At 68.1% G+C, this 56,933-nt stretch carries 53 protein-coding genes and 1 pseudogene (1 of these 54 running past the window's edge); 31 read left to right on the forward strand and 23 right to left on the reverse strand.

Annotation, left to right across the window (positions count from 1 at the left end; genetic code table 11):
* Positions 1–357: 357 nt before the first annotated feature.
* A complete protein-coding gene (locus H4W30_RS09085; RefSeq protein ID WP_192742360.1) occupies positions 358–513 on the reverse strand; it encodes a hypothetical protein in 156 nt (51 codons plus the stop codon).
* Positions 514–1,209: 696 nt separating this feature from the next.
* Between H4W30_RS09085 and H4W30_RS09090 the strand changes: the two genes are divergently transcribed.
* Positions 1,210–1,803 carry a hypothetical protein gene (locus tag H4W30_RS09090; protein WP_192742501.1) on the forward strand — a complete coding sequence of 198 codons (594 nt, stop codon included), beginning with the start codon at positions 1,210–1,212 and terminating at the stop codon, positions 1,801–1,803.
* 11 nt (positions 1,804–1,814) lie between these two features.
* Here H4W30_RS09090 and H4W30_RS09095 read toward each other — a convergent pair whose 3' ends face one another.
* Positions 1,815–2,684 (reverse strand): 1-aminocyclopropane-1-carboxylate deaminase/D-cysteine desulfhydrase, encoded by an 870-nt coding sequence (locus H4W30_RS09095; protein ID WP_192742358.1) that lies wholly within the window; start codon positions 2,682–2,684, stop codon positions 1,815–1,817.
* A 643-nt stretch (positions 2,685–3,327) separates the two neighbouring features.
* On the opposite strand from H4W30_RS09095, the gene H4W30_RS09100 reads away from it, so the two are divergent.
* From H4W30_RS09100 to H4W30_RS09115, 4 genes are all read left to right on the forward strand, one after another.
* A complete protein-coding gene (locus H4W30_RS09100; protein WP_192742357.1) occupies positions 3,328–4,635 on the forward strand; it encodes a hypothetical protein in 1,308 nt (435 codons plus the stop codon).
* On the forward strand, positions 4,625–6,058 hold the full coding sequence (locus tag H4W30_RS09105; RefSeq protein ID WP_192742356.1) for a type IV secretory system conjugative DNA transfer family protein: 1,434 nt from the start codon (positions 4,625–4,627) through the stop codon (positions 6,056–6,058). The genes H4W30_RS09100 and H4W30_RS09105 overlap by 11 nt, the downstream gene beginning before the upstream one ends.
* Before the next feature lie 151 nt (positions 6,059–6,209).
* Positions 6,210–7,070, forward strand: coding sequence for a replication-relaxation family protein (locus tag H4W30_RS09110; RefSeq protein ID WP_192742355.1), 861 nt, complete (start codon positions 6,210–6,212; stop codon positions 7,068–7,070).
* On the forward strand, positions 7,067–7,750 hold the full coding sequence (locus tag H4W30_RS09115; RefSeq protein ID WP_192742354.1) for a hypothetical protein: 684 nt from the start codon (positions 7,067–7,069) through the stop codon (positions 7,748–7,750). Before H4W30_RS09110 ends, H4W30_RS09115 begins: the two co-directional genes overlap by 4 nt.
* 141 nt (positions 7,751–7,891) lie before the next feature.
* Here H4W30_RS09115 and H4W30_RS09120 read toward each other — a convergent pair whose 3' ends face one another.
* Both H4W30_RS09120 and H4W30_RS09125 read right to left on the reverse strand, forming a co-directional pair.
* Positions 7,892–9,406, reverse strand: coding sequence for a recombinase family protein (locus tag H4W30_RS09120; RefSeq protein WP_318780563.1), 1,515 nt, complete (start codon positions 9,404–9,406; stop codon positions 7,892–7,894).
* A 109-nt stretch (positions 9,407–9,515) separates the two neighbouring features.
* Positions 9,516–10,742: a lipase family protein gene (locus H4W30_RS09125; protein ID WP_192742502.1), complete on the reverse strand. Its 1,227-nt coding sequence runs from the start codon at positions 10,740–10,742 to the stop codon at positions 9,516–9,518.
* A gap of 134 nt (positions 10,743–10,876) precedes the next feature.
* On the opposite strand from H4W30_RS09125, the gene H4W30_RS09130 reads away from it, so the two are divergent.
* Positions 10,877–11,458, forward strand: a complete 582-nt coding sequence (locus H4W30_RS09130) for a TetR/AcrR family transcriptional regulator (protein WP_192742638.1) — start codon at positions 10,877–10,879, stop codon at positions 11,456–11,458.
* On the opposite strand, the gene H4W30_RS09135 is transcribed toward H4W30_RS09130, so the two are convergent.
* The 3 genes from H4W30_RS09135 to H4W30_RS09145 all read right to left on the reverse strand — a co-directional run bounded on the left by H4W30_RS09135 (position 11,455) and on the right by H4W30_RS09145 (position 15,778).
* Positions 11,455–12,765 carry a GGDEF domain-containing protein gene (locus H4W30_RS09135; protein WP_192742503.1) on the reverse strand — a complete coding sequence of 437 codons (1,311 nt, stop codon included), beginning with the start codon at positions 12,763–12,765 and terminating at the stop codon, positions 11,455–11,457. The two genes, H4W30_RS09130 and H4W30_RS09135, sit on opposite strands and share 4 nt — an antisense overlap.
* A 202-nt stretch (positions 12,766–12,967) precedes the next feature.
* The gene (locus H4W30_RS09140; RefSeq protein ID WP_192742504.1) at positions 12,968–14,221 is read right to left on the reverse strand and encodes an MFS transporter; all 1,254 of its coding nucleotides are present in this window, start codon (positions 14,219–14,221) and stop codon (positions 12,968–12,970) included.
* Between the two features lie 435 nt (positions 14,222–14,656).
* Entirely contained in the window at positions 14,657–15,778 is a 1,122-nt protein-coding gene (locus H4W30_RS09145) for an LLM class flavin-dependent oxidoreductase (RefSeq protein WP_192742505.1), read from the reverse strand.
* A gap of 123 nt (positions 15,779–15,901) precedes the next feature.
* Between H4W30_RS09145 and H4W30_RS09150 the strand changes: the two genes are divergently transcribed.
* Positions 15,902–17,800: an FAD/NAD(P)-binding protein gene (locus H4W30_RS09150; protein WP_318780571.1), complete on the forward strand. Its 1,899-nt coding sequence runs from the start codon at positions 15,902–15,904 to the stop codon at positions 17,798–17,800.
* 103 nt (positions 17,801–17,903) lie between these two features.
* Here H4W30_RS09150 and H4W30_RS09155 read toward each other — a convergent pair whose 3' ends face one another.
* From H4W30_RS09155 to H4W30_RS09190, 8 genes are all read right to left on the reverse strand, one after another.
* Positions 17,904–19,010 (reverse strand): glycosyltransferase, encoded by a 1,107-nt coding sequence (locus tag H4W30_RS09155; protein WP_192742506.1) that lies wholly within the window; start codon positions 19,008–19,010, stop codon positions 17,904–17,906.
* A 13-nt stretch (positions 19,011–19,023) separates the two neighbouring features.
* Entirely contained in the window at positions 19,024–20,061 is a 1,038-nt protein-coding gene (locus tag H4W30_RS09160; protein ID WP_192742507.1) for an LLM class flavin-dependent oxidoreductase, read from the reverse strand.
* A complete protein-coding gene (locus H4W30_RS09165) occupies positions 20,058–21,635 on the reverse strand; it encodes a dipeptide ABC transporter ATP-binding protein (RefSeq protein WP_192742508.1) in 1,578 nt (525 codons plus the stop codon). The genes H4W30_RS09160 and H4W30_RS09165 overlap by 4 nt, the downstream gene beginning before the upstream one ends.
* Positions 21,632–22,447 carry an ABC transporter permease gene (locus H4W30_RS09170; protein ID WP_192742509.1) on the reverse strand — a complete coding sequence of 272 codons (816 nt, stop codon included), beginning with the start codon at positions 22,445–22,447 and terminating at the stop codon, positions 21,632–21,634. The genes H4W30_RS09165 and H4W30_RS09170 overlap by 4 nt, the downstream gene beginning before the upstream one ends.
* On the reverse strand, positions 22,440–23,390 hold the full coding sequence (locus H4W30_RS09175) for an ABC transporter permease (RefSeq protein ID WP_192742510.1): 951 nt from the start codon (positions 23,388–23,390) through the stop codon (positions 22,440–22,442). The genes H4W30_RS09170 and H4W30_RS09175 overlap by 8 nt, the downstream gene beginning before the upstream one ends.
* The gene (locus tag H4W30_RS09180) at positions 23,387–24,994 is read right to left on the reverse strand and encodes an ABC transporter substrate-binding protein (protein ID WP_192742511.1); all 1,608 of its coding nucleotides are present in this window, start codon (positions 24,992–24,994) and stop codon (positions 23,387–23,389) included. Before H4W30_RS09180 ends, H4W30_RS09175 begins: the two co-directional genes overlap by 4 nt.
* A 207-nt stretch (positions 24,995–25,201) precedes the next feature.
* Positions 25,202–25,840, reverse strand: coding sequence for a GmrSD restriction endonuclease domain-containing protein (locus H4W30_RS09185; protein ID WP_063275394.1), 639 nt, complete (start codon positions 25,838–25,840; stop codon positions 25,202–25,204).
* 185 nt (positions 25,841–26,025) lie between these two features.
* Positions 26,026–26,706 (reverse strand): hypothetical protein, encoded by a 681-nt coding sequence (locus H4W30_RS09190; RefSeq protein WP_225949236.1) that lies wholly within the window; start codon positions 26,704–26,706, stop codon positions 26,026–26,028.
* Between the two features lie 54 nt (positions 26,707–26,760).
* On the opposite strand from H4W30_RS09190, the gene H4W30_RS09195 reads away from it, so the two are divergent.
* A complete protein-coding gene (locus tag H4W30_RS09195; protein ID WP_126736271.1) occupies positions 26,761–28,047 on the forward strand; it encodes an adenylosuccinate synthase in 1,287 nt (428 codons plus the stop codon).
* 84 nt (positions 28,048–28,131) lie between these two features.
* On the opposite strand, the pseudogene H4W30_RS09200 reads toward H4W30_RS09195, so the two are convergent.
* A pseudogene (locus H4W30_RS09200) lies at positions 28,132–28,412 on the reverse strand (OsmC family protein); the annotation flags it as partial.
* 121 nt (positions 28,413–28,533) lie between these two features.
* Here H4W30_RS09200 and H4W30_RS09205 point away from each other — a divergent pair.
* Complete coding sequence (locus H4W30_RS09205; protein ID WP_192742512.1) at positions 28,534–29,469, forward strand: LLM class F420-dependent oxidoreductase; 936 nt, start codon at positions 28,534–28,536, stop codon at positions 29,467–29,469.
* 142 nt (positions 29,470–29,611) lie between these two features.
* Positions 29,612–30,832, forward strand: a complete 1,221-nt coding sequence (locus H4W30_RS09210; RefSeq protein ID WP_192742513.1) for an MFS transporter — start codon at positions 29,612–29,614, stop codon at positions 30,830–30,832.
* On the opposite strand, the gene H4W30_RS09215 is transcribed toward H4W30_RS09210, so the two are convergent.
* Both H4W30_RS09215 and H4W30_RS09220 read right to left on the reverse strand, forming a co-directional pair.
* Complete coding sequence (locus tag H4W30_RS09215; RefSeq protein ID WP_192742514.1) at positions 30,816–32,354, reverse strand: amino acid permease; 1,539 nt, start codon at positions 32,352–32,354, stop codon at positions 30,816–30,818. The two genes, H4W30_RS09210 and H4W30_RS09215, sit on opposite strands and share 17 nt — an antisense overlap.
* Positions 32,355–32,705: 351 nt before the next feature.
* On the reverse strand, positions 32,706–33,824 hold the full coding sequence (locus tag H4W30_RS09220; protein ID WP_192742515.1) for a glycerophosphodiester phosphodiesterase: 1,119 nt from the start codon (positions 33,822–33,824) through the stop codon (positions 32,706–32,708).
* Between the two features lie 176 nt (positions 33,825–34,000).
* Between H4W30_RS09220 and purD the strand changes: the two genes are divergently transcribed.
* From purD to H4W30_RS09255, 7 genes are all read left to right on the forward strand, one after another.
* Complete coding sequence (purD, locus tag H4W30_RS09225) at positions 34,001–35,263, forward strand: phosphoribosylamine--glycine ligase (RefSeq protein ID WP_034312495.1); 1,263 nt, start codon at positions 34,001–34,003, stop codon at positions 35,261–35,263.
* A gap of 134 nt (positions 35,264–35,397) precedes the next feature.
* Complete coding sequence (locus H4W30_RS09230; protein ID WP_192742516.1) at positions 35,398–35,784, forward strand: PE domain-containing protein; 387 nt, start codon at positions 35,398–35,400, stop codon at positions 35,782–35,784.
* Positions 35,735–36,376: a DUF3558 domain-containing protein gene (locus tag H4W30_RS09235; RefSeq protein ID WP_225949222.1), complete on the forward strand. Its 642-nt coding sequence runs from the start codon at positions 35,735–35,737 to the stop codon at positions 36,374–36,376. The genes H4W30_RS09230 and H4W30_RS09235 overlap by 50 nt, the downstream gene beginning before the upstream one ends.
* Before the next feature lie 10 nt (positions 36,377–36,386).
* Positions 36,387–38,054: a hypothetical protein gene (locus H4W30_RS09240; RefSeq protein WP_192742517.1), complete on the forward strand. Its 1,668-nt coding sequence runs from the start codon at positions 36,387–36,389 to the stop codon at positions 38,052–38,054.
* A 4-nt stretch (positions 38,055–38,058) separates the two neighbouring features.
* Positions 38,059–38,829 carry an ESX secretion-associated protein EspG gene (locus H4W30_RS09245; RefSeq protein ID WP_192742518.1) on the forward strand — a complete coding sequence of 257 codons (771 nt, stop codon included), beginning with the start codon at positions 38,059–38,061 and terminating at the stop codon, positions 38,827–38,829.
* A gap of 148 nt (positions 38,830–38,977) precedes the next feature.
* Positions 38,978–39,289 (forward strand): hypothetical protein, encoded by a 312-nt coding sequence (locus H4W30_RS09250; protein WP_185927309.1) that lies wholly within the window; start codon positions 38,978–38,980, stop codon positions 39,287–39,289.
* Between the two features lie 44 nt (positions 39,290–39,333).
* Positions 39,334–40,455 (forward strand): transglycosylase SLT domain-containing protein, encoded by a 1,122-nt coding sequence (locus tag H4W30_RS09255; RefSeq protein ID WP_192742519.1) that lies wholly within the window; start codon positions 39,334–39,336, stop codon positions 40,453–40,455.
* A gap of 448 nt (positions 40,456–40,903) precedes the next feature.
* On the opposite strand, the gene H4W30_RS09260 is transcribed toward H4W30_RS09255, so the two are convergent.
* On the reverse strand, positions 40,904–42,088 hold the full coding sequence (locus tag H4W30_RS09260) for an FAD-dependent monooxygenase (protein WP_192742520.1): 1,185 nt from the start codon (positions 42,086–42,088) through the stop codon (positions 40,904–40,906).
* A 160-nt stretch (positions 42,089–42,248) separates the two neighbouring features.
* Between H4W30_RS09260 and H4W30_RS09265 the strand changes: the two genes are divergently transcribed.
* The 3 genes from H4W30_RS09265 to H4W30_RS09275 all read left to right on the forward strand — a co-directional run bounded on the left by H4W30_RS09265 (position 42,249) and on the right by H4W30_RS09275 (position 44,733).
* Entirely contained in the window at positions 42,249–43,151 is a 903-nt protein-coding gene (locus H4W30_RS09265; RefSeq protein WP_192742521.1) for a TetR/AcrR family transcriptional regulator C-terminal domain-containing protein, read from the forward strand.
* 10 nt (positions 43,152–43,161) lie between these two features.
* A complete protein-coding gene (locus H4W30_RS09270) occupies positions 43,162–44,325 on the forward strand; it encodes a pyridoxal phosphate-dependent aminotransferase (RefSeq protein WP_192742522.1) in 1,164 nt (387 codons plus the stop codon).
* A gap of 222 nt (positions 44,326–44,547) precedes the next feature.
* Positions 44,548–44,733: a hypothetical protein gene (locus H4W30_RS09275; protein ID WP_007032516.1), complete on the forward strand. Its 186-nt coding sequence runs from the start codon at positions 44,548–44,550 to the stop codon at positions 44,731–44,733.
* Here H4W30_RS09275 and H4W30_RS09280 read toward each other — a convergent pair.
* The 3 genes from H4W30_RS09280 to H4W30_RS09290 form a co-directional block, all read right to left on the reverse strand.
* Positions 44,730–45,551 (reverse strand): SAM-dependent methyltransferase, encoded by an 822-nt coding sequence (locus H4W30_RS09280; protein WP_192742523.1) that lies wholly within the window; start codon positions 45,549–45,551, stop codon positions 44,730–44,732. The genes H4W30_RS09275 and H4W30_RS09280 overlap by 4 nt on opposite strands.
* An 89-nt stretch (positions 45,552–45,640) precedes the next feature.
* The gene (locus tag H4W30_RS09285) at positions 45,641–46,231 is read right to left on the reverse strand and encodes an HAD family hydrolase (protein WP_192742524.1); all 591 of its coding nucleotides are present in this window, start codon (positions 46,229–46,231) and stop codon (positions 45,641–45,643) included.
* A gap of 2 nt (positions 46,232–46,233) precedes the next feature.
* On the reverse strand, positions 46,234–47,262 hold the full coding sequence (locus H4W30_RS09290; protein WP_192742525.1) for a threonine aldolase family protein: 1,029 nt from the start codon (positions 47,260–47,262) through the stop codon (positions 46,234–46,236).
* Positions 47,263–47,397: 135 nt separating this feature from the next.
* Between H4W30_RS09290 and H4W30_RS09295 the strand changes: the two genes are divergently transcribed.
* The 10 genes from H4W30_RS09295 to H4W30_RS09340 all read left to right on the forward strand — a co-directional run bounded on the left by H4W30_RS09295 (position 47,398) and on the right by H4W30_RS09340 (position 55,947).
* The gene (locus H4W30_RS09295; protein WP_005152531.1) at positions 47,398–47,916 is read left to right on the forward strand and encodes a SigE family RNA polymerase sigma factor; all 519 of its coding nucleotides are present in this window, start codon (positions 47,398–47,400) and stop codon (positions 47,914–47,916) included.
* Positions 47,903–48,607, forward strand: coding sequence for a hypothetical protein (locus H4W30_RS09300; protein WP_192742526.1), 705 nt, complete (start codon positions 47,903–47,905; stop codon positions 48,605–48,607). The genes H4W30_RS09295 and H4W30_RS09300 overlap by 14 nt, the downstream gene beginning before the upstream one ends.
* 23 nt (positions 48,608–48,630) lie before the next feature.
* The gene (locus H4W30_RS09305; RefSeq protein ID WP_192742527.1) at positions 48,631–49,224 is read left to right on the forward strand and encodes a TetR/AcrR family transcriptional regulator; all 594 of its coding nucleotides are present in this window, start codon (positions 48,631–48,633) and stop codon (positions 49,222–49,224) included.
* Between the two features lie 20 nt (positions 49,225–49,244).
* On the forward strand, positions 49,245–50,675 hold the full coding sequence (gene purB / locus H4W30_RS09310) for an adenylosuccinate lyase (protein ID WP_192742528.1): 1,431 nt from the start codon (positions 49,245–49,247) through the stop codon (positions 50,673–50,675).
* A gap of 220 nt (positions 50,676–50,895) precedes the next feature.
* Positions 50,896–51,723: a substrate-binding periplasmic protein gene (locus H4W30_RS09315; protein ID WP_192742529.1), complete on the forward strand. Its 828-nt coding sequence runs from the start codon at positions 50,896–50,898 to the stop codon at positions 51,721–51,723.
* Between the two features lie 3 nt (positions 51,724–51,726).
* On the forward strand, positions 51,727–52,500 hold the full coding sequence (locus tag H4W30_RS09320) for an ABC transporter substrate-binding protein (RefSeq protein ID WP_192742530.1): 774 nt from the start codon (positions 51,727–51,729) through the stop codon (positions 52,498–52,500).
* An 8-nt stretch (positions 52,501–52,508) separates the two neighbouring features.
* Positions 52,509–53,291, forward strand: coding sequence for an ABC transporter substrate-binding protein (locus tag H4W30_RS09325; protein ID WP_192742531.1), 783 nt, complete (start codon positions 52,509–52,511; stop codon positions 53,289–53,291).
* Positions 53,292–54,050 carry an amino acid ABC transporter permease gene (locus H4W30_RS09330; RefSeq protein WP_016338057.1) on the forward strand — a complete coding sequence of 253 codons (759 nt, stop codon included), beginning with the start codon at positions 53,292–53,294 and terminating at the stop codon, positions 54,048–54,050.
* Positions 54,047–54,787 carry an amino acid ABC transporter ATP-binding protein gene (locus H4W30_RS09335; RefSeq protein WP_037334665.1) on the forward strand — a complete coding sequence of 247 codons (741 nt, stop codon included), beginning with the start codon at positions 54,047–54,049 and terminating at the stop codon, positions 54,785–54,787. Before H4W30_RS09330 ends, H4W30_RS09335 begins: the two co-directional genes overlap by 4 nt.
* A gap of 272 nt (positions 54,788–55,059) precedes the next feature.
* Complete coding sequence (locus H4W30_RS09340) at positions 55,060–55,947, forward strand: MOSC domain-containing protein (protein WP_192742532.1); 888 nt, start codon at positions 55,060–55,062, stop codon at positions 55,945–55,947.
* Here H4W30_RS09340 and H4W30_RS09345 read toward each other — a convergent pair.
* A complete protein-coding gene (locus H4W30_RS09345) occupies positions 55,830–56,636 on the reverse strand; it encodes an SAM hydrolase/SAM-dependent halogenase family protein (protein ID WP_192742533.1) in 807 nt (268 codons plus the stop codon). The two genes, H4W30_RS09340 and H4W30_RS09345, sit on opposite strands and share 118 nt — an antisense overlap.
* A gap of 35 nt (positions 56,637–56,671) precedes the next feature.
* Between H4W30_RS09345 and H4W30_RS09350 the strand changes: the two genes are divergently transcribed.
* On the forward strand, positions 56,672–56,933 hold the beginning of the coding sequence (locus H4W30_RS09350) for a phosphoribosylaminoimidazolesuccinocarboxamide synthase (RefSeq protein ID WP_192742534.1). The gene runs 620 nt beyond the window's last position; only the first 262 of its 882 coding nucleotides appear in the window; its start codon is at positions 56,672–56,674; the stop codon falls past the right edge of the window.

Below are 56,933 nucleotides of genomic sequence, written 5' to 3' on the forward strand. Positions count from 1 at the left end.
AGCGAATACACTTCGAACGCGTGTCGCGCATGGCCCGAGAATGTACGTGCAAGGCACGATTAGAAATCTTTGTCATCTTCAGGCCAATCATTAGTGCAAAGAGTCAGCCTCTTGTTGCATTCGTGCGCGAATGCAAGTGCATTTAAGGCCAAGCTGATCGCGAATTCTCTGGCTGCTTGCGCTTCATGTCGCCGCGCTCCCGCCGTGAAAGTAACTTGCGTCAGGCCATCCGACAGCATCAGTCCTGGTAATGCCCGCCGGTAACGCGGGAGGCACTGTGACCACGTCAGGCCGTCCACTGCGACCTCAAAACGGTCGCCCGGAGGCTCGTGGGTTGCCGCCTGACCCCCGAGTGCTTCAGCACTGCTCACGGCGCCGTCCCGCTTCCCACTCGCGAAGCATCCGAGCAGCGTCCGCCCAATCCTCGGGGGTCATGTCCGCGATCGTCGTGGCGTGCTTGCGGTTCGCGATGTCTATCTCGCCACCTACCCGATGGCCTCGATTGTCGAACATGAAGCACAGCGGCCCGTCGGTCGCAGAACTCGCCTGAGTCATCCTGTCCGCCCTCCTAAAGAGTTATCGGTCGAGCCGTACTTGCGTCTACGAAACAGCAGGTCAGCGCGACAAGACACCCCGTAGTACCGTGATCTTGTGGGACACTATGTCCCTGTTCAACCGGTACGTCTTGCAAGGGTGGACGTGGTACTACGGTCCATGTTCACAGGCGAGAGGAGACAGCCGTAATGCCATCAGCTCTGCGAAGTCTGCGACAAGAGCAGCGAGAAGTGGTCGCCGCTCAACGTGCCGACCACAAAACGTGGGTCGAAATCGCCGCCATATTTTGTAGCCGCTATGGCGTTAACCTTAGGGCTGCGATGCGCATGGTTCACGATTGGAGTCAACGCGATGCGGCCGATCAATGGAACGCCCGCTGGCCAGCAGACCCAAAGACTTTCAAGAATTTTTCATACTGGGAGCTGTGGCCTGGCTCAACCGGTCATGCGCCATCCCTTGATGTTCTAGGGCGCCTCGCGGAACTTTATGAATGCAGTATATCCGACCTGCTCGGCGATTGTGCAAACTTCCGCTCAATGACTCAGCTTACAAAAGCAATGCAAATGGACTAGTTCGCATTCCAAGGATTCCAAAGAAAGATGTCCATCGCTCGACAACGATGAAGCGCAAGACCTCGGAGAGCTAATATCAACCTTGGAGCTGACCGACGTGAATGAATTGGCGCGCCTTGCTGCTGAATGGTCTAACACGCTCGGCGAATCATCTAATCGGCGGGCATTATTACTGAAGCTGAGCGCCGGTCTATCCCTTGCCGCCGCTTCGCCCGCCCTGGCGGACGACGTAAAACCGGCCGATTCTTCGCTGGAATTATCTTCGCAAAGGGAAGGAATGACGGGAATTTGGCGTAGCCGGTATACATATCCCAGCAGTGGTCGTGGCAAGGATTTCGTGGGCGAACACTTTATTGTTATCCGCCAGCAGGGAAACAAGCTAGTAGGCCAGAGTCTTCCGCATTCCACTGGTTCTAGTCTTCGAATTGAACTTGTAGTTGACGACTCCGTGGCAACCGGAAGTTGGCGAGAAACTACATCACCGCATGGCTACTACAAAGGAGCAACTTATCACGGCACCTTGCAACTATTTGTCGACCCGAGTGCGCAACGCATGAACGGCATGTGGCTTGGGTTCGGCCGGGAGTTTGTCATCAATAGCGGTCAGTGGTCGCTCAGCCTGGAAAGCTCTTCTATTGGGAAGAACGCTCAGCGGGAATATCGCAACAGAAAGTAGCTTTATGGCAACTAGGATATCAGGGCCACTATCGACGCTCCGGCTTTGAAGTGGTTGCGGTCGATTAGATCCATCAATCCGTACATCATCTTCGCCTCGTAAACCCAGTCTAATTTAAGACCAAGACGCGACTCGAAGTCGGCAATGAAAAGCCCTAATGTCTGATCCACTTTGGCGTACCCACCAAAGTGGTATCCCAGCTCGATTGACCAGCCGTCGCTACTGTACCCGAATGCCTGCTCTTGAAGTTCGCGAACGTTGTCTACCAGGAATCCTGCGCCTTTAAGTACCGCAAACCCTATGGCTTGCTGATCTCTGCGCAATGCGCTAGCGATGCCAGCTAGAGTGCCGCCCGTGCCACATGCACAGCAAATAACGTCGAAATCGACCGCAATTTCTTCAATCAACTCCGCACAACCAGGTAGAGCGAGAGCGTTACTCCCGCCTTCTGGTATTAGATAGAATCGCCCAAACTCGGCATTCAGGCGCCCAATTACATCCGATTCATCTTTGTGCCTATAGGTCTCGCGGTCCATGTACGTCAGCGCCATTCCGCAATCGACGGCGTACTCTAGCGAGGAATTGAGCGGATTGTGTTCCTCGCCCCTTATGACACCAACGGTACTAAATCCAAAGTGTTTGCCCGCCGCCGCCACCGCTCGAACATGATTCGAGTAGGCGCCGCCGAAGGTCAAAAGTTTAGAGTGGCCATCCTTCGTTGCCCTATCCAGATTGTATTTCAACTTGCGCCATTTGTTGCCTGGAAACTCCGCATGAATAAGGTCATCGCGCTTGAGGTGAAGGCGAACGCCTTTGGCGTCCAAACGGCCGTCGTGGACCTCGATAAGGGGCGACGGTAGCCGCAAGTTCAAGCCGGTCATAAAGACACATGCTATGGGACTCTTGCCGTCATGCCACGGTGCAGATGACCTGACGATCCGACCCGTGAGCCGGTTGCACGCCCCAGCGACGGCCGTAACGCACAGTGACAAGAATCATCGTCATGATCACTCGAATGATCTATTGCGCATCAGATTTGATCATGGGAATACTGGAGGGTCCTAGGTTGCGTCGGCGAGTTGCCCGCGAGAGGACTGGAAGGAGCGTAGCAGGGTGACCGGGCTAGCGCGACCGGGCGTCACTTTGGTTGATCGGCCGGAATAGCTCCGGAGTAGAGATCCCAGTGGCGCGCAGCGTCCGATCTTGTCCACGTGCACGGCGGTACCCGCGCATATATCGGGGTTCCCGTTGCCGGATGGTTCCCTCCACGCTGCTGAACATGTCCCGCCGAACGGCGTTCTGCTGACCGATGTCCACGTCTGATGTGCGTGTGTTCCGGTCATCTTCTGCCGTGGTCGGCTGATCCCCTTTTGTGCCAAGCGAAACAGCTATCCCGCTGTTGTCGGCTTGCTGTACCCGCGCACTGTCGTGCGCTGGTTCGGCGTCGATACGGGCGGGGTTGCATCGTGCTGCGCCGCATTCTGCATGGCTGCAACGCGATGCCCTAAGAGGAGTTGATGCAGCATGTTCAAGACAGAACAGCAGTGGGACGCGTTTGCGCTGGCGGACCCGTGTACGGGGTCGCCATTGGCGCGGTTGGTGTGTGATCCCTCCGGCGAGTTCAACGCGTTCATGGCGTGGGTGTCCTACACCCTGTGGGCGTGGATCACGGTCTGGTGGCCGCTGCTCGTGGTGGGCGCCGTGCTGGCGTTGGTGGCGGGTGCGGTACTTGCCCAGGTGGTGCGGTTGCGCCGTGAGCGGGAGATGGCGGGAGCGCGGTTTTACGAGATCACTCCGCCGCATCGTCTGCCCGCTGACGGGGCGGTGCCGTTGTGGCGGCTGATGGCTTCGACGCTGGCCGGGGTGTCGGCACGAGCGCGGGTCGCGATGGTGTTGTGGGCCGATGATCCGGATGGCCGGGTTCGCGCGGGGATGTGGGTTCCGGGTGGTGGCCCGGCGCGGTCGGTGGCACGTGCGGTGGAGCACGCGTGGCCCGGTTGCGGGCTGGTCCCGACCGTGGCACCCCGGTTGCCTGCGGGCGTGCTCGGTGCGACGGAACTGGTGCCGAGTGAGGGGCCGTGGGCACCGTTGGTCGATCACCTGCATCGCCCTGAACGCGGTGTGGTGGCAGTCGAGGACGAACCGTTGCGCGCCGTGCTGGAGGGGATTTCCGACCACGCGGTGGCGGGTCGTTTCGCGTCGGTTCAGGTCGTGATTTCCCCATCCCGCGGAAGTCGCCGGCGTGGCCGCGGGACGGGTCGCCGGCGGGGTCTGACCAACCTGATCGGCGCCGCTCTGCTCGCGGTCCCGCGCGGCGTGGTCGGCGCGGTGGAACTCATGTTGTCGTCGGCTTCGTCGCACGATTCTCGACGTGACACGCGGTCGTCCGCGCGGCGTGAGGATGACCCGGTGACCGTGGCGCGTCGGCGGGCGCGGGAGGCCAAGCAGAAGGCCGGGCCGCATCTGCGGACGACGGTCCGGTTGGTCGTCGCAGGCGAGGGCAACCCGCGCACGATGCGGCGCGCGTCCGGTGGGCTGGCCGCCGTGTTGGCGGCGTTGGCGACTGATGAACACGACACCGCGCGGCTTCGGGTGTGGCGTCCGGCGGGCAAGGTGGCGCGGTACGCGCACGGGCGCGGTTTCGTCGCGAGCGTGCGTGAGCTGGCGTCGGTGTGGCACCTGCCGCACCAGCCCGGTAGCCATGGCTTGCCCCACCCGGAGGCGCCGTTGCGGAAGGCCGACCGTGCCTTGCCTCGGCTCGACGGTGACCGCTACCGCCGCCCCGGACGGCGCGGGTTCGACGGGTTCGGCGGTGGTCGCAATGCGGCCTGACACCACCCTCCACAGTGACGGCGGGAACGGTCGGCGCGGGCTCATCGTGTCGCGATGGGACGACCCGCGCCGCCAGTCACCGAAGCTGCTCGGTGCGACCACCACCGGGGTGTCAGAACTGGTCGGCGTGAGCGTTGCCGACGCCCGGCATCACCTTCACGTGCAAGGCGTGACCGGGGTGGGCAAGTCCACCTGGCTCGCCCATCACGTCCTCGGTGAAGCCGAAGCCGGACGCGGTGTGGTGCTGCTCGATCCGCAAGGCGACCTCGCCTCGAACGTGATCGACCGGCTGCCCGCCGACTGCGGGGATCGGCTGGTGATCCTCGACCCGGACGAACGCGACGCCCCCGCCGCGTTCAACGTCCTCGACGCCACCGACCCCACGCAACGGGAACTGGTCGCGGACGGGGTGGTGTCGGTGTTCCGACGTCTCTACGCCGCGTCGTGGGGACCGCGCATGGATGACCTGATGCGCGCCGCGTGCCTGACGCTGATCCGGCGTGAGGGTTCGACGCTGGCCGATATCCCGCCGCTGCTGCATCACGCGCCGTTCCGGCGCGCGGTGCTGGCGGAGGTCGGCGAACCGGACGGGCTGGAAGGGTTCTGGACGGCGTTCGATGAGGCCACCCCGGCACAGCGTGCCCAGTTGTGCGCGCCCGTCGTGTCACGGCTTCGCGGGGTGCTGACGCGACGGTTCGCCCGAACCCTGCTCGGCGCTGCACGGTCGAGTTTCACGCTGGCCGATGTGCTCGACGGCGGCATCCTGATAGCCCGTCTGCCGAAAGGGAACATCGGTGAGGACGCGTCGCGGTTGGTGGGGTCGCTGCTGATCGCCGGACTGTGGCAGGAGATCACCCGCCGTGCCGTCCGGTCGCCCGAGCGGCGGCCGGACGCGACGGTCGTGGTGGACGAGTGTCACAACTTCCTGCACCTCCCGATCGGCGTGGAAGACGCCTTGGCTGAGGCACGGGGATACCGGGTGTCACTGGTGCTGGCACACCAGCACCAAGCACAGTTACTGCCGGATGTGCGGGAAGGGATCGACGCCAACGCCCGCACCAAGGTGTACTTCACCGTGTCGCCGGACGACGCCCGCCGCCTGGTGCGGCACGTCGCCCCCGATATCGACGAACACGGCCTGCGGCGGCGCCCCGCGTTCCAGATCGTGGCCCGCGCCGTGGCGGGTGGCCGGGACACCCCGGCGTGCACGTTGGACACGCTCCCGATGCCGCCCGCCCCGCCCGGCCGTGGCGAGCTGGTGCGGCGTGCGGCGCGGGCTCGGACCGGGCTGTCACACCGGCTGCGGGACGGCAGCGCTTCGGCTCGCAGGCTCGACACCACGCCCGCCGCCAGCGGCGCGGCGCAAGCCCTGCGGCAGCACTGGAACAGCGATCACGACAACGCTTTCGGCGACAGCAACTGAGCAGGCAACTCGGTGGGCAATTCGGTGGGCCTCTTATGAGTTGCCTGCCGAGTTGCCGCCCGAGGCGCCTTAAACCCCTGCGCACGTCCACTGTGGAGGACCCATGCCCGCGCCCCTACTTCCTAGGAACACCAACCCCCAACCCCCAAGGGTGCAACTACAGCCCGCCAGTACCGGTGAGGCGCTGGCCCGCTCACGCGGGCTCACCGACCGGGATCTGTACCTGATCGGCTACCTCGATCGGCACCGTGTGCTGACCGCACTTCAGATCACCCGATTGCTGTTCGGCTCGCCGCACCACGCCCGTCACCGGCTGGCCGCGCTGTATCACCGTGGCGTGCTCGCGCGGTTCCGGCGCGAAGTCTGGCCCGGCTCCCAGTCGTGGCGCTACACCCTCGGGCACGTCGGCGCGGCGGTGCACGCTGCCGCGACCGACGCGCCGCTACCGAAACCGTCGGCGGTCACGGAGAAGGTTCTCCGGCTGGCGCACTCGCCACACACCGAACACCTGCTCGGCGTGAACGAGTTCTTCACTGTCCTCGCCGGACACGCCCGCACCCGCCCCGGATGCGCCTTGCGGAAGTGGACGCCCGAAGCCGTCACCGCTGACGCGTGCGGCGGCATCGTCCGCCCGGACGGCTACGGCGAATACAGCGACCCGCACGGAACCATCGGGTTCTTCTACGAACACGACACCGGAACCGAAACCCTCGACACCCTCACCGACAAGATCACCAAATACGCCGAACTCGCCCGTTCCGGAATCCGTCGTCCTGTCCTGTTCGGACTTCCCAGCATTGCGCGCGAACGCAACCTTCACGACGCGTGGGCGCGCCGCTGGCCGACCGGGCCACCGGTCACCGTGGCCACCACCGCAACCGGCGATACGGCGGTCGCGACGGACGCGGTATGGCTGCCCGCAGGACACCAGCAACGCCGGACCTTGACCCAGCTCGCACCCCGGCGCGCCACGTCCGCACGCCGTCACACACCGCGCCGGGAGGCGGCATGAACCAGCACACCCACAACCACGAGAGCACGACCAGCACAGGCGGGTTGTCGGCGGCGCGGCTGGCCGCGATTGCCGACGCGCTGACCGTGCCGGACGGCGGGTTCACCGTCGATCCCGCGACCGGTGACGCCGCCCGCACCGGCTACGCCGTCGCCGTGCACCCCGAGTACGAACACATCTGCGACGGCCATGTCACCGCCGAAGATCTCGCCGACTACCTCATCCGCACCCGGCACGTCCTCGCGCTGCCGGGGCGGGTGTTCGGCGGATGGTGCGACCCCGGCACACGGCGGGTGTACCTCGACGTGTCCGCCGTCGTCGCCACACTGCACGCCGCGCTGGAACTCGGCCGCGACGCCGGGCAACGCGCCGTGTTCGACCTCGACGCCGCCACGTCGATACCCGTACCTCCCGCACCGTTGCCCGTCGTAGGAAAGGAGCCGCCAGTCGACCCCACACCTCCGATTCCCGCACCACGCGCCGAGAGGACACCGCCGCCATGCCCACCCGGCAATCACGCCCGCACCGCCACCTCAAGACCACCCAGCAAGCCACCCGCAGGAGGGAAACCTACGCCGAAGAACAGGCCCGGCTCGACGCCGAAGCGGTTGACCGGTGGGCCGCGAAAGTCGCCGACCTCCCGCCGCTCACCGAAGAACGGATCACCTCACTCGCGGTGATCCTGAACCGCATCGACAAACGCCGCCGCGCCGCCAACACTGAGAGGAACGACGAAGGCCGCCGCGCGGCCTGACACACCGACGACCCGAGGACACACCCGCCCCGTTTCCGGGGTGGTGTGGCCTCGGGTCGTTGCTCTATCAGGCCGCGTGCTGGCCGCGCGTACGGCGCTTGGGCTTGCGCGGGTCGATTCGCACCCGCTTCGGGTCGAACTGCCGTTTCCCGTTCTTGGCGGCAGGGTCCAGATAGAGGGTGTCGCCGCTGAGTGCGTCGGTAAGCATCGCGCGGCGTTCATCGAACTCGGCCGCGTCCCACTGCGCCGCCGCGTCCTCACGGCTCATCGCCTCGGTAGGACCGTCCGGGTTCCCGCCGGTCAGTTCGTCCCGCTCCGCTTCCAACCGCGCGCGTGTGGCCATCAGCGGTTCATTGGCCGCGTCATAGGCGTCCTCGGTCATCTTCCCCGCGCCGAGTTTCGCCGCGATCGACTTCAACAAGCGCTCACACTCACCGAGTTCCATGTGGATCTCGGCCAACCGTTCCGAGACACGCGCACGCGCGGCCCGGATCGCCGCCGCGTGCTTGGCGTCCGACAACCGCGAAATCACCAGCCCGCGCAATTCACGATCCACCCGCCGCATATCGGCGCCGACCTTGCCGCACCCGCCCGAACTCTTCGAGCACCCGTACTGCCGTCGCCGCTCACCATCTGGGTAGTTCCCCGAATGCGGGCGCCCGCTCACACCTCGCCCACATAACGGGCAGCGCAAGATCCCCGACCCCACGTAGACCCCGCTCGGATGCTGGCCCTGCGTCCGCCCCGCACACAACGCGCGCAGCTTGGTGAACGTCTCCGGTTTCACGATCGGCTCACCCGGCATCGTGCCCACCACCACGCCGTCATGCTCGATCAGACCAGCATTGATCGGCCTGAGCAGTACCTCCCCGACCTGGCGCGGCAGCCACCTCTTACCCGTGATCGTGAGCAGTCCCGCCGCGTTCCACTCATCCGCGATCGTGGATTGGAACACCCCCGCCAACACCGCATCCGTGGCGTCCCTCAACGCCCTGCGTTCGCGTTCCACCAACTCCGCCGGAACCGGCTTACGGGTGTCCTTCCCGTCCTCGTCAAGCCACTGTTCACGCGGCACCGTCCGGTCCAGACCGGGGAACCCGAACCGGCGCCCCTGGTGATGCGGGATACCGCGCTTGCGCAGCACCTCGAACCGCCGTGAGATCCGCTGAGACGCCTCATCGGAGTTGCGCTGATTGTGCGCGACCTCCTGCCGTAGCTGGTACCGGTCGTTGTAGTCGGTGAGGTCGTAGCGGCCGTGTGAGGACGCCACCGTGTACGAGTCATAGCCCGTGCCCTCGATCAGCTTGAACAGGTCCTCAAGATCCTGCGACTGCCGCCAACCCCTGTCGGTGTTCCACAACACCACCCCATCCGACGCCCGCGCCGCGACCCGTTTCATGATCCGTTCCCAGCCCGGACGATGCACCTTCGGGTTCCAGGCAGACAGCTTCGGGTCCGAGATCTCCTCACCCAGCACGCCGCCCAACCGGTCGATCACATCCCGGTTGTCGGCGTGCTGGGTCTCGCACTTCTCCAGCTTCCCAGCCTGATTCCGCGACAGGCGCGCATACGAGTCCAACACCGGCTGACGCCCGCCCTGACCTGCACTAACCTGATGACTGAATCCCATGTGATCCACAGTAGGTACATAAGACAGGTTCAGCTAGAGCCGTCCTTACCACTCACGAGCCCTAGAACAGCCCGCAGTTCCCCACGGCCGGCAGCCCCGCGAAGCGTCCCTCAAGCCAAGCGAAAGCCTCCGGGAAGGCCCGGATCGCCCCGCCGACGTGCGTCGGGACCAGCGAAGTCGAGAACTGCACCTTCGCGCCCTTCGCACACCACGAGCGCGCCATTGTCCGCCCTTGCGCGTAGGGGACGATGTCGTCGAGTGCACTGTGGACGACCAGCGTCGGCGCGCCCGGCTTCCGCGCTCCGATGAGCTGCTCGCCGACTCGCGTCTTGTACGGCTCTTCGCCGAGGTACGCGGTCAGCGGCCTGCCGTCCTTCGTCAGGTCCTTCGACTGCGTGAAGGCGTGTCCGAAGATCGCGTCCCCGGTGCACTCCTGCTTGACCTTCTCGAACGCTTCGACGCCCTTCGCGTTCAGCAGGGACGGGATGTTCAGCTCCGGGTACGCCGCGTCCATGCTGACCAGCGTGAATCCGAGGAACCCGAAGGCGTAGTGCCCGTCGATGTTCTTGCCGACCTCAGCCAGATCGGCCGGGACGGCGCCCGCGTACGAGCCCTTCAGCTTGAGCTCGGGCGCGTACGACGGCTGGAGTTCGGCGGCCGACGCCGACGCCCCGCCGCCTTGCGAGTAGCCCGCGGTCGCGACCGGGCCGTTGTCCGGCAGGTTCGCTTCGGGCAGGCGCTGCGCCGCGCGGATCGAGTCGAGGACGGCGTTGCCCTCGGCGACGCGGTTGACGTACGTGTGGACGCCCGGGGTGCCGAGGCCCTCGTAGTCGGTGACGACGACGCCGTAGCCGCGAAGCAGCAGCCCGGCGATGAAGGGCCCTTCGTACTCCATGCCCGCCGCGAGGGCTTTCGACGGCGCGCACTGGTCGCCGACACCCTGCGTCCCGGCCGCGTAGCCGATGACCGGCCGTTCGCCCGCGCCGGTCCACGCCTTCTTCGGGGTGAGGACGGTGCCGGTCACGGCGTTGGCCTTGCCGTGGGTGTCGGTGCTGCGGTACATGATCCGCCGCACGTCGGCGTCGGCCTTGATGAGTTTCACGGGATCGACGTAGAAGGTGGACGGTTCGTGCCGGATGATGTCGCCGGGAGCACCCGCGGGCAGTGGCGACGGGGGATCGTAGAAGGACGGGGCGGCCGTGGCCTGCGGTGCCCCGAAGGTCAGCAGGGCCGCGATGGTGGCCGCTGAGACGGCGGCGGACACTCCGCGCCGGGATCCTGGACGCATGCTTGCTCCTCGTTGAGCACGAACATTTTCGACAGACGTGTCGAAAAAGAGAGTCAGTGAGGTGGCGCACAATGTCAAGCCCGGCGCCGCGAGGGAGACCCCGCAAACTCCCGATCGGCGAGCAGCGCGCGCGGGTGCTGAGTTCGGCCGCCGGCGTCTTCGCGGTGCACGGCGCGCAGGCCGCGACGATCGAGCAGATCGCCCGGCGCGCGGGGGTCTCCCGCCAGGCCGTCTACGAGCAGTTCGGCGATCGCACGACGTTGTTCACGCAGGTCGTCGCGGATATCGAGGAACGGGCCTTCGAGGCGATCGGCGCGCCCGCCCTGGATCTCTCGCAGCCCGAACTGCGGTCCTGGGCGCGCGCCAACTACGCCAACATGTTCGCCTTCGTCGCGGCGAATCCCGACGCCTTCCCGGTCCTGCGCGAGGCGGAGCGCATGGGCGACCCGGCCCTCACCCGCCTTCGCGAACGGCTCGCGGGCGTCTACACCGAGGCGAGCAGGCAACGCTGGGCGCGCCACGGGGTCGACTCCGGGCGCGCGGACAAGGCCCTGGTCACGTTGTTCTTCGCGATGACCGAGGCGCTCGTCCAGGCGAGCTGGGACGGTGAGCCGCCCGACGCGGACGCGCTCATCGACCTGCTCACCGAATTCACCGTCGGCGGCGTCGTCCGGCTTCGGACCGCGGCCGCCGACGTGATGGAAAGACTGCGCTAAGCGGCGACGGGCTCCAGCGCTTCTTCGGTGACCGAAGCCAGGTCCGGTGACGAGACGACGCGGTTGCGGCCGTTGCGTTTGGCCGCGTAGACCGACGCGTCGGCCGAGGCCATGACCTCGTCGATGGTCCGGCCGTCCAGCGGGTACGTCGCGACGCCGACCGACGCCGTCCGCTGTTCGATGACCACGGGGTTGCCCTCGTTGTCCTGGGTCCTGATGACCATCTCGCTGATCCGCTGCCGGATACGCTCGGCGACCGCGACGGATTCGTGCTTCGACGACGAGGTCAGGAGCACGACGAACTCCTCGCCGCCGAACCGCCCGGCGAGGTCCTGCGTCCGCGTCTCGGCCTTCACCAGCGCCGCGACGCCCTTGAGCACGTCGTCGCCCGCGAGGTGGCCGTACGTGTCGTTGATGCTCTTGAAGTGGTCGAGGTCGATCATCAGCGCGCCGAACTGGCCGTTCTCGCGCTCGGCGCGGGCGACCTCGCGGACGGCGCCCTGCTGCCAGGTCGTGGCGTTGAGCAGCTGGGTCTTCTGGTCGGTGGTCGCGAGCTCTTCCAGCTGCTTGATCAGCACCGAGCGCTGCAGCAGGTACAGCGGCAGGAAGACGAGCAGCACCAGCACCGGCTGATGCGGCAGGACGGCGAGCACGAGCGCGCCGATGCAGACCGTCGAGGCCTCGAGGATGTTGTCGTCCCAGGAGCCGAGGAGCGTCTGGACGGTCGCCTTCTTGGGCGCCGCGAAGTACAGGCCGGTGCCGGTGAAGACGGCGTTCATCAGGAAGAAGACGAGGCTCGCGGCGCAGATCGACGTGACCGACGCCGTGTCCGCGCCGACGACCTGGACGGCCGCCCAGGCGGCGAACGCGGTCAGCGTCATGGATGTGGCGTTCGCCACAGTTCGGTGGGGATTGACCGTGTGAAGGCCTGCCCAGCTGCGGTATCCGAGGTGAAGATAGATCACGGTCACGAGAAGCGCGGTCAACTGCGGCGGAAGTAGAATCGCGCCGGGCAGGACCCAGACCGAGGTCATGTTGATATGCGGGGTGACGCTCATGCTGCGGCGCTGGCGCTCGATCCGGCGGGTCGCCTCGGTGTGCGCGATGGCGAGCCCGGCGAGCAGGAAACACAGCAGGACCTGCGAAGACGTGATGGCGATGGATGCGGCGAAGACCCCCGTCAGTGCCAGCATCGTCGCGACGGACAGCCCGGTGTAGGCGATCCAGTGCTTAGGCCGCTTCCACAGCTCCCACGCGCCTACCGTGAGAGCCGAACGATGTCCAGCACGTTCCTCCGATGTGATCATCTTTCCCCCTGACTCTTGCGTCATTCTCCGAAACCCCCTACTTACGGACAGCTTCTACCGACTTGCGGGCTGTCGACAAGCTCCCTAGGTGTGTACTTTTCTCTGAGAGGTCGAGGGAAAGGTGCCAGCGATGGCCGGTAGGGATCAGTGAACTGGGGCGCGCGCCAGACGTCCGCGCGATCGGGCCGGCGCGTGGAACACCTCAATGTTCTGCGCGCGCGGCGTCCTTTTCCTGCCACCGTTCCGGGTCGCGGCTGAGGGTCCGGAACCAGCTCAACGCGAGCGGGACGGTCAGCACCAATCCCGCAAGCCCGAAGACGCCGACGGTCGACTGAGGGCCGACCTGATCCGCCAGGATGCCGCCGATCAGGGGACTCACGCCCATCGTCGTGGTCAGTCCGGTGTTCGACAGCCCCATCACCTGTGCCCGGCTCTCGTCCGGCACGGCCAGCGTCAGCGACGCGGTCGCCTGCATCAGCGCCACCGTGCCGAAGGCGCCGCAGAGCACGAACAGCGCGATCGACGCCCACGGCCCCGGCTGCAGGAAGCACAGCAGCAGCGGGATCGCCGTCAGCGCGGAAAGCGGCCCGATCAGTTTCGGTCTGACGTGCGCCGGCACCCAGCGCGAATAGATGAACGCGCCGATCACGCTGCCGATCGGGTCGGCGGCCAGCAGCAGGCCGATGACCTCGGGGCCGCCGCCGGACGAGGCGACGTACGGCGCCGCGATGCCTTCGTAGACCGGCAGCAGGCCCATCAGCCAGGTGAACAGCAGCAGTGAGCGCAGCCCTGAGCTGGCGAAGACGATCTTCCCGCCCGAACCGATCGACGCGAAGAACGACTTGCGTTTCTCGCCGGTCGCCGCGGCCGGCCGCGACTTCAGCCCGAACCGGACGAACAGCGCCGAGATCACGAAGGTGACGGCGTCCAGCGCGAGGGCGATATGGGGTTCGAGCGCGGTCAGCAGGAGACCGCCGCCGGCGAATCCGGCCAGCTGTGCCGATTGGACGGTCATGCTGCGGATCGCCATGCCGACGACGAACCGGTCGCCTTCGAGGATCTGCGGCAGCAGGGCCAGCTGGGCCGCCTTGAACGGCGGATTCAGCAGCGAGACCGCGCCGACGAGGACGCACAGGACCCAGAACGGCATCACCGGGATCGCGACCAGCGCGATCAGCAGTGCCCGTAACAGGTCGACGACCACCATCACGGTCCGCCGGGGGAACCGGTCCGCGAAGCCGGTGAGGAAGATGCCGCCGAGCAGCGAGGGGGCGTAGGTCAGCGCGTAGGTGAGACCGGTCAGGGTCGCGGAGCGGGTTTCGGTGAAGACGAGGACGGAGAGGGCGACCCTGGCGAGCTGATCACCGAAGATCGAGAACAGCTCGGCGAACCAGAGCGAACGGAACTCGGCTACACCGAACACCTCTCGGTAAGTGACCCGTCCGGCCGAAGCCATGCTGCCCCCAATAGGGTCCTTATTACGCGACAAACTCGTGACCGAGAGTAACGCGGTCACGAGCTCGTCACGAAGCGTCATTCGTTCACGTAAGTGTCTCCTGACTGTTGGTGATTGGCTAGGTTCTTTCGCCGGGTTTCTGGAGTTGGAGATCTTTTTCGTGGATGAACGACCGGTCGCGAAGATGTCCCGGTGGCCGGTCCCTCGGCTCGGACCTGCGGCTTTCGGTGTTTTTGGGGTTTTCGCCGGGAAAACCCGCGCAACGACGCGTCACCCGGCCCGGGGATACGACGCGCCGTGCGTCCTCCGGGGCGGCAGTGTTCGCAGGGTGCGCGAACGCCTTTCGACTCCGCTCCGCGACCGTGAGGTCCAGCGGGCGGCATCGACGCGGTCCGCCGAATGGCTGACCGATACGCCATTCGGTGGAGTGACGGCTCAGCCGTCGACCGCGAGCACTTCGCGGGCCGAAGCCGCGTCCCGTTTGGCGACCTCTTCGCGCACGATCGGAATGACGTGGCGGCCGAAGTCGATGGTGTCGCCGAGCATGTCGTAGCCGCGCGCGGAGAGGATGTCGACGCCGAGGTCGTAGTAGTCGAGCAAGGCCTGCGCGACGGTTTCGGGCGTGCCGACCAGCGCGTTGGAGTTTCCGGCGCCGCCGGTCGCGGCCGCCGTGGGGGTCCACAGTGCCCGGTCGAACCGTTCCCCTTCGGCGGCGACCGCGAGGAGCCGCTGCGAGCCGGTGTTCTCCGGGATCGTGAGCGAATGCCGCCGGGTCAGCTGCTTGCCCCCGCTCGTCCGCTTCTTGATGGCGTCGACCGTGCGATAGGCCTTCTCCCAGGCGAGTTCCTCGGTCGGCGCGATGATCGGGCGGAAGGCGACCTGGATCCGCGGTACGTCGGTCCGCCCGGCGGCCTTCGCCGCGGCCTTGACGGACTCGATCTGCTCGGCCGTCTGCGCGAGAGGCTCGCCCCACAGGCAGAAGATGTCCGCTTCGGCCCCGCCCGCCGCGTACGCCGCCGGCGACGAGCCGCCGAACGAGACTCCTGGGCGCGGCTGCTGCACAGGGCGGACGTCGAGGACGAAGTCGGCGAAGCGGTAATGCTCGCCTTCGTGGTCGAAGGGCTCTTCGGACGTCCAGGCCCGCTTCACGATCTGGATGTATTCGCGCGTGCGTGAGTAGCGCTCGTCCTTGGTGAGATAGTCGCCTTCGCGCTGCTGTTCATGGTCGCTGCCGCCGGTGATGAAGTGGACCGTGAGCCTTCCGTCGGAAAGCTGGTCCAGCGTGGCGAACGTCTTCGCCGCGAAGGTCGGGTACGAGACGTTCGGCCGGTGCGCCAGCAGGATCTGGAGCTTGTCGAGCTTCGACGCGACGTACGCGGCCGCCTGCGCCGGATCCGGTCCGCTGGAGCCGTACGCGAACAGCACCCGGTCCCAGCCGAAGTCCTCGTGCGCCCGCGCGAGGCGCAGCGTGTAGTCCTTGTCGAAGACGCCGCCCGATCGTGGATGCGTCTCCGAACCGTCGTTGGTGCCTCCGATACCCAGGAATTCGACCGGCATCGCGCGTTCCTCTCGTCCGTGTCCCCCTGCTCGACGAGTACGCGCCGGTTCTCCGCCGTGGCAACGGGTTCCGCTCCTTGAGAACCCGCACACCGCCCGGAATCCCGGCGTAGCTTCGGCTTCGTGGGTACCGCAGACCTTCCCTACGTGCTCGCGGTGGTCGGCGCCGGTCCACGTGGGGTGGGCGTGCTGGAACGGCTCGGCGCCAACGCCGCCGAACTGCTCGGCGGACGGCGGCTGGTGGTGCATCTCGTCGATCCCTTTCCCGCCGGGGCCGGGCGGGTCTGGCGGTACGAACAGTCACCGTTGCTGCGGATGAACTCCATGCCCGAGGACGTCACGGTGTTCACCGACGACACCGTGCGGATCGACGGCCCGGTCAGGCCGGGCCCGTCACTGATCGAGTGGGCGCGGCTGGTCCGTGACGGCAGGCTCGACGCCGAGATCGACGACAGTCTGCGCGCCGAACTGGAAGCACTGCAAAGCGATCACTTCCCCACGAGGCGGCTGCAGAGCGCGTACCTCGCGTGGTTCCACCGCAAGGTACGCGCCGAACTTCCCGCCGGGATCGAGGTCGTCGAGCACCGGGCCCGCGCGGTGCGGCTCGAAGACGGCGAGCCGCAGTCGCTCTGGCTGGAAGGCCGCGCGGAACCCCTGGAGGTGGACGCCGTCCTGTTCACCGTCGGGCATCTCGACGCCGAACCGGACGAACGGGAGGCCGAACTCGCGGATTTCGCCGCGCGTCACGGGCTCGCCTACTATCCGGCCGGTTACACGGCCGACGTCGACTATTCGGCGATCGAGCCGGGGGAAACCGTGCTGGTGCGCGGATTCGGCCTCGCCTTCGTCGATCTGATGCTGCTGCTGACCGAAGGCCGCGGTGGCCGGTTCGAGGAGCAGGCGTGCGGCGGGCTGAAGTATCACCCGTCCGGCGCCGAGCCCGTATTGCACGTCGGGTCACGTCGCGGGGTGCCGTACCACGCGAAGATCGGCTACCGGCTACGCGGGAAACCGTTGCGGCTGCCCAAGTTCTTCGACGCCTACGCCATCGAAAAGCTGTGCGCCGTGCCCGGACGGATCGACTTCCGTCGTGACGTCTGGCCACTGATCTCGAAGGAGATCGCGTGGGCCTACTACAGCGAGCTGTTCACGGCTCATCCCGAGCGGGTGCGCATGGATTTCGCCGTCTTCGCCGACGCCTTCGCGGACGCCGGGCCCGGCGAGCTCGACGAGCTGGTGACGCGCGCGGTTCCCGCGGCGGACGACCGGCTCGATCTGGAGCACCTGGACCGTCCGATGGCGGGTGCCCGGTTCGGCAGCGCCGAAGAGTACGGCAAGGAGCTACGCGAGTACGTCGAAGCGGACTTGAGCCGGCGGGCGGACCCCGCGTACAGCGCGGATCTCGGCGCCTTCACGGCACTGTTGTCCGTGATGGGGCAGCTTCCCGCGCTGGTGCAGACCGGGCGGCTCGACGCGATCTCTCAACTGTCCAATTTGGACGGCTGGTTCCTCGGCTTCTTCTCCTATTTCGCCAGCGGCCCGCCTCCGCGACGGCTCGAAGAACTGCTCGCGCTCCAGGAAGCAGGACTGGTGTCCTTCCTTGGCGCGGAAACGCTGGTTTCGGCGGACGAGGAACGCCGGGCCTTCGTCGCTTCCGGTGCCAGTTTCCCCGGCGAGACCGAGGCACGCACGCTCGTCGAGGCACGGCTGCCCGAGCCGAGTATCACCAGGGCGTCCGATGTCCTTTTGCGACAGTTGCACGCCAGTGGCGCGCTCGGTGAGGAGGCCGTCGTCGACACGGTGACCGGCGACAGGCTGCTCGCCGGCCGGATCCACACCCGCGTCTCCGACGGCCGGATGCTCGACGGTGCGGGCCGTCCGCATCCGCGCCGGTTCGCGCTCGGACCGCACACCTCGGCGCGGTCGGCCGGCGCGTTCACCCGCCCGAGGACGAACGCGCTCCCGTTCCGGCAGAACGACGTCGTGGCGCGGGAGATCCTGAAGCTGGTCGCGGAGGCGTAACTCGCGTGATTGAAGGCAGAACTCGCGTGATTGAAGGCGTAACTCACGTGTGCGCCTCCGATCACGCGAGTTACGCCTCCAATCACGCGAGTTACGCGTCTGATCACGCGTGATCGGCGAACTCCTCCAGCCGCCGGACGACCTCCGGCGGCGCGGGCATGGCGGCGATCTCGTGCCGGGCCCTCGCCGCCACCTCGCGCACGCGGGCGTCGTCGAGGAGGGTCTTGGCCCTCTCCTCGACGGCGTCCGCGGTCACCTCGTCCCCGGTCAGCGCCCGCCCGGCGTTGGCCGTCTCCAGCGTTTCCGCGTTGACGAACTGGTCCGCGCCCTGCGGCAGCACGAGCTGCGGCAGGCCCGCCGAAAGCGCGCCGAGCACGGTCCCGGTGCCGCCGTGGTGCACCACCAGATCCGCGCGCGGAAGGACTTCGGACTGTGACACGAAGCCGGTGACGTGGACGTTCGACGGCAGATCGCCGAACTCGCCGGGGTCACCCGGGCCACGCGCGACCAGGACGTCCACCGGCAGCCGCGAGAGGCCGTCGATCGCGGCGCGCAGCACGCCGGTGGCACCGAACGCGACGGTGCCCAGCGTCAGGTACACGAGCGGCCGGTCGCGTCCGTCGAGCCACGACGGCACCGTGCCGGGTTCGTTCCACGGCACCGGCCGGAGCCGGAAGACCGTCGGCAGCGAGCTCGCCACCGGGTCGCGGACGACATCCGGCCACACGTCGATCCCGGCGTCGCCCAGCATGAGGTCGGCAGGCGGGTTGCCGTCCCACAGCGGCGCGAACCGGTGCGCGGCGGCGGCCATCAGCTCGGCGGGCATCGACCGCCCGATCACGTGGGACACCACCGGGATCCCGGCCCGGCGGGCGGCGGCCGCCGCGCCGGCATCGCTCATCTCGTAGACGACCAGATCCGGCCGGAGCGTGGGGAGCAGCGGGGTCAGGTCGGCGATCGTCGCCTGCGGCAGGATGTCGGCGAAGGCGGTGAAGATGGCCTCGAGCGCGTCCCCTTCGGCCTGGTCGACGGCGTCCTGGATCGAGATCCCGACCTTGTGCGCGTCGAAACCGAGCCCGCGGACCTTGTCCACGAACGCTTCGCCGGTCCCGAAGAGCACCTCGTGCCCGGCTGCGCGGGCGGCGAGCGCGAGCGGCATCAGCGGGTACAGGTGGCCGTAGGCGGGGCGGCACGTGAAGAGGATGCGCACCTCCTCGAAGTTACTAGCTTTCCCAGACCCGCGAGGGCAGTTCCTTCCGCACGATCGGGACGACGTCGGAGGCGAAGAGCTCCAGGACGTCTCGCGCTTCGCCGGAGGTGAGCCCGTCGACGGACACCGCCTGCACCTCGTGCCCGAACGACGCGTGGTAGTCACCGATCTTGTCGATCACCTGCTCCGGGCTCCCCACCAGCGCGGAACCTCCGGTGATCTTGTCCTCCAACGTGGTGAACTCGGACTTGTTGTGCTGATACGCGGGTGTCTTCATCAGCGCCTCGAAGTACGGCCGGTAGCCGTCCAGCGCCTCTTGCGAGGTTTTGGCGACGTACAGCCCGCCCGCGCCCGAACCGACGAGCGCGTCCGCCGGATCGTGGCCGTACTCCGCCCATCGCCGCCGGTAGTGGTCGATCAGGTCGGCGTACTTCTTCTTGGGGTGGAAGCCGTTCGCGGTGAACAGCGGATCGCCGAACTTCGCCGCCAGCTCGGTCGACTCGGTGCTCGACGCGCTCCCGTGCCAGATCCGCGGCCGCGCGTGGAACGGCCGCGGCTGGGTCGTGACGTCGGTCAGCGGCGAGCGGAACTCGCCCTCCCACGTCACTCCTTCCTCCAGGAACAGCCTGCGCAGCAGGGCGAACTTCTCCGCCTGGTACTCCCACTGCCGCTCCTCTTCGAGGCCGAACAGCGGGAAGTGCCGGGGATCGTTGCCCTTACCGATCATGAGCTCCAGCCGCCCGCCGGAAAGCTGGTCGAGCGTCGCGTAGTCCTCGGCGACACGCACCGGGTCGAGCACGCTGATCACGGTCAGCGTGGTCAGCAGCCGGACGCGCCGGGTGCGTTCGGCCACCGCGGCCAGGATCACCGGCGGCGCCGAGGAGAGAAACGGCTCGCCGTGCCTTTCGCCGACGCCGTACGCGTCGAAGCCGAGTTCCTCGGCGAAGATCGCTTCGTCGACGACGTGGCGCAGGCGCTCATGCTGGGTCGGTGTCGCCCCGGTTTCGGGGTCGGGATGGTTGGCGACCAGGGAGAAGAGCCCGAACTTCATCGTGTCTCCAGGGGTTTCCGGCCGGGGATGGCGGCGAGCAGCTCCCGGGTGTAGTCCGCGGACGGCCGTTCGAGGACGTCCTGAGCGGGGCCGAGTTCGACCAGCTCGCCGCCGCGCAGCACACCGACGGTGTCCGCGATCTGCCGGACCACGGCGAGATCGTGCGAGATGAACAGGTACGTCAGGCCGAGTTCGTCCTGGAGATCGGCGAGGAGCCGGAGGATCTGCGCCTGCACCGAGACGTCCAGCGCGGACACGGGTTCGTCGGCGACGATCAGCTCCGGGCGCAGCGCGAGCGCCCGCGCGATGGCCGCGCGTTGACGTTGCCCGCCGGACAGTTCGGCGGGTTTGCGCTTCAGCACCGAAGACGGCAGGGCGACCTGGTCGACCAGCTCCGCCGCCCGCGCCCGGCGTTCCGCCTTCGTGCCGACGCCGAAGGCCCGCAGCGGCTCGGCGATGACGTCTTCGATGCTGAACTTCGGATTCAGCGACGCGTACGGGTTCTGGTACACGAGCTGGAATCGGCGCCGCAGCCGCCGCAGCTCCTCGCCACGCAGCGCGGTGATGTCCTCGCCATCGAACTCGACGACGCCGTCGGTCGGCGTCTCCAGCCGCAGGATCATCCGCGCGGTGGTCGACTTGCCCGAACCGGACTCGCCGACCAGCGCGAGTGTCCGGCCGCGTGCAATAGCGAACGAGACGCCGTCGACGGCGCGGACGGCCCCGAAGGTCTTGCCGAGGTCGCGGACCGAAACCAGGACGTCGGCCGACGGCGGCTTCGGCGCCTGCAACGGGGTGTCGGACAGGCTCGGCGCGGCCGCGAGCAGATCCCGCGTGTACCTCTGGGTGGGCGCGGCGAGGATCTCGCCGGTCGTGCCTTCCTCGACCACTTCGCCCTGGGACAGCACCACGATCCGCGACGCCCGGTCGGACGCGACGCCGAGATCGTGGGTGATCAGGAGGATGGCGGTGCCCGCGTCGGCGGCGAGTTCTTCGAGATGGTCGAGGATCTGCCGTTGCACGGTGACGTCGAGCGCGCTCGTCGGCTCGTCGGCGATGATGAGTTTCGGCCGTCCGGCGAGCGCGGCGGCGATCAGCGCTCGCTGGCGCAGCCCGCCGGACAACTCGTGCGGATACTGCCGCGCCCGCGCCTCCGGGTCCGCGATCCCGGCCTTGCGCAGCAGTTTCACCGCCTCCGCGCCGGCGCCGCGTTTGTCGGCGAGGCCGTGGATGAGCAGCACTTCCGCGACCTGGTCGCCGATCCGGTGCACGGGGTTGAGCGACACCGTCGGATCCTGGGGGACCAGCGCGATCTCGCGGCCGCGCACCGAACGCCAGGCGCGGTCGGAGAGTTTCGTGAGGTCACGGCCGTCGAAGGTGATCTCGCCGCGGTCGATCCGCCCGCCGCGCGGCAGCAGCCCGATGGCCGCGTGCGCCGTCGTGCTCTTGCCGGATCCGGACTCGCCGACCACGGCGACGATCTGTCCCTTGTGGACGGAGAGTGAGACGCCGTCCACGGCGGGCACGTTCTTGTAGGAAACCGCGAGATCGCGGATGGTCAGCAGTTCGCTCACCGCACGTCTCCTTCGATCGCTCTGGACAGCCGGTTCGCGGACAGCACCACGGCCGCGACGGTGAGCCCGGGGAAGGTCGTCATCCACCAGGCGGTGGCGAGGAAGCCGCGGCCGCCCGCCACCAGCGAGCCCCATTCCGGCGTCGGCGGGGTGGCGCCGTAGCCGAGGAAGCTCAGCGCGCTCACCTCCAGCACCGCCGTGCCGAAGGTGAGCGTCGCGAGCGCGAGCACCGGGCCGAGCGCGTTGGGCAGCACGTGCCGCCCGAGCACCCCGGTCCAGCGCACGCCTCCCGCGCGGGCGGCCTCGACGAACACGCCACTGCGGACACGCAGCACCTCGGCGCGCATCAGCCGGGCGAACTGCGCGAGGTTCGCGACCCCGACCGCGATCGCGACGTTGGTCGTGCCGAAACCGAGCGCGGTGACCAGTGCCAGCGACAGGAGAATCGACGGGATCGCCAGCAGGACGTCGACGCAGCGCATGATCGCCGAATCGAGCGCACCGCCCCGGAATCCGGCGAGCAGGCCGAGGGCGGAACCGGCCGCGAGCGCGACGACGACGGCGATCACGGTCGCCTGCAACGAAAGCGCGGCACCGTGCACCACCCGCGCGAAGATGTCGCGCCCGGTTTCGTCGGTGCCGAAAAGGTGTCCGAGCGATGGCCCTTGCATCTTCTCCGCGGGGACGCCGGCGAGCGGATCCTGCCCGGTGAAGAGGCCGGGGGCGACCGCCGCCAGCAGGGCGAACGCCAGGACGGCGATCGCGATGATCAGGCCCGGCTTCCGCCGGGTGCGCACGAGAACGTCAGGCATCGGCGGTCTCCCGGTGTCGGATGCGCGGGTCCAGCAGGGGATAGACGAGGTCGACGAGCAGGTTGATCACCACGAACACCAGCGCGGCGAGCACGATCACCGCCTGCACCACCGGGATGTCCTGCGCGGTGACCGCCGACGACGTCACCCGGCCGAGGCCGTCACGGGAGAACACCGTCTCGGTGATCACCGAACCCGCGATCAGGTTTCCCGCGACCACTCCTGCGATGGTCAGTGTCGGCACCGCCGCGTTGCGCAGCAAATGTCCGAAGTGGACTCTCGACCGGCTCGCTCCCTTCGCCAGCGCGATCTCGGCGTAGGGCTCCGCGAGTTGCGTGCGGAGGCTCTTCGCCAGCACCTGCCCGATGATCGCGCCGGTCGGGATGGCGAGCGTGATCGCGGGCAGGATCAGCGACTCGAAGCCGTTCGAACCCAGCGCGGGCAGCAGCTTGAGCTGGAAGGAGAAGAACTGGATGAGCAGCAGCCCGACCCAGAACGGCGGCAGCGAGATCCCCAACGGCGGCAACGCGAGCAGGAGATTGCCCAGCCAGCGGTGCCGCGTGAGGGTGCCGGCGAACGCGATCCCGCCGCCGAACAGGATCGCGAGTACCAGGGCGAAGCCGGTCACCGCGAGCGTCGGAGGCAGGGCTGAGACGACCATGTTCGTGGCGTCGTCCCCCGTGGCGATCGAGCGGCCGAAGTCGCCCTGTACCGCCGCGACCAGCCGCTTTCCGTACTGCAGCGGCAACGGATCGTCGAGTCCGTACTCCGCCTTCGCGGCGGCCAGCTGTTCGGGGGTGACCGAAAGGCCGGCCTCGCCTCCGCCGAGCTTCGCGCTGACCGCGTCACCCGGCAGGAGGTAGAGGATCACGAAGGAGACGGTGAACGCGGCCCAGAGGACGAAGACCGCCTGCAGGACCCGCCGGAGCAGATACCGCCTCACGAGCCGGACACCCAGGCGTCGAACAGCTGAAGCCGGGACGACGCCTCGAAACCGATGCCGTGCGCGTTCGGCCCGTGCGCCAGCACCTGGGTCAGCTCGAACACCGGCGCCGAGTAGCCGTGCTCGATGATCGCGCGCTGCGCCTCCTCGGCGGCCGGCTTCCGTTTCGCCGGGTCCACAGTGGACGACTGCGCGTCGAGCGGCGCGTCGACGGGGTTGCCCGCGGACAGCTTGCTGCGGTTGTTCGCCTTGGTGGAGAACAGGTTGCGCAGGATGTCCGGATCCGCGCGAGTGGTGTTGTACCAGAGGTACTCGTAGTTCCCGCTTTGCGTGATCTGCACGCTTTCGGCCGTCGTGCGCTGCTCGATCTGGAGGTCGAAACCGATCTTGCGCAACTGCTGCTGGACGAGTTCGAGAACGCTCTTGTTCTGGTTGAACACCAGGGAGAAGACGACCTTCGCGGTCAGCCGCTGCCCGTTCTTGGTGCGGATGCCGTCGGGGCCGGGCAGCCAGCCCGCGCTTTCCAGCAGCGCCGTCGCGCCCGCCGGATCGTAGGCGAGCAGCGGGGAAAGGTCGGTGTAGAACGGCGTCGCCGAGCCGAGGATGCTGGTGGCGGGCTTGTAGTTCGGGGTCAGCACGGTGTTCGTGACCTCGGGCCGGTTGATGCCCTTGACCACCGCCTGGCGGACTTTCTCGTCGGTGAGCACGCCTTTGGTGACGTTGGCGTGCAGGTTGAACACGACGCCCGGATTCGGGCGGGTGGGCTCGGTGAAGCCGTTGCCGGTGAACTGCGGTTCGTCGACCGGCTGGACATCGGTGATGGCGTCGAGCTGCGCGGACGCGAGGCTTCCGGTGCGCACACCGGGTTCCGGCACGATCTTGTAGGCGATCTTGTCGAGGTACGCCTCACCCTGGTGCTTGAACAGCGACGAGCCCCAGTTGTAGCCCTTGCGTTTGGCGAGGACGATTTCCTGGTTCTGTTTCAGGCTCTCGAAAACGAACGGCCCGGAGCCGATCAGGCCGTCGCCCTGGCAGCGCTGGTCGGCCGTCTTCTTGTACGCGGCGGGCGCGAGGACGCCGAGCGACATCGTCGAGCTGGCCTGCAGGAACTGGGCGCTGGGCACGGAGAACTCGATCTTCACCGTCTTCGGATCGACGACCGTCGTTCCCTTGTAGACGGCCAGATAGCCCGAGCCGAGCTGCGATTTCGGGCCGAGCGCCTTGATCGCGTCGAAGCTCGTCTTGACCGCGGCGGCGTCGACGGGGCTGCCGTCGGAGAAGGTCGCACCGTCGCGCAGGTGGAAGGTGAACGCGGTCGAATCCGCGTTGCTCTCCCATTTTTCGGCCAGCCACGGCTTGATCTCGCCGGTGGCCGGGTCCTGGTCGGTCAGCGAATCGACCAGCTGGCGGCCGACGTTGAGCGAAGCGTTGGTGCCGACCTGTTGCGGATCGATGCAGTCCGGGCTGGACGAGATCCCGAGGCGCAACGTGCCACCGGGTTTGGGCGGCCCGGCGTCGGCGCCCGTCGAGCCGCCCGCGGAAGAGCAAGCGGTGGCGACAAGTGCCGTGAGGGCGAGTAAGGACGTGGCGGCGGTACGGGACACCGGATGGCCTCCAGCGGGGAACGGGGCGCGCTTTCGTTTGCGCTGACCCGATTCACGCTAATCACGCCCTTGAGGCCCGCCCACATACTGAGCCCGGCTCCCAGCCCGCGAAACGTCCCACGTTTCCGCTTGACAGCGCCGATCGCGCGTGAAGGCCCCCTTCCCGCGGCTCAGCCGAGGGAAGGGGGCCTTCACGCGGAAACCGGTCTAGCAGCGGTTGAGCATGTCCGTCAGCGCGGTCTTCTCCGCGGACTTGATGCTCAGCTTGTACTTGTACTTCACCGTGGTCCACATCTTCGCGTAGGTGCACCAGTAGCCGACCGTCGGCGGCTTCCAGGCGTCCGGCGACTTGTCGCCCTTCTCCTGGTTGACGTTGTCGGTGACGGCGATCAGCTGCGGCGAGCTGAGGTCGTTCGCGAACGCCTGCCGCTGCGCGGTGGTCCACGACGACGCGCCGGTGCGCCACGCGGCGGCCAGCGGGACGACGTGGTCGATGTCCACATCGGACGCCGCGCGCCAGGTGGCGCCGTCGTACGGGCTGAACCAGCTGCCGGAGACGGCGGCGCAACTGCTGTCCTGCTGGACGTTCGTCCCGTCCCGCTTCAGCACGACCTCACGGGTGTTGCAGCTGTTGCCCTGGTCGGACCAGTGCGGGAACTTGTCGCGGCTGTACCCGGTCGACGAGCCGTCCGGCTTGACGGTCAGCGAGGCGAGCTGGGACTTGGCGGTGTCCGCCGACGGGATACCCGGGGGCGTCGCTTCGGCGACGCCGACCACACCCGCCGAGACGATCGCCGAGACGGCGAGAACGGTGAAGGAGCGACGAACAGCAAGCGCAGTTGGCATATTGCTGCCTCCGTGTCAGGTTTGGGGACCTGGTCACCTTGCGGTACGGATATGGCCCACGCAACACCATCGGATGACACTCTGCTGGCTATTCGTGAACGGAGGGTGTCACGAGCAGGTCGGACAGGGTGCCCGCGGCCGAAAAATCTTCGGAAAGTCCAGCTGAAGGTTCTGAGCCGAACGGGCTACTCGAGCCCGCGGACCAGCCGGAGGTCCTCCGTGTGCCGGTACCAGGTCCACCGGCTCATCGCGCGGGGATGGGCGACGCCGTCGATGCTCGGCCGGGTCGGGATGCAGCCGAGCTGGAACGCCCGCGCGTAGTGCGTCGAAGGCCGTTTGAACAGCGTCCCCTTCGTGACCCGGACCATGAGCCCCGGGCCGCTCGTGTCCGGCTCGACCTCGATCGAGCGCGCGGGCCCGCGCAGCACGGTGTGCTCGTCGCAGTAGGCCACCCCGCGGATCATCCCGATCACCCCGCGCCCGACCAGCACCCCGCCGGTGTCGTCGCGGATCAGCGGTACCGGGTCGACTTCGCCACGCAGGGCGAGCGAGAGGGCATGCAGCGGCTGCGTCGGCAGGCTCCAGATCCGGGCGACGTCGGAATCCGGCGACGACGGCACGAAGCCGAGCGACACGCCCGAGAGCTGTTCTTTTCGTAACAGCCGCAGCGCGACCGCCGCGAGGTCCGCGTCGGTGCCCACGACCACCAGATGATCGTGTTCCCCCAGCAAGGGGTCGATATCCGCCTTGCCGGGGCGGCTCGGGACGTGCACCATTTCGACGTCGTCGATCTCCGGGAGTGTGGGCTCGCCCTCGGGACAGACCACCACTATTCCGCGCACCCGAAGGCCCTCCGTTACGCTCATGCACCGGCATTTACCAGCGCCAAACCACAAGTCGCCGAACACCTGGAGTGTCACATGCCGGCCATCGTGCTGATCGGGGCCCAATGGGGGGACGAGGGCAAGGGCAAGGCCACCGACCTGCTCGGCGACCGCGTCCAGTGGATCGTGCGTTACCAAGGCGGTAACAACGCGGGCCACACCGTAGTCCTTCCCGACGGGCAGAACTTCGCCCTCCACCTCATCCCGTCCGGGATCCTCACGCCGGGCGTCACCAACGTCATCGGCAACGGTGTCGTGATCGACCCGGGCGTGCTGCTCGACGAGCTCGCCGGGCTGGAGGAACGCGACGTCGACACCAGCAAGCTGCTGATCTCCGCCGACGCGCATTTGATCATGCCGTACCACGTGGCGATCGATAAGGTCACCGAGCGTTACCTCGGCAGCCGCAAGATCGGCACCACCGGCCGCGGTATCGGCCCCTGCTACCAGGACAAGATCGCCCGTGTCGGCGTCCGCGTGCAGGACCTGCTCGACGAGAAGATCTTCCGGCAGAAGGTCGAATCGGCACTGGAGTTCAAGAACCAGGTGCTGGTCAAGGTCTACAACCGCAAGGCGCTCGACGCGGACCAGGTCGCCGACGAGGTGCTGGCCGCGGGCGAGAAGTTCGCGCACCGCATCGCCGACACGCGTCTCCAGCTGAACCAGGCCCTCGAACGCGGTGAGACCGTGCTGCTCGAAGGCTCGCAGGGCACCCTGCTCGACGTCGACCACGGCACCTACCCGTTCGTGACGTCGTCGAACCCGACCTCCGGTGGCGCGAGCGCGGGTTCGGGCATCGGCCCCGGCAAGATCGACACCGTGCTGGGCATCCTCAAGGCCTACACCACGCGTGTCGGCTCCGGCCCGTTCCCGACCGAGCTCGACGACGAATCCGGCGAGTACCTGCGCAAACAGGGTGGCGAGTTCGGTGTCACCACCGGCCGCTCGCGGCGCACCGGCTGGTTCGACGCGGTCATCGCGCGCTACGCGGTGCGGGTCAACGGCATCACCGACTACTTCCTCACCAAACTGGACGTGCTGTCCGGGCTGGAGAAGGTGCCGGTGTGCGTCGGCTACGAGGTCGACGGGTTCCGGACGTACGACATGCCGATGACGCAGACCGACGTGCACCACGCGCTGCCGATCTACGAAGAGCTGCCGGGCTGGTTCGAGGACATCTCGGGCTGCCGCACCTTCGAGGAGCTGCCTGCCAACGCGCGGGCCTACGTCGAGCGGCTCGAAGAGCTCTCGGGCGCGCGGATCTCGGCGATCGGCGTCGGGCCGGGCCGTGAGCAGACCATCGTGCGGCACGAGTTCGTCTGACCTCGTGAGTGGCCAGGACGGTTCTAACCGTCCTGGCCACTCACGACTCAGGTGAGCGAGGTCTTCACCGGCGTCGGGTTCCGGGCGCACATCGCCGAAACCCGGCCGGGTCTCCGAGAACCCGAAGAAGCCGTGCAGGTCGATGTCTCCGTCCACGGTCACTTTCACGCCGGGTTCGCCGCGGTGTCGGTGCCGCCGAGTGCGGCGGGCTCGTCCACCCCGAACGAGTGATCGCGAACCCGCACGTCGACCTGCGTCGCGGTGCCGGGGTTCAGCGCGTTGGCGACGCTGAACGAGACGGCGGCGTTGCGCGGGTCGGCGTCGACGGCGGTCTTGGTTCCTTCGATGACATCGGTCAGCGACATCGGGTCACTCCAGGTCGAGGGGTCGGACGCCGCCAAGGGTGTGCCAGCGGCGGAAACCGCGCGCGTGATCTCATCTGGTGAACGGCGAAATATCCGTTGGCCGGCGCGGTTGCCGTTGAACATGACCATCGGAGTGGCACTCCCGTCCGGGGACACCGCGGACGCCGTCAACATCGTCGACGAACTCATCACGCAGACCCGGCAGGCCGCGGACGCGGGCCTGACGTCCGTCTGGTTCTCCCAGCAGATGGAGCACGACGCGATCACCGTCGCCGCCCTCGCGGGCCGCGCCGTCCCGGGGATCACCGTCGGGACCGGCGTCGTCCCGATCTACCCACGGCATCCCTTGCTCATCACCGGTCTCGCGCAGACGGCGCAGGCGGCCACCGGGGGCCGGTTCGTCCTCGGTCTCGGAACCGGCGCGAAGAACTGGCTCGAACCGGCGTACGGCGTCGAGTACCCGTCACCGATCAAGCACCTTCGCGAGTACCTCACGATCCTTCGGCAGGTGTTCGACGGCGGCGAAGTCGACTTCCAGGGCGAGACGGTCCAGGCGCACGCCGAGGGTTTCGCGGCTTCGCTGTCCGTCGCGGGTTCTTCGGACATCCCGGTGATCATCGCGGCGATGGGACGGCAGGCGCTGCGCGTCACCGGCGAACTCGCCGACGGCACGATCCCGTTCCTCGCCGGGCCGAAGGCCCTTTCCGGGCTGATCGTCCCGGAGATCACCAAGGCCGCCGCCGGCCGTCCGGCGCCGCGGATCATCGCGATGGCGCCGGTCGTCGTGACCGGCGATCCCGATGCCGTCCGCGCCCAGGTCGACCGGCAGTACGCGTTCTTCCGCGACATCCCGTCCTATCGCGCGGTCTTCGACCACCAGGGCGTGGACTCCGCCGGTGAACTGGTGATCGCCGGTGACGAGGAGACCATCGCGGCCGAGATCCGGCGGTACTTCGACGCCGGCGCGACCGAGGTCGTCGCGACGCAGAGCGGCATCCGGAACAGCGAAGAGCGGCTTCGCACCTGGAGCGTCCTCGGAGACCTCGCCAAGCGCTGACTCCACGTGTCGTGAGAGGGGCGTTCGGGACATTCAGCGTCCTGAACGCCCCTTTAATGACTTTGACAGGCCCAGTGGCCTTGCTCACAGCGTTCGTATTGTGCATACTCGTGCGCATTGCGAACACAGCTGGAGGTCTTCAATGTCCACTGCCGCGGCCCGTTCGTGGGTGGTCCCACTCGCCTGGACGGCGGTCCTGCTCGACGGATTCGACCTGGTCGTCCTGGGTACCGTGCTGCCGTCGCTGCTCCGTGACCACGTCTGGGGCCTGACCCCCGGCACGGCGTCGGTGATCTCGACGTTCGGCCTGATCGGCATGATGATCGGCGCGATGGCGATCGGCACGATCACCGACGTCATCGGCCGCCGTAAGGCGTTGATCATCGCGGTCACGGCCTTCTCCGCGTTCACCGCGCTCTGCGCGATCTCGCCGTCGGCATTCGTCTTCGGTCTGCTGCGTTTCCTCGCCGGGCTGGGCCTCGGCGGCTGTCTGCCGACGGCGATCGCGCTGGTCACCGAGTACGCCCGCAAGGGCAAGGGCGGCAGCGCGACCACCACGGTGATGACCGGCTACCACGTCGGCGCGGTGCTCACGGCCCTGCTCGGTATCTGGCTGATCCAGCCGCTCGGCTGGCGCGCGATGTTCGTGGCCGGTGCGCTGCCGGCGCTCGTGCTGGTGCCGCTGATGATCAAGTACCTGCCGGAATCCGAGTCCTTCGAGCGGGCGCGGGAGACGCAGGAGAAGTCGGCGACACAGGTCGTCGGAGGGCTGTTCCGCGGCGGGCTCCTGCGCGCCACCATCGCCTTCTGGGTGACGTCGTTCATGGGGCTGCTGCTGGTCTACGGGCTCAACACCTGGCTGCCGGAGATCATGCGCCAGGCCGGGTACCCGCTGGGCGCGGCGCTCGGGCTGCTGCTCACGCTGAACCTCGGCGGCGTGGTCGGCCTGCTCGTCGCGGGCCGGGTGGCGGACAAGGCCGGCGTGCGGCCCGCGGTGATCTCCTGGTTCCTCGGGGCGGCGGTGTTCCTCGCCCTGCTGAGCGTGAAGCTGCCCGCTGTCGGCCTGTACGTGGCCGTGTTCCTCACCGGCGGTTTCGTGTTCAGCGCGCAGGTGCTCGTGTACGCCTACATCGGCAAGACCTACCCGGATGTCATGCGTGCCACCGGGATCGGCTGGGCGGCGGGTGTCGGCCGCGTCGGCGCGATCTGCGGCCCGATCCTCGGCGGCGCGCTGCTGAGCGCCGGAATCGCGTACCCGTGGGGTTTCTACGCCTTCGCCGGAGTCGGGGCGCTGGGAGCGGCCGCGGTGACCGTGGTCCGGGCCGGCCGCTCCCAGGAAAACGCCGCTACCCCAGTTCCTTGAGTTCCCTTTCCACCGCGGCGAGTTCTTCCTCGGAACCCTGCACCTTCGGGCCGGTGAACCACTTGCGTGCCGAGGCGAACCACCACACCGCCGCACCGCCGAGTACGACGAGGAAGGCGATGGGCGTGTAGTTGAAACTGTCGATGGTGACCGGTGATCCTTGCGGGAGCATGAAAAGCACGAAGATGAAGCACACCCACACGGTCGCGATGGTCCCGACGAGCTTGCCCCAGCGGCCGAGATTCCACGGTCCTGGTTCGAAATCGTCGCCCTTGCGCACCCGCAGGAACACCGGGATCACGTAGGCCACGTAAAGGCCGACGACGGCGATCGAGGTCACCGCCGCGTACGCGGTCGCGCTCCACAAGTACGGCAGGGCGAGCAGGAGCGCGCCGCCCGCGGCCAGCCACACCGCGTTGGTCGGCGTCTGGGTGCGCTTGTTGATGCGGTGCCAGAACTTCGAACCCGGGATCGCGCCGTCGCGGGCGAAGGCGTAGATCATCCGGGAGTTCGCGGTCACCGACGCCATCCCGCAGAACAACTGTGCGCCGATGCAGATCAGCAGCAGGAACTTGCCGGTCGTCGCGCCGGTCGCGTCGATGAAGATCTGCGCGGGCGGCACCCCGGTTTCGGAGCCGGCGGCGCCTTCGTAGTCCTGGATGGCGAACGTGAGGCCGATCAGCAGGATCCAGCCGGCGACCAGCGAGACGAGGATCGAGTTGATGATCCCGCGCGGCCCGGCCTTCGCCGCGTTCTTGGTCTCCTCGGTCATATGGGCCGAGGCGTCGTAGCCGGTGAGTGTGTACTGCGCGAGCAGGAGGCCCAGTAAGAAGACGTAGACCGGCGACGCCCAGCCTGTGTTGTTGACGAACTCGCCGAAGACGAACGACGCGTCCTGGTGCTTCTCGGGAACGATGATCAGCACCCCGACGATGACCAGCACACCCGCCAGATGCCACCACACGCTGATGCTGTTCAGCAGCGCGACGATCTTGACGCCGAAGGTGTTCAGGAGTCCGTGGATCACCAGGATGATCGCCAGCAACAGGATCGTGTTGCCCGGTGTCGCCTCGAAGCCGAACTGCAGATCGAGGAAGGCGTTGAGGAACAGCGCCGCGCCGAAGTCGATCCCCGCGGTGACGGCGATCTGCCCGATGAGGTTGAACCAGCCGGTGAACCACGACCACGCCGCGCCGTTGCGCGGGGCGAGCTTCGCCGCCCAGTAGTAGAGGCCGCCCGCGGTCGGGTAGCTGGAGCAGACCTCGGCCATGCCCAGCCCGACCAGGATGACGAACAGGCCGACCAGCGGCCAGCCCCAGATCATCGCGGCGGGCCCGCCGGTCTTCATGCCGAACCCGTAGAGGGTCAGGCAGCCGGAGAGGATCGAGATGATCGTGAAGGAGACGGCGAAGTTGGAGAAGGCCGACATCGTGCGCCGGAGTTCCTGCGCGTAGCCGAGTTGGTGGAGCCGGGCACTGTCTTCGTCGGCGGGTTCTGCGGCCTGCTTGTCAGAGACATCCATCGGGCACCCACTTCAAAGGTATGCGGACAGACCATTGAGATCCGCCGAAATTAGGCCCGCCGACCTGCGCATGTCAAGGTCCCGTCAAGACCTCGCCCCCTCCGGACGCAAGGAATAGCTCGCCCGGCGCGGTGCGAGTGTCACCGTGGGTGAGGGGTGTGTGGAAATAGGGACGTTGAACGTCTCTATCTCCACACACCCGTCACGTCTCAGGCGATCTGGCCGCGGTGACCAGACCTGTCACACGGTCGGCGCCCCACCTGGGCCAACCGAACCGGCGCTCTCGAAATACGTGAAGGCCCCCTTCACTGCGCTAGACGCAGTGAAGGGGGCCTTCACGTACTGCGGAGGTCAGCGCCCCTGGAACGCCTTCACGGCCTCCAGTGCGGTGTCCGGGTGGTCCGAGAAGTACCCGTCGACACCCGCCTTGAGGAACGCCTCCTGCTCGGCGAACGTGTTGCCGTACTCGGCGAGGTTCGCCGACGAGCGCAGGCTCTGCGGGAGGAAGTTGTTCTCGTTGCGGAACGTGTACGGCCCGACCTTCAGCCCGGCCTGGTGCGCGTCGGCGACGAGCCTGGTCGGCTGCCCCAGCGCGCCGTTCACCACCGGGATGACCTGCGCCTTCTCCGGGCCCAGGTAGTCCGCGTACTTCGAGATCTCCTTCAGGCCCGCCGGCGTCACGAGGTCGGCGTACGTCCGCGGGTCACCCTTCGCGACGAAGTCGGCCGGAGCGCCGGTCGCCGAGGTCAGCTGCAGCAGCGGCACCCGCACCTGCCGCGAGAGCGCGATCAGGTTCGACACCTCGAACGACTGGATGATCACTGGCGCCTTCGGGTGGTTGAGCCCGTTGCGCTTGATCAGCTCGACCAGCTTCGGCTCGGTCGGGTTCTTGATCGACGAGAAGTAGGTCGAGTGCTTGATCTCCGGGTACGTCCCCAGCTCACGGCGCAGCTCGCGGCCGAGACGGCGCGTCAGGTCGAGCACCTCCTGGTAGGTGGCGATCTGGTAGCGGCCGTCGTAGATCTTGTTGTTCGGGCGCAGCTGCGGGATCCGCTCGGTCGCGCGCAGGGTCTTCAGCTCGGCGAGCGTGAAGTCCTCGGTGAACCAGCCGGTGTACGACGTGCCGTCGATGACCTTCGTCGTCTTCCGGTTCGCGAACTCGGGGTGCTTCGCGACGTCGGTGGTCCCGCCGATCTCGTTCTCGTGCCGGGCGACGAGCTGGCCGTCCTTGGTGGGCACGAGGTCGACGTCGACCCAGTCGACGCCCTGGCGGTAGGCGAGCTCATACGAGGCGAGCGTGTGCTCCGGCCGGTAGCCGGGGGCGCCGCGGTGTCCGACGATCACCGGACCATCGTGACCCTTCGCCAGCGCCGACACATCTTGGGCGCTCGGCTCGGCGGCGCCGGCCAGCCCGGTGACGCTGAGTACGGCGAGTCCGGACAGGGCGAGCACGCCCAGGCGCTTTCGCATGGTGGGGAACCTCTTTCGCTTGAACTCGGGGTACCGCGCAACCCTTGACGCAGGAGGCGTCCGGACGGCGAAGACGGACCGGCGGAGCGCTGACCGCCGGGTGAACGCCGGATGGAACCACCCGCTCGAGGACGGCGACGTCTCTGTAGCTCACCGGCCCGGTTACCCTGTGCGTCGTGCGCGTACTGGTAATCGGGTCCGGCGCCCGTGAGCATGCACTCGTCCTCGCGGTCGCGGAAGACCCTTCCGTCACCGCACTGGCCTGTGCCCCGGGCAACGCCGGCACCGCAGCGGTGGCCGAGCAACTCGGCGTGGACGCGGCCGACCCCGAGTCCGTGTCCGCCCTCGCCAAGCAGTGGCAGGCGGATCTGGTGGTGGTCGGTCCCGAGGTCCCGCTGGTGGCCGGTGTCGCCGACGCGGTCCGGAAGGCGGGCATCGCCTGCTTCGGCCCGTCCGCGTCCGCGGCGAGGATCGAGGGCTCGAAGGCGTTCGCGAAGGACGTCATGGCGGCCGCGAAGGTGCCGACGGCGCACTGCGAGGTCGTCGACAACCCGGCCCGGCTCGACGCCGCGCTCGGCCGTTTCGGCCCCACCTGGGTGGTCAAGGACGACGGTCTCGCCGCGGGCAAGGGCGTCGTGGTCACCACGGACGTCGACGTCGCGCGCAAGCACGCCCTGATGCTGCTCGACGGCGGCCACCCGGTGCTCCTGGAGTCCTTCCTCGACGGCCCTGAGGCCTCTCTCTTCTGCTTCGTCGACGGCCGCACGGTCGTGCCGTTGCTGCCCGCGCAGGACTTCAAGCGTGTCGGCGACGGCGACGCGGGCCCGAACACCGGCGGCATGGGTGCGTACGCGCCGTTGCCGTGGGCGCCGAAGGACCTGGTCGACGACGTCGTCGCCCGCATCGTGCAGCCCGTGGTCGACGAGCTCGACAACCGCGGCGCCACCTTCTCCGGCCTGCTCTACGCCGGTCTCGCGCTGACTTCCGAGGGCCCGCAGGTCATCGAGTTCAACTGCCGGTTCGGCGACCCGGAGACCCAGGTCGTCCTGGCGCTGCTGCGCAGCCCGCTCGGCAAGGTCCTGCACGCGACGGCGACCGGCAAGCTCGCCGAACTGCCGCCGCTGGAGTGGGACTCCGGCGCGGCGGTCACCGTCGTGCTCGCCGCGGACGGCTACCCCGGCAAGCCGAGGACCGGCGACGTCATCACCGGTGGCGAGCTCGAAGGCGTGCTCCACGCCGGCACCCGCCGCCGCGACGACGGCGCCGTGGTCTCCTCCGGCGGCCGGGTGCTGTCGGTCGTCGGCACCGGCAAGAACCTGAAGGCCGCCCGCAAGGACGCCTACGCGACGGTCGAGAAGGTCCACCTGGCCGGCTCCCACCACCGCACCGACATCGCCCTGCTCGCCGCCAAGGGAGAGATCGCCACCCCGGTCTCGTGAATCCCGGACGGAACCGCCCGGGCGACCGCTGCGTCTAACCCGGTATTTCCTGAGAAGCTTAGGCGCTCGATACATCGGCGTTGGTAGCCTCGACAGGGCGAACGGTCACCGTGCGTGTTTCCAAGGGGTGGGGAATGGCAGCATCGAGCAAGATCCAGGACCTCACGTCGGCGGTCCCGACGCCACCGTCGGTGGCCGACATCAGAGTCGATCCGTCGAAGCTGCTCGAAGTCGCGAAGATCGTCGAAGAGCAGGTCGACGCGTTGCAGGACAAGCTCATGACGCGGCTGGACCAGCTGCGTATCGACACACCGGCCAACGACACCGTGAGCGTGCACGCGACCAGCGTCTGGAACGAGCTCGTGGCCGACGGCGACCAGTCGTACGCCGCGCAGGTCCGCGCCTACGTTGCCGGTCTCCGTGGCCTGGTCGGCCAGCTCCGCACGGCGGCCAAGGAGTACAAGACCAGTGATGCGGACAAGGCCGCCGCGTTCGGGGACCGTGGTGTACACCGGGCGTAGGCCTCGTGTGCTGGTGACCGGCGGGGTGCTCACCCTCGCGCTGGCCGGATGCGCCACGGACACGGGCGGGCAGGCGTTCCCCGACGAACCGGCGCTGGCCTCGGTCACGCAGGGCGCCAAGGCGTCGGCGCTGCCCGCCAGGCCCGCCGAACTGAGCCTCCAGGGTGTCGACCCGTGCGCGCTGCTCACCGATCCGCAGCTCGACCAGCTCAAGATCAACAGCAAACCGCGCGCGGCCGCGGAACCGATCGACGGCCCCACCTGTGTCCTCGACGCGGACGCCGCGCAGCCCTTCCACAGCTATTACGTCCGCACGATCACCGCGGACGTCGAAGAATGGTTCACCGGCAAGCGCCGCAAGAACAGCATGACGACGGAACCGACGGCGGTCGGCGGGTTCCCCGCCATCAGGAACCACCGTGACGCCGGCACACCGGGCGACTGCGAAACGCTCGTCGGGGTCGCTCAGGGACAGACGCTGGCGGTGCGGGCGGTCACCGTCACCGCCGGCGCGTTCACCATGCCGCAGCTGTGCGAGATGTCCGCACAGGCGGCCGATTCGGCTTTGCAGACCTTGAAAGCACGCAACTAGGGAGGGCGGCGTGAACGTTTCCGACCTCGCGGGCAGGCTCCGCGATCTTCGGTTCGACGGCTACACCGACACCGGGATCGCGACCGAGATCGAACGCTTCCGCAGCGGTGACGGCACCGGAAGCATCGGTATCGCCGTCGACGCGTTGAAATCCGTCGCGGGCGCGCTCGCCGACACCGACAAGACGCTGCGTGACGAGCTGGGCAAGCTCGGCGTGGAATGGCAAAGCGAGGCCGGCGGTGCCGCCGGTCAGGTGTTCACCGAGCAGGCGGGTTTCTCCCAGGACGCGAACTCGAAGGTCTCGCACTCCGCGGAGATGATCTTCGCCCAGGGTGAGGCCTTCAACCGGACGCTGCACAAGCTCCCGGATCCGGAGGTGGTCCGGAAGGGCGCCGGCGGCCTGACCGTCGGTGACGTCCTGCTGAGCCTGATCGGGTTCGAGACCGACCACGCCAAAACCGTCAGCGCCGCGAACAACGCGCGGGCGCAGGCGCAGGAGGCGTTGAACGACTACGCCAAGACGAGCGGCGAGAACCTGCTGTCGACCGGCACGCTGGCCGACCCGCAGGCGATGAACCTGACCCAGACCACGACGGCCGCCGGAGCGGGCGGTGGTTCCGCCACGCTCGATCTGGCGGGCACGGCCACGGATCTGACCCCGGACGGCAGCGTGCGGCCCGCGTCGGCCGCCGTCGAATCGAAGTACGTGCCGCCGGTCGCGCAGCCCGTCAGCAACCCGAAGGCGCCGTCCTACGACGCGCCGACCCCGGCCTACGGCGTCGCCATGGGCGGCGGGACGGCCCGCAAGACCGGCGCGTCGGTGCCGAACGCCGGGGCCACGGCGCCCGCGGCCGCCGCTCCGACCACGCCCTCCGGCACGTCGAAGCCCGCCCCCGCACCAGGTGCCGGCTGGGTGACGCCGAACCGGCCGTCCCCGCAGCCCGAACAGGGCAGGCCGTCGTACCCGGTCACCGGCTCGCCGACCTCGCCGCCGTTCGCTCCGCCGGGCGCGCCGAACATCCCGAACACCCCGAACGTGCCGCCGGGCCAGTCCACCGGCAGCGCGCCGCCGAACAGCACCACCTCGGCGCAGCCGGTCGGCAAGTCGTTCGGCACCGGCCCCGGTCTCGACAGCGCCGTCGGCAAGGGTCCCGGCTCCAGCTCGGGCCCTGGTGTCTTCGGCAACGTCGGCGGTGGCGCGGGTGGCGACCAGGCGCTCGGCAAGGGCCGCTCCGTCGGCTCCGGACCGCAGGCGCCGATGGCCCCAGGCAACGAATCCGGCCGCGGTTTCCCAGCCGTCCCGAAGATCGCCGGCCCGGCCGCGGGCGACCTGGGCGCCGGTGCCGCGGCGCTCGGCGCCGGTGTCGCCGGTGGCGCGCTCAGTGGCGACCGGGAACGCGACCGCCGTCCCCGTCAGGAAGGCGGCGGCGTGAAGCCGACCCGCCAGCTCCCGATCGGTGAGCTTCCCGAAGAGGAGGCCATGCGGCGCTCGGAGAAGATCGGCGCGAAGCAGCCGAAGCCCGAGTCGAAGTTCATGGAGCGTGCGGCCACCCAGGACGTCGAAGAGGACGCGGAGCACATCAGGCGTTACGGCGTCGACGACAAGGACCTGTTCACCGACGAGCGGCTGGTGTCCCCGGACGTCATCGGTGACCACGGCAACCGGGAAGCGCGCTGAACCTGTGCCGAACGACAACGGCAGCCTGGTGCTGTCCGCACTCGAGTTCGAAATGCTCTGGGAAGCCGAACGGCTGCCCCGCCGTCATGCCGCACTCGACGTGCCGAGCCCCGGAACGACCCATACGGAGCGGGCGGCGCTGATCGAAGAAGCCTGGGAATCCCTGCGCGCGCGAGGTCTCGCGCGGGGACACCAGGCGTCGGGCGAGCTGGTCGACATGCTGAACCTGTTCGCGCACCCCCGGATCGCGATCGACGTCTGGGTGTGGACCGACCGCGAGATCAAGGGCCAGGCGGTGAGCGTCGGCAACCAGGCGTTGCTCGGCGTGATCGACTCCGGCCAGGTGTGGCTGATCCCCGCCAGGGAGAGCTCCCTCGCCGAAGCCGCGGTCTCGGTCGCGGGTGATCTCGGCCCCGGCGTCGGCCAGTCGATCAGCGTCCCGCACGACGTCCTCGTCCAGGCCGACGCCGCCGCCCGCGGCGACGCGAAGGCTCTGGTCACCGCACTGGAAGACCTGGACGTGCCCCTCTGGCAGGCCCAGGAGGTGGCGGGCATGCTGCTCGGCCAGGAGGCACGCGGCCAGTTCGGTGTCGAACGCGCGGGCCGCGACGGCCGGCCCCGGCGCGCGGACAGGGTGGTCGCCTTCTACGACACGGACGCGGGGCGGTACCTGTTCCAGGTCGCGCGGAACCGGGACGGGCGGGATTGGGCGACCATCACCCCGGCCGACAACCAGTTGCTGGCGACCAGGATCCGGGAAGTCACCGATTTCTGATTCGCCCGATTATCGGCGGGGTGGAAGTTGGCGTGGATACGCGCACGGCCAACTCCGGAGGTCTTAAAGTAGGCGCCGGGAACCGTCCTGACCGGCCGCGCGTCTGATCGGGCGGATACGAGTTTTTCCGTGAAGGGGATGACGAACCGTGCCTGTGTACGACCCGGATTCCATGGGGATCGCCGCCGGTCAGGTGGAGAAGCTCAAGGACGAGTTCGAGAAGACGAAAAAAGGCGTCACCGGGATGGATGACGAGAAGGAATCCCCCTTCGGCGGAGTGGACGAGCACGGCGACGCGCACGGCGCGGTCGGCAAGTTCAAACAGGGCGTCCACAACGAATTCGATTCGGCCGGTCAGCTGATGGAGGCCACGGCCTTCGTGCTGCGAAAGGCGGCGGGGTTGATCAAGGAGACCGAAGCGGTCCACGTGGACAACCTGAAGGTGCACGGGGAACTGTGACGACTCGCCAGGCCTGGGGGCCGCGGACCAAGGGGGCTTGAGCAGTGGCTTTGAACGGTGTCGGCGCCGGCACGCCGGACGGCTGGGACGGACTGACCCAGAAGGCCGAGCAGATCAGCAAGGTCAACCTCGCCGCCATTCAGAACGCGTCGAGGCAGTTCAAGACGGCGGCCGACAACGCGGGTGACCACAGCGCGGCGTTGAAAACGTCGACCGAAGCGTTGAACGGCGGCGTCTGGGCCGGACCCGCCGCGGAGGCCTTCTTCGAGTACGTCAAGTCGATCACGAGCGCCGGGAAGAACGTCGAGGAGCAGCTCGGCAAGGTCGTCGACGACCTCGATCGCGTCCACACCGATCTCGGCAACATCAAGATGCAGGTGAAGGGCGTCTACGAAGACGCCGAAGCCGCGGTCAACAAAAGGAACACCCAGGCGGAGGCGGACAAGAACGCCGCGATCACGGCCGCCGCGCAGGCGGAGAAGGATCACAAGCCGGCGCCGAGCCCTTCGGCCGACGAGATCATCCAAAAGGCCAAGACCGACATCAACGCGATCGCCAAGGACGCCGACGGCCGGGTCAAGGGACTGCTCGACCAGGCCAACCAGATGATCCAGAAGTCCCAAGAACTGATGAAGAAGGACATCCAGGGCGGTTACTCCACCGTCCCGATGCCCGGCAAGGACGGCTCCGTCCCGAAGCGCACCGGCGGTCTCCACGCCGGTGGCGGCGGTGGTGGAGGCGGTGGCGGTGGTGGCGGTGGGGGCGGCGGCCTCGGTCCGAGCGGCGGCCCGCCCTCGACGACACCGCCGGGCAACGTCCAGCAATGGATCCAAGAGGCCATCAAGATCCTGCAGGCCAACGGGATCCCGGTGACCGAGGCGGATATCCAGAAGATCTGGACGATCATCGAGAAGGAGTCCGGCGGCAACCCCAACGCCATCAACAACTGGGACTCCAACGCGGCGAAGGGCACGCCGTCCAAGGGGCTGATGCAGTGCATCGACCCGACCTTCAACGCGCACAAGCTTCCCGGGCACGACGACATCTACAACCCGGTGGACAACATCATCGCGGGCGTCCGGTACACGTTCTCGCGGTACGGCGGCTTCGAGGGCCACCCGGGCCTGAAGTCCATGGCCGGTGGCGGCGGTTACCAGGGCTACTAGCGAGATTGACCGGCTCGGTGCCAGCGTCTTGGCCCGTCCGAAGTCCGTGAAGGCCCCCTTCACTGCGCTAGACGCAATGAAGGGGGCCTTCACGCGCCGGAACTGGGTTCAGGTCGCCCATCTGGACGGACGACACGCGTGATCCGATGGACGTCACGCGTGATCAGACGGACGACACGCGTGATCCGATGGACGACACGCGTGACTGGATGGCCACCACGCTCGCGGCCGTATCGCGTCGCGCGTCGTCCGTCTGGACACGCGTGTCGTCCGTCTGGACACGCGTGTCGTCCGTCTGGACACGCGTGTCGGCCATTCCGTCACGGGTGTCGTCCCTCCAATCACGCGAGTCCCTGGCCCTCGTGTCGCGAAAGCCACTTTCGGGACATCTAGCGTCGCGAAAGTGGCTTTCGCGACACGCCTTCGGGACCCGAGGCTCCCGAGCGCTTCAGTAATCCTTGAGCACCAAGGCGTTCGCCGCCTCCGTCAGCGGCCGCATGGCCGCCTTCATCACCCGGTCGCGGAACGGCAGATAGGGCAGCAGCCGCATCGACTGGATCTGCTTCCACTGCCGGAACCGCGTCTGCTTCTTCTGGTTCAGCGAAGCCAGCGCTTGGTTCCGAAGAATGAACGGCCGCATTTCCCTTTCGTACGAAGCGAAAGCGGCACGGTGGTCAGAAGAAGCAGCCAGTGAGCCGGCGAGCACATAGGCGCCGACGAGCGCCAAACTGGTGCCCTGCCCCGAAAGTGGCGAAGGCCCGTACCCCGCATCACCGACCAACGCGACGCGGCCGTCGGTGAACCGGTCCATCCGGATCTGCGTCATGGAATCGAAGTACAGCTCGCTCGACGCCATTTCCCGAAGCAGCCGCGGGATTTCCCAGCCCTGCCCCGGAAATCGGTCCGCGATCAGCTTCCGTTGCTGCTCGACGTCGTGGCGGTCGAAGTCGAGTTCCGGCGACTGGAAGCCGAGCATCGCCCGAGCCTCGGTGTTCTTTCGCGCGCTGTACAGCCCGGCCAGCTTTCCCGGGGTCATGTGGAAGACCTGCCAGCGGTCGAGATCGAGGAAGTTCGGCACGGTGAACACCGCGAGATAGGTGTCCAGGTAGTGCGAAAACTGTTTCTCCGCCCCGAAAACCAGCGATCGCACGGCCGAGTGCTGGCCGTCCGCGCCGACGACGAGGTCGAAGTCCCGCGCCTCGCCGCGAGCGAAGGTGACCCGGACACCGTCGGTCTGCTGCGCGATTCCGGTGATCCAGTCCCCGTAGACGTACTCGACACCCTCCTGGGCGACCGAGGCCAGCGTGTCGGTGAGGTCGTCCCGCAGGATCTCGACGTCCTCGCTGTCGGTGAGCCCGCCGGTCAGCGTGTGGTCGGTGACCTTCACGAGCGTTTTCCCCTCGCCGTTCACGAACGACATCCCGCGCATGTCCGTGCTCAGCTCCCGGAGCCGCCCGAGCACCCCCATCCGGTCGACGACGCCGAGCGCCGTGCCCCGGATGTCGACCGCGTGCCCGCCGACGCGGGGCGCGGGGGCCCGCTCGACGACCGTCGGCGCAAAACCGTGCCGACGCAGCCAGTACGCCAGCGTCGTACCGGCTATTCCCGCTCCCGAAATCAGGACCTTCCGCATGCCCACTCCCTGTGTACGGTGTTTTGAAGCACTGCGTACAACGTATGGACACCGCGTCAAAACCCCAGGAAAAGTCGCAGAAAATCCCCAGTGCACTAGTGCGGTCGAGCTAGTGCGCCCGATAAGGTGCCGTCAGGTGCACTATGGCAAGGAGCCGACCATGACCGAGCCGCCCTACCTGCGGATCGCCGCCGAGATCCGCCGCCGGATCACCTCCGGTGAGCTGCGCGAGGGCGACAAGGTCCCGTCGACGCGCCGGATCATCGCCGAATGGGGCGTCGCGATGGCGACCGCGACGAAGGTGCTCGCCACGCTGAAACGGGACGGCCTGGTCGTCGCCAAACCCGGCGCGGGCACGGTCGTCGCGAGCCGCAACCGGAAGCCCGCGCCGAGGACCGAGGCGGAGCTGTCACGCGAGCGGGTGGTCAAGGCGGCGATCCGGATCGCCGACGCCGAGGGCATCCGCGCGCTCTCGATGCGCCGCGTCGCCTCCGGCCTCGGCGTCGCGACGATGGCGCTTTATCGCCATGTCACCGCGAAGGAGGAGCTGATCCTCGAAATGGCGGACCTGGCGCTCGGCGAGATCCGCTTCCCGCCCGAGCCGCCGCCCGGCTGGCGGGCGCAGCTGGAGCTGATGGCGAGGGCGCAATGGGCCCTGTTCCGGCGGCATCCGTGGCTCGCGCAGGCGCTCTCGATCACCCGCCCGCAGCCGCTGCCGAACCTGCTCGCCCACGCGGACTGGGCGACCCGCGCGCTCGACGGCCACGGCCTCCCGCCGTCGACGATCATGTACGCGCACATCACGATCTTCAACCACGTCCGCGGGATCGCCCTCAGCTTCGAGGCCGAAGCCGACACCGAATCCGGGACGGCGGTCTCGGCCGACGCCTGGCTGGCGGAGCACGAGCCGATCCTCTGGGATCTGGTCTCCGGCGGTCGTTTCCCGAACTTCGCCGGTGTCGTCTCGCGCGCCCCGTTCGACTACGACCTCGACACGCTCTTCGAGTTCGGGCTCCAACGACTCCTCGACGGCTACGCGGCCCTCCTCGCGAAGGCGAGTTAGCCTCACCCGCATGTCCTTCCCCGGTCCCGCCGCACGTTCCGCCGTCCCGCCGTTCCATGTCATGGACGTCCTTTCGGCCGCGCAGGCGCGCCAACGCAGCCACGGGGACCTGGTCCCGCTGCTCGCCGGCCAGCCGTCCGCGCCGGCGCCGCGACCGGTCCTCGAAGCCGCGCAGCGGGCGCTGAAGGACCACAACCTCGGCTACACCGAGCAGCTCGGCATCCCCGAACTGCGCGAGGCCGTCGCGGAGCACTACAGCCGCACGTACCCGGTCGACGTGAGCCCCCAGGACGTCATCATGACGACCGGTTCCTCCGGCGGCTTCCTGCTCTCGTTCCTCAGCGCCTTCGAGGCGGGAGACCGGGTCGCGATGGCGCGTCCCGGCTATCCGGCCTACCGGAACCTGCTGAAGGTGCTCGGCTGCGAGGTCGTCGAGTTCGCCACCGGGCCCGAGACGAACTTCCAGCCCACCGTCGCCCGGCTGGACGAGCTGGGGCCCATCAAGGGACTCATCGTGGCCAGCCCGAGCAATCCGACCGGCACCGTCCTGCCACCGGGTGAACTCGCGGCGATCAGCGGCTGGTGCGCGTCACACGGCGTGCAGCTGATCAGCGACGAGATCTACCACGGGATCTCCTACGGCGCCGGGCTCGACTGCGCCTGGCAGTACGGCGACGAGGCGCTCGTCCTCGGCTCGTTCTCGAAGTACTTCGCCATGACCGGCTGGCGGCTCGGCTGGATGCTCGCGCCCCAGCGGCTGCATCGCGCGATCGACGTCCTGACCGGCAACTTCACCATCTGCCCGCCCGCGGTCTCCCAGCACGCCGCGGTCGCCGCGTTCACCCCGGAGGCGTACGCGGAGGCCGACGGCCACGTCGAGCGCTACCGGGCGAACCGCGACGTGCTCTTCGCCGGCCTCAAGGGCATCGGCATCGACAAGCTCGCGCCGGCCGAAGGCGCCTTCTACGCCTACGCCGATGTCTCCGCGTACACGAACGACAGCCTCAGCTGGTGCCAGCGGCTCCTCGCCGACACCGGGGTCGCGATCGCACCCGGGATCGACTTCGACCCGGTCGACGGCGGAAGGTTCGTGCGGTTCTCCTTCGCGGGATCGCGCGAGGACATCGACGAAGGGGTCCGCAGGCTCGGCGACTGGCTCGCTCAGCGTCCATAGGTGAACCCACGTCGCCAGGGCGCTTCCGAGGCCTTCTCGCGTCGTGTGGGCAGGCGCCCTGCCGCCGTGATAGCGGGGCCTTCGGCCGAGGCGGGTCCACCGGTCAGGGGGAACCCGGAAATCACCCTGAACGTTAGGCGGAACGAAGGCGCTCGCGAGTTCCGCCTGACAACCTGGACTCACCGGGTCCGCATGGGCACGGCGAGGCAATCGGAGGATGCCATGTTCTGGAAGATCGTCGGCGGGCTGATCCTGGCTTGGGTGGCCTTCATGGTGCTCGGATCCGTGCTCGGTTTTCTCGTGAAGGCCGTCTTTTGGATCGCCGTCATCGGCGGTGCGGTCTTCCTCGGCACGGCCGCGTATGGCGCCATCAAGGGCAAGGGCACCCCGAAGCAGCTGCGCCGCTAAGGCTTACGCGCCACCCCGCCGAGCGACGTGAAGTTCACGGGCGAAAGCGGGGTGAAGCGCGGGCCGTCCGGCCACCACAGGTGCGGATATGTCAGTCCCGGCTCCATGAGATCGAGTCCCTCGAAGAAGGACTCGATCTCTTCGCGCGTCCGGTACAGCGTGTCCAGCCCAGTGCCGTTGAAGCGCTTTTCGAGTGACGTCGCGACGTCGGCCGCTTCGGTGCCGTCGGCGGGATTGTGCTGGTGCAGCAGCGCGACGAACGAGCCCGGCGCCAGCGCGTCGACGTAGGCGCGGACGATCTTCCGCGCCTCGTCGAGATCCTGGATGTGGTGGACGATCGCGCACAGGATCAGCCCGACCGGCCGGTCGAATTCCAGCCGGTGAGTACGGGCGAGTTCCTCGATGACCTCGGCCGGTTCGGTCAGGTCCGCGGCCGCCATATGCGCGAAGTCGTTGGCCGCCAGCAGCGCGCGACCGTGTGCCTGGACCACCGGATCGTGGTCGACGTAGACGACCTGCGCCTCGGGGTTGTACCGCTGCGCGACCTGGTGCGTGTTGTCCATGGTCGGGAAGCCGGAGCCGAGGTCGAGGAACTGGTCGATGCCTTCGCGGTCGGTCAGGTAGCGCACGGTCCGGACCAGCCAGTGCCGGACCTCCTTGGCCATGGCCCGCGCGTCCGGCGAGATCTCCAGGATCTGGCGCAGCGCCACCCGGTCGGCCTCGTAGTTGTCCTGGCCGCCCATCAGCGCGTCGAAGACCCGCGCGATGCTCGGCCGGTCGAAATCGACGGGCACGAACGGGCGTCGGTCCACGGACATGGGCACCTACCGGGGGTGAATCGGTTCGGACTGGTTCAGCGTAGGTCATCCGCTTCACCGCGCGTAAGCGGATGAGCGACGAGGGTGAATTATTCCTCCGAAGAGCCGAAGCCGGATTTCGCCGTGGTCACGCCGACCCAGCGTTCCGCCCGCATCCCGACCGCCCGCGCACCGTCCACATTGGACTGACGGTCGTCGAAGAACAGGCAGTCGGCCGGTTCGGCGCCGAGTTCGGCGAGCAGGATCCGGTAGATCTTCGCGTCGGGCTTCATGCAGCCGAGGTCACCGGAAAAGAGCTTCACGCGGAACAGCTTCGCCCATTCCTGCTCGCGCACCCAGCGGCCGAAGGTGGACGACGCGTTCGAGAGCAGCGCGAGCGCCGCGCCCGCTTCGTGCAGCCCTTCCAGCAGTTCGATGACGTCCGGTTCGAGGTGCGTCCAGCCCTCGACGTCGATGCGGGTCAGCTCGTCGGAGAACGCCTTGTCGACCGGGACGTCCAGCGCGCGGCCGATGCTTTGCCAGTACTCGAGGTCCGTGCCGCCGGAGTCGTACCGGATCCGCTCGGCCCAGTAGTGCGGCTCGAAGTCGGCGACTTCGAGCCCGAAGTTCTTGGCCAAGGTCGGCAGCGCGTCGGTGTGCTCGCTGATGACGTCGCCGTAGTCGAAGACGATCCAGTTCACGTTCAGCCCCCGGTCTTGATGCGTTGAAGGGTTTCTTCGATGTCCGCCGCGGAAAGGTCCCGGTGTGCCACGAACCGGATCCGGCCCGAGCTCGGCAGGGTCAGGATCCCGAGGTCGGCCAGCCACGCCAGCCGTCCTTGGAGGTCGGGCGCGCCGACCTGCACGATGTTGGTCTCGGGAGCGTTGACCTCCCAGCCGTGCTCCGCGAGCCCGGCCGCGAGCCTGGTCGCGTTCTCGTGTGTCTCGGCGAGGTCGTCGATGCGGTCCAGAGCGACCATGCAGGCCGCGGCCAGCACGCCGCCCTGCCGGACACCGCCGCCGAGCATCTGGCGCATCCGCCGAGCCTTCTCGACGAACTCCTCGCTGCCCGCCACGACTGAGCCGACAGGTGCGCCGAGCCCCTTCGAGAAGCAAGCCGAAACGGTGTCGACGCCGACCGTCAGCGCCGCGGGCGGGATTCCCAGCGCGACCGACGCGTGCCAGATGCGGGCGCCGTCGAGGTGCACGGTCAGCCCGGCCTCCTTCGCCACCGCGACCAGCTGCGCGTGCTCGTCGGGCGGGGTGACCGCGCCGCCGGCCGTGTTGTGCGTGTTCTCCAGGCACAACAGCGGGGTGCGCAGCGCGTAGTACGGCCCGCGCGGGACGCCGATCGCGGCCGAAAGCGTTTCCGGCGTCGGACGGCCCGGTCCGGCGTCGTGTTCCAGCGGCTCCGGCATGCCGCCCGCGAGCCAGGCGGCGGACCCGAGTTCGTCGGTGATCACGTGCGAGCCGCGCGGCGCGAGGAACCGGTCCCCGCGCTGGAGATGGATGCTCAGCGCGATCAGGTTCGCCATGGTCCCGCTCGGCGTCCAGAGCGCGGCGGGCATGCCGAGGAGTTTCGCGGCGCGCTGTTCGAGCGCGCCGACGGTCGGATCACCGTCGAGGACGTTGTCGCCGACCTCGGCCTTCGCCATGGCCTGGCGCATGACGTCGTCCGGCCGGGTCACGGTGTCGGAGCGGAAATCGATCTGCGGAAGCGAGCGCGAGGTCACGGTACGATCACATCACATCGACGGGCCCGCGGTGAATCTCCTCCCCGGCTGGTCCGCCGCGCCCGCTCATGCAACCGTGGACGCCCCCGGTTCCGTCCTACCCACCGACGAGGCAAGAGCGGAGACAAAACCCGCGTGAACCAGCGCGACGAACAAGAGTTCGCGGAGTACTTCGCCGCGAAGAGGGACTCCGTGCGCAGGACCGCGTACATGCTCTGCGGTGACTGGCATCGTGCGGACGACCTCGCGCAGACGGCGTTCGTCGCGCTGCACCGGAGGTGGAAGAAGATCAGAGAACGGGCGGCGACCGACGCCTACGTGCGGAAGACGCTGGTCAGGGCGGCCATCGACGAGTCGAGGCGGCCGTGGCGGCGGGAGTGGCAGACCGAGGAGCTGCCCGAACCGCCGCAGGACGGCTTCGACCTCGGCGAACAGGTCGTCACCAGGGAGGACCTGCTGGCCGCGTTGCGCGAAGTGCCCCCGAAGCAGCGGGCCGTGCTGGTGCTCAGGTTCTTCGAGGGCCTGGACGTCGGTGCGGCGGCGAAGGCGCTCGGATGCAGCGAGGGGAACGTGAAGAGCCAGACCGCGCGCGGGCTGGCGAACCTCAGGCAGGTCATGGAGAAGGAGGAGGTGGCACGGGATGGACGAGAATGACCTGAAGGCGTTGTTCCGTGACGCCCCCGGCGACGCGCCGTCGCCGACCTTCGACACCGCCGACGTGGTCCGCGCCTCGAAACGCGCCACCGCTCGACGCCGAAACGGTATCGCGGTGGCCTGTAGTGCGGTGGTTTTGGTCTTGGCCGGAGTGGGCATGTTCGGCGTGCTCGGCGGAACCGAGCTCCAGACGGGAAGCGCGGCCAAATCCGAGAACGAAGCGGCCTCCGCGGGGCAACCCGGGGCGGAGTCCGTACGTCCTCTTGACAGCGGGGACCCCTCGAACTTCTCGAACCCGCCGCCTCAGCAGGGGGGCGACGGGCCAGAGAGGACCGGCCAGATGACGGCCGAAGGCACCTACGGGTGCGACCAGGTGGACCGGGAGCTCGCCACCGCCCTCGCTGGCGAGCTCCCGGTCCCCGTGGATGTCGCCAAGTCGACGCCCGGCGACCTCTGTACGACGGGAGCCAGGTCCGCGGGGTTCCAGGTGCCGGGCGGCACGGTGTCCGCCGCGGTCTTCCCGGCCGGTTCGGCCGTCCCGCCGGTGCCCACTGGGGCTGCTGAAGCGCGCCGGACCACCGCCAAGGGGTCGCTCGTGGTCGTGGTGAGCCTCGGTGACGGCTCGGGCAGGCCGGCGCTCCCGGAGTCCGACGTCGACAGGCTGGTCGGCGTCCTCGCCGCCCGCTACTGACCGAGCTGGCAAAATAGCCCGTCATGACCGCCGCAGCGACCACGCCGAAGGGTGAGCGACGCCGTGCCGAGCTCATCGAGGCCGCCGCGTCGCTGCTGGCCGAGGGCGGTTTCGACGCCGTGCGGCATCGTGCGGTCGCCGAACGCGCGGGGCTGCCGCTGGCGTCGACGACGTACTACTTCGACTCGCTCGAAGAGCTGGTCACCGCCGCGGTGGAGCATCACGCGAAGGTGGAGTTGGAGACCGGGCGGCGACGCCTCGACGAGCTGGCGACCCGCAACCGCGGTGTCGAGGCCACCGTCGACCTGGTGCTCGACATGCTCCTCGGCCCGCTTCGCCCGGATCGTGAGGCAGACGCCGAAGCGGTCCTCCTGCGCTACGAACGACTCGTCGGGACGGGCCGCCGTCCGTACCTTCGGCCGCTGATGCGGACGCTGTCCGCGCAGCTGTACGAACTGCTCCACGAGATCTTCGCGCGCTCCGGCACGCCTGTGGACGGCACCGAACTGGAGCGGTTGGTCGCCCTGGTCGACGGCGCCGTGGTCAACGCGCTGATCGAGGTCGACCCGGAGCCGCGGGCCGCCGCCGCCCGGATGCTGCAGGCCGCCCTCGCCTAGCGCCCGGTTAGTCTGGCCGCGTGACGGACAAGCCCCGCATCCCCAACGTGCTCGCCGGCCGCTACGCCTCGCCTGAGCTGGTCGAACTCTGGTCCCCGGAACGCAAGGTCGTGCTGGAGCGCGAGCTCTGGCTCGCCGTGCTCCGCGCGCAGGCCGACCTCGGTGTCGAGGTGGGCGAAGGTGTCGTCGCCGACTACGAACGCGTGCTGGAGCAGGTCGATCTCGACTCGATCGCCGCGCGCGAGCGCGTCACCCGGCACGACGTGAAGGCCCGCATCGAGGAGTTCAACGCGCTCGCCGGGCACGAGCACGTCCACAAGGGCATGACGTCGCGGGACCTCACCGAGAACGTCGAGCAGCTGCAGGTGCTCCGTTCCCTGGAGCTGATGCGGAGCCGTGTCGGCGCGGTGCTCGCCCGGCTCGCCGCGATCGCGGTCGAACACTCCGACACGGTGATGGCCGGCCGTTCGCACAACGTCGCCGCGCAGGCCACGACGCTGGGCAAGCGCTTCGCCACCGCCGCCGACGAACTGCTGGTCGCCTTCGACCGGCTCGAAAACCTCATCGGCCGCTACCCGCTGCGCGGGATCAAGGGCCCGGTCGGCACCGCGCAGGACATGCTCGACCTGCTCGGCGACGAGTCCACTTTGGACGAATTGGAGTCGCGGGTCGCGGCCCACCTCGGTTTCGAGAACGTGTTCACCAGCGTCGGCCAGGTGTACCCGCGTTCGCTCGACTTCGACGTGCTGTCCACCGTCGTCCAGCTGGCGGCCGCCCCGTCGAGCCTGGCGAAGACGATCCGCCTGATGGCCGGCCACGAGCTGGTCACCGAAGGCTTCAAGCCGGGACAGGTCGGCTCGTCGGCCATGCCGCACAAGATGAACACCCGTTCGTGCGAGCGCGTCAACGGGCTCGCCGTCGTGCTGCGCGGCTACCTGTCGATGGTCGGCGAGCTCGCCGGCGACCAGTGGAACGAAGGCGACGTGTCCGACTCCGTCGTCCGACGGGTCGCGCTGCCCGACGCGTTCTTCGCGCTCGACGGCCTGCTGGAGACCTTCCTCACGGTGCTGGCCGAGTTCGGCGCGTTCCCGGCGGTCATCGGACGTGAGCTCGATCGCTATCTGCCGTTCCTCGCGACCACCAAGGTGCTCATGGCGTCGGTCCGCGCGGGTGTCGGGCGTGAAACCGCTCACGAGGCGATCAAGGAGAACGCCGTCGGCGTCGCGCTCGCGATGCGGGAGCAGGGGCTGGCGGAGAACGACCTCCTCGACCGGCTCGCCGCCGACGAGCGCATCCCGCTCGACCGCGGTGAGCTGGACAAACTCCTCGCCGACCGCATCTCGTTCACCGGTGTCGCGCCGCGTCAGGTGGCCGCGATCGCGTCCCGCGTCGAGGCCATTCTGGAGCGTTTCCCGGAGGCTGCGAGCTACTCGCCGGCACCGATTCTCTGACCGCGCGTGAAGGCCCCCTTCCCTCGGCTCAGCCGAGGGAAGGGGGCCTTCACGCGCGTTGTGAGCAGCCCCACCACGGGGCGTTCACAGAGTGAGACGAAGTTACTCGATCGGGCGAAATGCCTAATCTCGATCGCTGAACCCGGAGCGCCAGGCCGCCCATGAGGCGGCCTGGCGTGTTTGTATCGCGCCTTGCGCGCCGACACCCACGGAAGAAGCGATGAGATCCACGCTGTCGAAGATCGTCGCCGTTGTCACGGCCGGAGCGGCCACCCTCGCCCTCGCCGCCTGCGGCTCCGGTGACGCGAGCACGACCGGCCAGAAGCTGCGGGTCGGCACCCTGACCGACGCGCCGCCGTCCATCTACCTGGAGAACGGCAACTTCACCGGCTACGACAACGAACTGCTGCGCGACATCGCGAAGCGCGAGGGCTTCGAGGTCGAGTTCGTCGGCACCGAATTCGCCGGTCTGCTCGCCGCCGTCGCCACCAACAAGTTCGACATCGGCAGCTCCACGATCTCCACCACCGAGGCCCGCAAGAAGACCGTCGCCTTCAGCAACGGCTACAGCACCGGGTTCACCTCGATCATCACCAAGAAGGGCGCGGGTCTCAAGGACGTCGGCGCCTTCAACGGCAAGCGGCTCGGCGTCGTGCAGGCGTCGGTCCAGGACGACTTCGCGACCGGCAAGGTGCCCGGCGCCAATGTCGTCCGCTTCCCCGACTACAACGCCGGTTTCGCGCAGCTGAAGGGCGGCAGCCTCGACGGCTGGGTCGTGCCGAAGGACATCGGGCAGAAGTACATCGACCAGAACCCGGATCTGCAGCTGGAGTTCGGCTACACCGTCGAGACCAAGGACACGCCGTCCGCGTTCGCCGTCCGCAAGGACAACAAGGAACTGCTGAAGAAGCTCAACGACGGCCTCGCGAAGGCCGTGGCGGACGGCACCGTCGCCCGTCTGCACGCTCAGTTCTTCAAGACCGAGCCGCTGCCCAAGGAACTCGAACAGGGCGGCCCCGGCCTGCCCGTCCAGAACGCGGGGGTCTGAAACATGAAGAAAACCTTGCTCGCCACGTTGGCCGCCGGCCTCGTCGCCGTGCTCGCCGCGTGCGGTGGTGGTGAGTCCGCCACCGAGAAGACCCTGCGCGTCGGGACGCTGAGTGACGCGCCGCCGAACATCTACGTCGAGAACGGCAACTACACCGGCTTCGACAACGAGCTGCTGAAGGCCATCGCCGCCAAGCAGAACCTGAAGCTCGAGTTCGCGTCGACCGACTTCTCGTCGCTGCTGGGCCAGGTCGCGAACAACCAGTTCGACATCGGCAGCTCGGCCATCGCGCAGACCGACGAGCGCAAGAAGAACGTCGACTTCTCCAGCCCGTACAACTTCGAGGTCATGAGCATCCAGACCAAGGACGGCTCGCCGATCACCGAGGAGAAGGGCTTGTCCGGCAAGCGGGTCGCGGTCATCCAGGCGACCGTCGGCGACAAGTGGCTCACCTCGACGGTGCCCGACGCGCAGGCCGTGCGCTTCCCGGGGTACGCCCCGGCGCTGGCCGCGCTGAAGAGCGGCGCGGTCGACGCCTACATCCTCGACCAGGCGATCGCCGAGACGAACGTCAAGGAGAGCACCGACGCGAAGCTCAAGGTCGTCAAGTCCTTCACCACCGACGTGCCCCACGGCTTCGCGGTGAAGAAGGGCAATGCGGAGCTGCTCACCAAGATCAACGAGGGCCTGAAACAGGTCATCGCCGACGGCACCTGGGTCAAGCTGCACGAGAAGTTCCTGCCGACGGCCCCGGTCCCGGACCAGTTCAAGGCGTGAGGATCACGATGAAGAAGTCACTCGCCGCCGTCGTCGGCGCCGCCCTCGTGGCGGTGCTGGCGGCGTGCGGTGGCGGTGATGGCGCGAGCGGCGACACGCTGCGCGTCGGCACGCTCAGCGACTCGAAACCCAACGCCTATCAGGAAAACGGCGTGTTCACCGGGTTCGACAACGAGCTGCTGAAGGCCATCGCCGCGCACCAGAACCTGAAACTCGAGTTCGTCTCCACGGAGTTCTCGACCCTGCTGAGCCAGGTCGCGAACGGCAAGTTCGACATCGGCAGTTCGGGGATCTCGCAGACCGACGAACGCCGCAAGACCGTCGACTTCTCGGCGCCGTACAACTACCAGTCGCTCGGTATCGAGACCCGCGAAGGAGTCGGCATCACCGACGAGAACTCCTTGGCGGGCAAGCGGGTCGGGGTCGTACAGGGCACGGTGTCGGACAGCTGGCTGGCGGCCAACGCGCCCACCGCGCAGGCCGTGAGGTTCCCGCAGGACGCCGCCGCGCTCGCCGCGCTCAAATCGGGCGCGATCGACGGCGCGATCTTCGACCAGGCGACCGCCGAGGATTACGCGGCGAAGAACCCGGACGCGAAGCTCAAGGTGGTCAAGGCGATCACCACGACCATCCCGCACGGCTTCGCGGTCAAGAAGGGCAACACCGAGCTGGCGGGCAAGATCAACGCCGGGCTCAAGGCGGTCATCGCCGACGGAACGTGGGAAAAGGTGCACCAGCGGTTCGAGCCGAACGCGCCGGTGCCCGCGGAGTTCAAGGCCGGGCAGAAGTAAGTGGACGATTTCCTCAACACCTTCCTGAACTGGGAGTACATCTGGGAGGTCTTCCCGGACCTTCTCGGGACCGGCCTGCTGAACACGCTGATCCTGTCGGTGTTCTCGGCGCTGATCGGCACCGTGCTCGGCATGCTGCTGGCCACCATGGGCCTGTCCAGCAAGGCATGGCTGCGCTGGCCCGCCCGGGTGTACACGGACATCTTCCGCGGCCTGCCCGCGATCCTGACCATCCTGGTGATCGGGCAGGGCGGCGGGATCCTCATCCCGTCGCTGTCGCGGAATCCGTACCCGCTGGGCATTCTCGCGCTGAGCCTGATCGCCGCCGCCTACATCGGCGAGATCTTCCGCGCCGGTATCCAGAGTGTCGAAAAAGGACAGATGGAGGCCAGCCGCGCGCTGGGCATGAGCTACACCAAGGCGATGACGCTCGTCGTCATCCCGCAGGGTGTGCGGCGCGTGCTGCCCGCGCTGGTGAACCAGTTCATCGCGCTGGTCAAGGACTCCAGCCTGGTGTACTTCCTCGGCTTCCTCGCCGAGCAGCGCGACCTGTTCCGCATCGGGCAGGACCTCGCGGCGAACACCGGGAACCTGTCGCCGCTGGTCGCGGCGGGCGCGGTGTACCTGGTGATCACCGTGCCGCTGACGCATCTGGTGAACTACATCGACAAGAAGCTGCGCACCGGCAAGAAGATCCGGGTCGACGACGAGGGCGGCGAGCCGGAACTCCTGAACACCGGAAAGGTGCCGATGCCATGACCGCCGCCGTACGTTCATCGAGCGTCGAACTCCGCGACATCCACGTCTCCTTCGGCACCCTCGAAGTGCTGAAGGGCGTGAACCTCAAGGTCGAGAAGGGCCGCACCACCTGCATCATCGGCCCGTCCGGCTCCGGCAAGTCGACGCTGCTGCGCTGCGTGAACCGTCTCCAGGAGCCCGATTCGGGCGACCTGTTGCTGGGCGGCGAGAGCGTCATCTCGTCCGACCCGGACGCGCTGCGCCAGCGGGTCGGGATGGTGTTCCAGCATTTCAACCTGTTCGGGCACCGCAGCGTGCTGGACAACATCACGCTGCCGCTGCGCAGCGTCCGCAAGCTCGGCAAGGAGGAGGCGGCGGAGATCGCGCACGCCCGGCTCGCCGAGGTCGGCCTCGCCGACAAGGCGCCGTACCGGCCGAGCGCGCTCTCGGGCGGGCAGCAGCAGCGGGTCGCGATCGCGCGGGCGCTCGCCATGGAACCCGAGGTCATGCTGTTCGACGAGGCGACCAGCGCGCTGGACCCGGAGCTGGTCAAGGGCGTCCTCACGCTGATGGCGGGGCTGGCCGAACGCGGCCTGACGCTGCTCGTGGTCACCCACGAGATGGGTTTCGCGCGCGGCGTCGCCGACGAGGTCGCGTTTATGGACGACGGGAAGATCGTCGAACAGGGCGCGCCGGAGGCGATCTTCGACGCTCCGCGGAGCGAGCGGCTGCAGCGGTTCTTGTCGCAGGTGTTGTAGGGCGCCGCCGTTGCCCCGGGCCCGATCTGTGGGGTCTGTGGGGCCTGGAGCCGGTGTCGCGAAAGCCACTTTCGGGACATCAGAGGTCGCGAAAGTGGCTTTCGCGACATGATCACCAGGCCTGGCCACGGCCAACCCCCGGCCAAGCCTGAGCACCCGGCGGTACCGAGCGCCTCGGGTTCTCGTGAGTGGCGATTCGGGTTCTAACCCGAATCGCCACTCACGACCACCTGTACCGACCGACTCCCGGCCAGACTCGTTAACCTGCGGTCATGGCGAGAGTGGCGAAACTGGTCTATTACCCGGTCAAAGGCTGTGCCGGGACGGCGGTCGAAACGGCCGACGTCACCCCGGCTGGGCTGAGGTTCGACCGTGCCTGGATGGTCGTCTCCCCGGAGGGCGAGTTCCGCAGCCAGCGCAAGCATCCGGTGATGGCCGCCATCCGGGCCGAGGTGCTCGACGACGGCGCCCGCCTGCGGCTCGCCGCTCCCGGCGTCGAAGATCTCCTGGTCGAGACGGTCACGGACGGCCCGCGGCATCCTGCCGCGACGTTCACCTGGCAGGGCAAGGGCGTCCACCAGGGTGACGAGGCCGCTGACTGGTTCTCCACCGTGCTGGGCCTCCCGTCGGTCTTCGTCGGGCTCGCGCCGGAGCACGAGCGCGTCACCAACGGCGAGGTCCCCGGCACCGCCGCCTTCGCCGACGCGCACGCGATCCTGCTGACCTCGGAGTCCTCTTTGGACGGTCTGAACGAGCGGATCGCGTCGCGCGGCGCCGAGGCCGTGCCGATGGATCGCTTCCGGCCCAACATCGTCGTCGCGGGCTGGCCGGAGCCGCACCGCGAGGACGACGTCCGCTCGCTCACCGCCGGTGGCCTCGAACTCGGGTACGCCAAGGTCTGCATCCGCTGCACGGTGCCGATGGTCGACCAGGAGACCGGCCGGAAGGCTGGCCCCGAGCCGATCCGGTCGCTCGCCTACTACCGCCGCGAGCCCGAGGGCGGCGTCTCGTTCGGGATCAAGATGGCCGTGACCGGCCCGGGTCAGGTGTCCGTCGGCGACGAGGTGATCGTGCACTCCTGGGCGGGCCCCAGCCTGAGCACCTCCGACGCCGAACCGCCGTTCACCGCGACCGCGAGCCGTCCCGCGGAATCGGTGTAGAGCACGTTCCGGCCCGGCGGCACCGTGCCGAAGGTGTCGCCGACCAGCGCTTTCACCAGGACGTGCTCGCTGCTGACGGAGACCGTGCCGGACAGCCCCGCCAGTTCGAGGTCGGCGTGGCTCGCGGCGAGCTGGACGTTGCCGAAGTGGTCGACCGTGAGCACCTCGGCCACCAGCTTGCCGGGGAACACCGCCACGAACGGGTCCGGCAGGCGCACGAGGTCGTCGACGGGCGGCCCGAACCGTTCGGGGGCGACGCCGAGCGCGAGATGCGCCGCCGCGGGGGCGAAGACGTCGCGTCCGTGGAAGGTCGACGACGTCACCGGAAGGCGGTATTCCGGCGCCGCGAGTTCGTACGCGGCTATCACCCCGCTGAGTGTTTCGGCGGCCGGAATGAGGAGCCCGTTGTCCGGGCCGACGAGCATTCCGCGCTCGGTGACCACCACGACACCGCGCCGAGCGGTGCCGACGCCGGGGTCCACGACGGCGAGATGGACCGACTCCGGCAGATACGGCACGGTCTGGGCGAGTACCTCGGCGCCGGTCCTGACCTGCTGCGGAGGGATCTCGTGGCTCACGTCGATCACCCGTACGGACGGCGCGATCCGCGCGATCACACCGTGGCACGCGGCCACGAAACCGTCTCTCAGCCCGTAGTCGGTCGTGAACGAAACGCAGTGGATCGGCATGATCAGCCATCATCCTTGATCGCTAGGGTGCAGCCGTGACGACGCTCGAATACCCGAAGATCGCCGCCGGCAAGGTCCGTGAGCTCTACGCCGTCGATGACGAGCATCTGCTGCTCGTCGCTTCGGATCGGATCTCCGCCTACGACGTCGTCTTCGACACGCCCATCCCGGACAAGGGTCGGGTGCTCACCGCGATGAGCGTGTTCTGGTTCTCCCTGCTCTCCGATGTCCTCCCCAACCACCTGGTCTCCTACGAAGACGAACGCATCCCCGCCGAGGTCCGCGGCCGGGCGCTGC

Source organism: Amycolatopsis roodepoortensis, from assembly GCF_014873915.1.
In the GTDB taxonomy this organism is placed as follows: Bacteria; Actinomycetota; Actinomycetes; order Mycobacteriales; family Pseudonocardiaceae; genus Amycolatopsis; species Amycolatopsis roodepoortensis.

Excerpts from the sequence above, each read along its gene's own strand:
- H4W30_RS09085 (WP_192742360.1), bottom strand. The coding sequence starts at position 513 with ATGTTCGACAATCGAGGCCATCGGGTAGGTGGCGAGATAGACATCGCG.
- H4W30_RS09095 (WP_192742358.1), bottom strand. The coding sequence starts at position 2,684 with ATGACCGGCTTGAACTTGCGGCTACCGTCGCCCCTTATCGAGGTCCAC.
- H4W30_RS09100 (WP_192742357.1), top strand. The coding sequence starts at position 3,328 with ATGTTCAAGACAGAACAGCAGTGGGACGCGTTTGCGCTGGCGGACCCG.
- H4W30_RS09105 (WP_192742356.1), top strand. The coding sequence starts at position 4,625 with ATGCGGCCTGACACCACCCTCCACAGTGACGGCGGGAACGGTCGGCGC.
- H4W30_RS09115 (WP_192742354.1), top strand. The coding sequence starts at position 7,067 with ATGAACCAGCACACCCACAACCACGAGAGCACGACCAGCACAGGCGGG.
- H4W30_RS09125 (WP_192742502.1), bottom strand. The coding sequence starts at position 10,742 with ATGCGTCCAGGATCCCGGCGCGGAGTGTCCGCCGCCGTCTCAGCGGCC.
- H4W30_RS09135 (WP_192742503.1), bottom strand. The coding sequence starts at position 12,765 with ATGATCACATCGGAGGAACGTGCTGGACATCGTTCGGCTCTCACGGTA.
- H4W30_RS09140 (WP_192742504.1), bottom strand. The coding sequence starts at position 14,221 with ATGGCTTCGGCCGGACGGGTCACTTACCGAGAGGTGTTCGGTGTAGCC.
- H4W30_RS09145 (WP_192742505.1), bottom strand. The coding sequence starts at position 15,778 with ATGCCGGTCGAATTCCTGGGTATCGGAGGCACCAACGACGGTTCGGAG.
- H4W30_RS09160 (WP_192742507.1), bottom strand. The coding sequence starts at position 20,061 with ATGAAGTTCGGGCTCTTCTCCCTGGTCGCCAACCATCCCGACCCCGAA.
- H4W30_RS09170 (WP_192742509.1), bottom strand. The coding sequence starts at position 22,447 with ATGCCTGACGTTCTCGTGCGCACCCGGCGGAAGCCGGGCCTGATCATC.
- H4W30_RS09185 (WP_063275394.1), bottom strand. The coding sequence starts at position 25,840 with ATGCCAACTGCGCTTGCTGTTCGTCGCTCCTTCACCGTTCTCGCCGTC.
- H4W30_RS09190 (WP_225949236.1), bottom strand. The coding sequence starts at position 26,706 with ATGAGCGTAACGGAGGGCCTTCGGGTGCGCGGAATAGTGGTGGTCTGT.
- H4W30_RS09195 (WP_126736271.1), top strand. The coding sequence starts at position 26,761 with ATGCCGGCCATCGTGCTGATCGGGGCCCAATGGGGGGACGAGGGCAAG.
- H4W30_RS09205 (WP_192742512.1), top strand. The coding sequence starts at position 28,534 with ATGACCATCGGAGTGGCACTCCCGTCCGGGGACACCGCGGACGCCGTC.
- H4W30_RS09210 (WP_192742513.1), top strand. The coding sequence starts at position 29,612 with ATGTCCACTGCCGCGGCCCGTTCGTGGGTGGTCCCACTCGCCTGGACG.
- H4W30_RS09215 (WP_192742514.1), bottom strand. The coding sequence starts at position 32,354 with ATGGATGTCTCTGACAAGCAGGCCGCAGAACCCGCCGACGAAGACAGT.
- H4W30_RS09220 (WP_192742515.1), bottom strand. The coding sequence starts at position 33,824 with ATGCGAAAGCGCCTGGGCGTGCTCGCCCTGTCCGGACTCGCCGTACTC.
- H4W30_RS09230 (WP_192742516.1), top strand. The coding sequence starts at position 35,398 with ATGGCAGCATCGAGCAAGATCCAGGACCTCACGTCGGCGGTCCCGACG.
- H4W30_RS09235 (WP_225949222.1), top strand. The coding sequence starts at position 35,735 with ATGCGGACAAGGCCGCCGCGTTCGGGGACCGTGGTGTACACCGGGCGT.
- H4W30_RS09260 (WP_192742520.1), bottom strand. The coding sequence starts at position 42,088 with ATGCGGAAGGTCCTGATTTCGGGAGCGGGAATAGCCGGTACGACGCTG.
- H4W30_RS09265 (WP_192742521.1), top strand. The coding sequence starts at position 42,249 with ATGACCGAGCCGCCCTACCTGCGGATCGCCGCCGAGATCCGCCGCCGG.
- H4W30_RS09270 (WP_192742522.1), top strand. The coding sequence starts at position 43,162 with ATGTCCTTCCCCGGTCCCGCCGCACGTTCCGCCGTCCCGCCGTTCCAT.
- H4W30_RS09275 (WP_007032516.1), top strand. The coding sequence starts at position 44,548 with ATGTTCTGGAAGATCGTCGGCGGGCTGATCCTGGCTTGGGTGGCCTTC.
- H4W30_RS09280 (WP_192742523.1), bottom strand. The coding sequence starts at position 45,551 with ATGTCCGTGGACCGACGCCCGTTCGTGCCCGTCGATTTCGACCGGCCG.
- H4W30_RS09300 (WP_192742526.1), top strand. The coding sequence starts at position 47,903 with ATGGACGAGAATGACCTGAAGGCGTTGTTCCGTGACGCCCCCGGCGAC.
- H4W30_RS09305 (WP_192742527.1), top strand. The coding sequence starts at position 48,631 with ATGACCGCCGCAGCGACCACGCCGAAGGGTGAGCGACGCCGTGCCGAG.
- H4W30_RS09315 (WP_192742529.1), top strand. The coding sequence starts at position 50,896 with ATGAGATCCACGCTGTCGAAGATCGTCGCCGTTGTCACGGCCGGAGCG.
- H4W30_RS09320 (WP_192742530.1), top strand. The coding sequence starts at position 51,727 with ATGAAGAAAACCTTGCTCGCCACGTTGGCCGCCGGCCTCGTCGCCGTG.
- H4W30_RS09325 (WP_192742531.1), top strand. The coding sequence starts at position 52,509 with ATGAAGAAGTCACTCGCCGCCGTCGTCGGCGCCGCCCTCGTGGCGGTG.
- H4W30_RS09335 (WP_037334665.1), top strand. The coding sequence starts at position 54,047 with ATGACCGCCGCCGTACGTTCATCGAGCGTCGAACTCCGCGACATCCAC.
- H4W30_RS09340 (WP_192742532.1), top strand. The coding sequence starts at position 55,060 with ATGGCGAGAGTGGCGAAACTGGTCTATTACCCGGTCAAAGGCTGTGCC.
- H4W30_RS09345 (WP_192742533.1), bottom strand. The coding sequence starts at position 56,636 with ATGCCGATCCACTGCGTTTCGTTCACGACCGACTACGGGCTGAGAGAC.